53 protein-coding genes and 3 tRNA genes (1 of these 56 running past the window's edge) are annotated in these 57,671 nt (G+C 46.2%); 34 read left to right on the top strand and 22 right to left on the bottom strand.

Annotated elements, in window-relative coordinates; genetic code table 11:
* The 4 genes from dusA to IEN92_RS00265 all read left to right on the top strand — a co-directional run.
* Positions 1-862, top strand: partial view of a tRNA dihydrouridine(20/20a) synthase DusA gene (gene dusA / locus IEN92_RS00280; RefSeq protein WP_216159467.1) — the 3' portion only. It extends 236 nt beyond the left edge of the window; the window shows 862 of its 1,098 coding nt (coding positions 237-1,098); its start codon lies off the left edge, out of view; the stop codon is at positions 860-862.
* A 52-nt stretch (positions 863-914) separates the two neighbouring features.
* A tRNA-His gene (locus tag IEN92_RS00275) sits at positions 915-990 on the top strand.
* A gap of 182 nt (positions 991-1,172) precedes the next feature.
* Positions 1,173-1,574 (top strand): hypothetical protein, encoded by a 402-nt coding sequence (locus IEN92_RS00270; protein ID WP_216159464.1) that lies wholly within the window; start codon positions 1,173-1,175, stop codon positions 1,572-1,574.
* Positions 1,575-1,778: 204 nt separating this feature from the next.
* Positions 1,779-2,120, top strand: coding sequence for a MarR family winged helix-turn-helix transcriptional regulator (locus tag IEN92_RS00265; protein WP_216159461.1), 342 nt, complete (start codon positions 1,779-1,781; stop codon positions 2,118-2,120).
* A 150-nt stretch (positions 2,121-2,270) separates the two neighbouring features.
* On the opposite strand, the gene pgaB is transcribed toward IEN92_RS00265, so the two are convergent.
* The 4 genes from pgaB to pgaC are packed head-to-tail and all read right to left on the bottom strand — an operon-like array spanning position 2,271 to position 8,354.
* Positions 2,271-4,208: a poly-beta-1,6-N-acetyl-D-glucosamine N-deacetylase PgaB gene (pgaB, locus tag IEN92_RS00260; protein ID WP_216159458.1), complete on the bottom strand. Its 1,938-nt coding sequence runs from the start codon at positions 4,206-4,208 to the stop codon at positions 2,271-2,273.
* Positions 4,209-6,608 carry a hypothetical protein gene (locus IEN92_RS00255; RefSeq protein WP_216159455.1) on the bottom strand — a complete coding sequence of 800 codons (2,400 nt, stop codon included), beginning with the start codon at positions 6,606-6,608 and terminating at the stop codon, positions 4,209-4,211.
* A 1-nt stretch (position 6,609) separates the two neighbouring features.
* Positions 6,610-7,080 (bottom strand): hypothetical protein, encoded by a 471-nt coding sequence (locus IEN92_RS00250; protein ID WP_216159452.1) that lies wholly within the window; start codon positions 7,078-7,080, stop codon positions 6,610-6,612.
* A complete protein-coding gene (gene pgaC / locus IEN92_RS00245) occupies positions 7,077-8,354 on the bottom strand; it encodes a poly-beta-1,6-N-acetyl-D-glucosamine synthase (protein ID WP_216159449.1) in 1,278 nt (425 codons plus the stop codon). The genes IEN92_RS00250 and pgaC overlap by 4 nt, the downstream gene beginning before the upstream one ends.
* A gap of 340 nt (positions 8,355-8,694) precedes the next feature.
* Between pgaC and IEN92_RS00240 the strand changes: the two genes are divergently transcribed.
* The 5 genes from IEN92_RS00240 (at position 8,695) to IEN92_RS00220 (ending at position 11,771) form a co-directional block, all read left to right on the top strand.
* On the top strand, positions 8,695-8,889 hold the full coding sequence (locus IEN92_RS00240) for a hypothetical protein (RefSeq protein WP_216159446.1): 195 nt from the start codon (positions 8,695-8,697) through the stop codon (positions 8,887-8,889).
* Between the two features lie 68 nt (positions 8,890-8,957).
* Positions 8,958-9,740 carry an SUMF1/EgtB/PvdO family nonheme iron enzyme gene (locus IEN92_RS00235; RefSeq protein WP_216159444.1) on the top strand — a complete coding sequence of 261 codons (783 nt, stop codon included), beginning with the start codon at positions 8,958-8,960 and terminating at the stop codon, positions 9,738-9,740.
* 3 nt (positions 9,741-9,743) lie between these two features.
* Positions 9,744-11,072, top strand: coding sequence for an ATP-dependent RecD-like DNA helicase (locus IEN92_RS08935; RefSeq protein ID WP_216159442.1), 1,329 nt, complete (start codon positions 9,744-9,746; stop codon positions 11,070-11,072).
* 97 nt (positions 11,073-11,169) lie between these two features.
* Positions 11,170-11,448 (top strand): type II toxin-antitoxin system RelE/ParE family toxin, encoded by a 279-nt coding sequence (locus tag IEN92_RS00225; protein ID WP_215373364.1) that lies wholly within the window; start codon positions 11,170-11,172, stop codon positions 11,446-11,448.
* Positions 11,449-11,456: 8 nt separating this feature from the next.
* On the top strand, positions 11,457-11,771 hold the full coding sequence (locus tag IEN92_RS00220) for a HigA family addiction module antitoxin (protein ID WP_215373362.1): 315 nt from the start codon (positions 11,457-11,459) through the stop codon (positions 11,769-11,771).
* 3 nt (positions 11,772-11,774) lie between these two features.
* On the opposite strand, the gene IEN92_RS00215 is transcribed toward IEN92_RS00220, so the two are convergent.
* Both IEN92_RS00215 and IEN92_RS00210 read right to left on the bottom strand, forming a co-directional pair.
* Positions 11,775-12,503 carry an LrgB family protein gene (locus IEN92_RS00215; protein ID WP_216159439.1) on the bottom strand — a complete coding sequence of 243 codons (729 nt, stop codon included), beginning with the start codon at positions 12,501-12,503 and terminating at the stop codon, positions 11,775-11,777.
* Positions 12,496-12,843: a CidA/LrgA family protein gene (locus IEN92_RS00210; RefSeq protein WP_215373359.1), complete on the bottom strand. Its 348-nt coding sequence runs from the start codon at positions 12,841-12,843 to the stop codon at positions 12,496-12,498. Before IEN92_RS00210 ends, IEN92_RS00215 begins: the two co-directional genes overlap by 8 nt.
* A gap of 151 nt (positions 12,844-12,994) precedes the next feature.
* Here IEN92_RS00210 and IEN92_RS00205 point away from each other — a divergent pair, with 151 nt between their 5' ends.
* From IEN92_RS00205 to soxA, 6 genes are read left to right on the top strand one after another with little or no spacing between them, the layout of a single operon-like run.
* Positions 12,995-13,444: a (2Fe-2S)-binding protein gene (locus IEN92_RS00205; RefSeq protein WP_216159436.1), complete on the top strand. Its 450-nt coding sequence runs from the start codon at positions 12,995-12,997 to the stop codon at positions 13,442-13,444.
* Between the two features lie 10 nt (positions 13,445-13,454).
* Positions 13,455-15,671 carry a molybdopterin cofactor-binding domain-containing protein gene (locus IEN92_RS00200; protein ID WP_216159433.1) on the top strand — a complete coding sequence of 739 codons (2,217 nt, stop codon included), beginning with the start codon at positions 13,455-13,457 and terminating at the stop codon, positions 15,669-15,671.
* Between the two features lie 28 nt (positions 15,672-15,699).
* Positions 15,700-16,134 carry a sulfur oxidation c-type cytochrome SoxX gene (gene soxX / locus IEN92_RS00195; protein ID WP_255539727.1) on the top strand — a complete coding sequence of 145 codons (435 nt, stop codon included), beginning with the start codon at positions 15,700-15,702 and terminating at the stop codon, positions 16,132-16,134.
* A gap of 2 nt (positions 16,135-16,136) precedes the next feature.
* On the top strand, positions 16,137-16,622 hold the full coding sequence (locus tag IEN92_RS00190; protein ID WP_216159426.1) for a SoxY-related AACIE arm protein: 486 nt from the start codon (positions 16,137-16,139) through the stop codon (positions 16,620-16,622).
* Positions 16,619-16,948, top strand: coding sequence for a thiosulfate oxidation carrier complex protein SoxZ (locus IEN92_RS00185; protein WP_216159423.1), 330 nt, complete (start codon positions 16,619-16,621; stop codon positions 16,946-16,948). Before IEN92_RS00190 ends, IEN92_RS00185 begins: the two co-directional genes overlap by 4 nt.
* 6 nt (positions 16,949-16,954) lie before the next feature.
* A complete protein-coding gene (gene soxA, locus IEN92_RS00180) occupies positions 16,955-17,734 on the top strand; it encodes a sulfur oxidation c-type cytochrome SoxA (protein WP_370623855.1) in 780 nt (259 codons plus the stop codon).
* A 6-nt stretch (positions 17,735-17,740) separates the two neighbouring features.
* On the opposite strand, the gene purU is transcribed toward soxA, so the two are convergent.
* The 4 genes from purU to IEN92_RS00160 all read right to left on the bottom strand — a co-directional run bounded on the left by purU (position 17,741) and on the right by IEN92_RS00160 (position 21,938).
* Entirely contained in the window at positions 17,741-18,595 is an 855-nt protein-coding gene (gene purU / locus IEN92_RS00175; protein ID WP_216159420.1) for a formyltetrahydrofolate deformylase, read from the bottom strand.
* Between the two features lie 58 nt (positions 18,596-18,653).
* Positions 18,654-18,935: a hypothetical protein gene (locus tag IEN92_RS00170; protein ID WP_216159418.1), complete on the bottom strand. Its 282-nt coding sequence runs from the start codon at positions 18,933-18,935 to the stop codon at positions 18,654-18,656.
* 82 nt (positions 18,936-19,017) lie between these two features.
* Positions 19,018-19,431, bottom strand: a complete 414-nt coding sequence (locus IEN92_RS00165; RefSeq protein WP_216159415.1) for a surface-adhesin E family protein — start codon at positions 19,429-19,431, stop codon at positions 19,018-19,020.
* An 86-nt stretch (positions 19,432-19,517) separates the two neighbouring features.
* Positions 19,518-21,938, bottom strand: coding sequence for a penicillin acylase family protein (locus IEN92_RS00160; protein ID WP_255539726.1), 2,421 nt, complete (start codon positions 21,936-21,938; stop codon positions 19,518-19,520).
* 171 nt (positions 21,939-22,109) lie between these two features.
* Between IEN92_RS00160 and IEN92_RS00155 the strand changes: the two genes are divergently transcribed.
* The 7 genes from IEN92_RS00155 (at position 22,110) to IEN92_RS00125 (ending at position 29,965) form a co-directional block, all read left to right on the top strand.
* Positions 22,110-22,198 (top strand) — tRNA-Leu (locus tag IEN92_RS00155).
* A gap of 112 nt (positions 22,199-22,310) precedes the next feature.
* The gene (locus IEN92_RS00150; RefSeq protein WP_216159409.1) at positions 22,311-25,778 is read left to right on the top strand and encodes a filamentous hemagglutinin N-terminal domain-containing protein; all 3,468 of its coding nucleotides are present in this window, start codon (positions 22,311-22,313) and stop codon (positions 25,776-25,778) included.
* Positions 25,779-25,800: 22 nt separating this feature from the next.
* Positions 25,801-26,574 (top strand): DUF4239 domain-containing protein, encoded by a 774-nt coding sequence (locus tag IEN92_RS00145; protein ID WP_216159406.1) that lies wholly within the window; start codon positions 25,801-25,803, stop codon positions 26,572-26,574.
* Positions 26,574-27,365: a phosphate ABC transporter substrate-binding protein gene (locus tag IEN92_RS00140; RefSeq protein WP_216159403.1), complete on the top strand. Its 792-nt coding sequence runs from the start codon at positions 26,574-26,576 to the stop codon at positions 27,363-27,365. The genes IEN92_RS00145 and IEN92_RS00140 overlap by 1 nt, the downstream gene beginning before the upstream one ends.
* Positions 27,362-28,201, top strand: a complete 840-nt coding sequence (locus IEN92_RS00135; RefSeq protein WP_216159400.1) for a phosphate ABC transporter substrate-binding protein — start codon at positions 27,362-27,364, stop codon at positions 28,199-28,201. The genes IEN92_RS00140 and IEN92_RS00135 overlap by 4 nt, the downstream gene beginning before the upstream one ends.
* A gap of 12 nt (positions 28,202-28,213) precedes the next feature.
* The gene (locus tag IEN92_RS00130; RefSeq protein WP_216159397.1) at positions 28,214-29,434 is read left to right on the top strand and encodes a TAXI family TRAP transporter solute-binding subunit; all 1,221 of its coding nucleotides are present in this window, start codon (positions 28,214-28,216) and stop codon (positions 29,432-29,434) included.
* Positions 29,435-29,485: 51 nt separating this feature from the next.
* Positions 29,486-29,965, top strand: coding sequence for a hypothetical protein (locus IEN92_RS00125; RefSeq protein WP_255539725.1), 480 nt, complete (start codon positions 29,486-29,488; stop codon positions 29,963-29,965).
* 9 nt (positions 29,966-29,974) lie between these two features.
* On the opposite strand, the gene IEN92_RS00120 is transcribed toward IEN92_RS00125, so the two are convergent.
* From IEN92_RS00120 to IEN92_RS00100, 5 genes are read right to left on the bottom strand one after another with little or no spacing between them, the layout of a single operon-like run.
* Positions 29,975-30,388 (bottom strand): biopolymer transporter ExbD, encoded by a 414-nt coding sequence (locus IEN92_RS00120; RefSeq protein ID WP_216159395.1) that lies wholly within the window; start codon positions 30,386-30,388, stop codon positions 29,975-29,977.
* Positions 30,389-30,390: 2 nt separating this feature from the next.
* Complete coding sequence (locus IEN92_RS00115; RefSeq protein ID WP_216159392.1) at positions 30,391-31,083, bottom strand: MotA/TolQ/ExbB proton channel family protein; 693 nt, start codon at positions 31,081-31,083, stop codon at positions 30,391-30,393.
* Between the two features lie 8 nt (positions 31,084-31,091).
* Positions 31,092-31,778, bottom strand: coding sequence for a TonB family protein (locus tag IEN92_RS00110; RefSeq protein ID WP_216159389.1), 687 nt, complete (start codon positions 31,776-31,778; stop codon positions 31,092-31,094).
* The gene (murI, locus tag IEN92_RS00105) at positions 31,775-32,581 is read right to left on the bottom strand and encodes a glutamate racemase (RefSeq protein WP_216159386.1); all 807 of its coding nucleotides are present in this window, start codon (positions 32,579-32,581) and stop codon (positions 31,775-31,777) included. The genes IEN92_RS00110 and murI overlap by 4 nt, the downstream gene beginning before the upstream one ends.
* Before the next feature lie 31 nt (positions 32,582-32,612).
* Positions 32,613-34,136: a fumarate hydratase gene (locus tag IEN92_RS00100; protein WP_216159383.1), complete on the bottom strand. Its 1,524-nt coding sequence runs from the start codon at positions 34,134-34,136 to the stop codon at positions 32,613-32,615.
* A gap of 200 nt (positions 34,137-34,336) precedes the next feature.
* Between IEN92_RS00100 and acs the strand changes: the two genes are divergently transcribed.
* Together acs and IEN92_RS00090 are read left to right on the top strand one after the other, a co-directional pair.
* Complete coding sequence (gene acs / locus IEN92_RS00095; RefSeq protein ID WP_215373325.1) at positions 34,337-36,310, top strand: acetate--CoA ligase; 1,974 nt, start codon at positions 34,337-34,339, stop codon at positions 36,308-36,310.
* Positions 36,311-36,367: 57 nt separating this feature from the next.
* Positions 36,368-36,458, top strand: a tRNA-Ser gene (locus tag IEN92_RS00090).
* Positions 36,459-36,527: 69 nt separating this feature from the next.
* On the opposite strand, the gene IEN92_RS00085 is transcribed toward IEN92_RS00090, so the two are convergent.
* Together IEN92_RS00085 and IEN92_RS00080 are read right to left on the bottom strand one after the other, a co-directional pair.
* The gene (locus IEN92_RS00085) at positions 36,528-37,151 is read right to left on the bottom strand and encodes a hypothetical protein (RefSeq protein WP_215373323.1); all 624 of its coding nucleotides are present in this window, start codon (positions 37,149-37,151) and stop codon (positions 36,528-36,530) included.
* Positions 37,152-37,284: 133 nt separating this feature from the next.
* Positions 37,285-37,458: a hypothetical protein gene (locus IEN92_RS00080; protein ID WP_216159380.1), complete on the bottom strand. Its 174-nt coding sequence runs from the start codon at positions 37,456-37,458 to the stop codon at positions 37,285-37,287.
* A 209-nt stretch (positions 37,459-37,667) separates the two neighbouring features.
* Between IEN92_RS00080 and IEN92_RS00075 the strand changes: the two genes are divergently transcribed.
* Positions 37,668-37,988 (top strand): YciI family protein, encoded by a 321-nt coding sequence (locus IEN92_RS00075; protein ID WP_370623854.1) that lies wholly within the window; start codon positions 37,668-37,670, stop codon positions 37,986-37,988.
* Here the strand turns inward: IEN92_RS00075 and IEN92_RS00070 are convergent.
* Positions 37,985-38,578, bottom strand: coding sequence for a DUF1080 domain-containing protein (locus IEN92_RS00070; protein ID WP_216159377.1), 594 nt, complete (start codon positions 38,576-38,578; stop codon positions 37,985-37,987). The two genes, IEN92_RS00075 and IEN92_RS00070, sit on opposite strands and share 4 nt — an antisense overlap.
* A 140-nt stretch (positions 38,579-38,718) precedes the next feature.
* Here IEN92_RS00070 and IEN92_RS00065 point away from each other — a divergent pair, with 140 nt between their 5' ends.
* The 4 genes from IEN92_RS00065 (at position 38,719) to nadB (ending at position 45,570) form a co-directional block, all read left to right on the top strand.
* On the top strand, positions 38,719-38,937 hold the full coding sequence (locus IEN92_RS00065; protein ID WP_215373318.1) for a hypothetical protein: 219 nt from the start codon (positions 38,719-38,721) through the stop codon (positions 38,935-38,937).
* A 166-nt stretch (positions 38,938-39,103) separates the two neighbouring features.
* The gene (locus tag IEN92_RS00060) at positions 39,104-40,906 is read left to right on the top strand and encodes an NADH-ubiquinone oxidoreductase-F iron-sulfur binding region domain-containing protein (protein WP_216159374.1); all 1,803 of its coding nucleotides are present in this window, start codon (positions 39,104-39,106) and stop codon (positions 40,904-40,906) included.
* Between the two features lie 21 nt (positions 40,907-40,927).
* The gene (gene fdhF, locus IEN92_RS00055) at positions 40,928-43,822 is read left to right on the top strand and encodes a formate dehydrogenase subunit alpha (RefSeq protein WP_216159370.1); all 2,895 of its coding nucleotides are present in this window, start codon (positions 40,928-40,930) and stop codon (positions 43,820-43,822) included.
* A 92-nt stretch (positions 43,823-43,914) separates the two neighbouring features.
* On the top strand, positions 43,915-45,570 hold the full coding sequence (gene nadB / locus IEN92_RS00050) for an L-aspartate oxidase (RefSeq protein ID WP_216159368.1): 1,656 nt from the start codon (positions 43,915-43,917) through the stop codon (positions 45,568-45,570).
* Here the strand turns inward: nadB and IEN92_RS00045 are convergent.
* The 4 genes from IEN92_RS00045 to nadA all read right to left on the bottom strand — a co-directional run bounded on the left by IEN92_RS00045 (position 45,567) and on the right by nadA (position 48,247).
* Positions 45,567-45,875, bottom strand: a complete 309-nt coding sequence (locus IEN92_RS00045) for an addiction module antidote protein (protein ID WP_216159366.1) — start codon at positions 45,873-45,875, stop codon at positions 45,567-45,569. The two genes, nadB and IEN92_RS00045, sit on opposite strands and share 4 nt — an antisense overlap.
* An 8-nt stretch (positions 45,876-45,883) precedes the next feature.
* Complete coding sequence (locus IEN92_RS00040; protein ID WP_304609461.1) at positions 45,884-46,126, bottom strand: type II toxin-antitoxin system RelE/ParE family toxin; 243 nt, start codon at positions 46,124-46,126, stop codon at positions 45,884-45,886.
* Between the two features lie 123 nt (positions 46,127-46,249).
* The gene (gene nadC / locus IEN92_RS00035) at positions 46,250-47,104 is read right to left on the bottom strand and encodes a carboxylating nicotinate-nucleotide diphosphorylase (protein WP_216159364.1); all 855 of its coding nucleotides are present in this window, start codon (positions 47,102-47,104) and stop codon (positions 46,250-46,252) included.
* Positions 47,105-47,119: 15 nt separating this feature from the next.
* On the bottom strand, positions 47,120-48,247 hold the full coding sequence (gene nadA, locus IEN92_RS00030; protein ID WP_216159362.1) for a quinolinate synthase NadA: 1,128 nt from the start codon (positions 48,245-48,247) through the stop codon (positions 47,120-47,122).
* 175 nt (positions 48,248-48,422) lie between these two features.
* On the opposite strand from nadA, the gene IEN92_RS00025 reads away from it, so the two are divergent.
* From IEN92_RS00025 to IEN92_RS00005, 5 genes are all read left to right on the top strand, one after another.
* A complete protein-coding gene (locus IEN92_RS00025) occupies positions 48,423-50,183 on the top strand; it encodes a ShlB/FhaC/HecB family hemolysin secretion/activation protein (protein WP_216159360.1) in 1,761 nt (586 codons plus the stop codon).
* A 176-nt stretch (positions 50,184-50,359) separates the two neighbouring features.
* Positions 50,360-51,172, top strand: coding sequence for a peptidylprolyl isomerase (locus IEN92_RS00020; protein WP_216159358.1), 813 nt, complete (start codon positions 50,360-50,362; stop codon positions 51,170-51,172).
* Positions 51,169-51,756: a hypothetical protein gene (locus tag IEN92_RS00015; protein WP_216159356.1), complete on the top strand. Its 588-nt coding sequence runs from the start codon at positions 51,169-51,171 to the stop codon at positions 51,754-51,756. The genes IEN92_RS00020 and IEN92_RS00015 overlap by 4 nt, the downstream gene beginning before the upstream one ends.
* Positions 51,757-51,766: 10 nt before the next feature.
* On the top strand, positions 51,767-52,357 hold the full coding sequence (locus IEN92_RS00010; protein WP_216159354.1) for a hypothetical protein: 591 nt from the start codon (positions 51,767-51,769) through the stop codon (positions 52,355-52,357).
* Positions 52,358-52,736: 379 nt separating this feature from the next.
* The coding region (locus tag IEN92_RS00005; RefSeq protein WP_216159352.1) for a filamentous hemagglutinin N-terminal domain-containing protein at positions 52,737-57,671 on the top strand (4,935 nt) is incomplete at its 3' end.

Raw genomic sequence — 57,671 nt, 5'->3', positions numbered from 1 at the left:
AGAATTAGCGCAGCAGTGGGCCTATGACGAGATTGATCTCAATTGCGGCTGTCCATCGGAGCGCGTTCAACGCGGCGCCTTCGGCGCTTGCCTCATGGCTGAGCCCAACTTAGTTGCTGACTGTGTCAGGGCGATGAAGAATGCGGTAGATATTCCGATCTCGGTGAAGCACCGTCTTGGTCTAGACAATATGGACGCCGCTAATTCAGAAAAAGATTATCAATTTGCGCTCGATTTCATATTGGCTGTAGCTGATGCTGGTGCTAGTCAGGTGACTATTCATGCGCGTAATGCTGTGCTTAAAGGTTTGTCTCCAAAAGAGAATCGCAGTAAACCACCACTACGTTATGAGGTTGCTGCACAACTGAGGGTTGATGCGCAAAAACAATTTCCACATCTCAAAGTATTGCTTAATGGCGGCTTAGAGACTAATGAACAAATCGCTGGACACTGGGATGACTTTGATGGCTTTATGGTGGGTAGAGCCGCTTATCATTTTCCGGCGATGTTGCTAGGCTGGGATGACTTGATTCACACCCATGGTGATGCAGCCGGCTATTTGTTTAGTGAAACAGAGTGGCACAGAATTCAGATTGCACTAGTTAAACAGGTTCAAAATTGGTTTGATGAATGCCAAGCAAAACAGAAGCCGTTTTATATTGGCGCGTTCACCCGGCATATTTTAGGTTTGGCGCATGGTAGGGCGGGGTCGAGATATTGGCGCCAAAGACTCTCAGATCATCACGCTCTCGCTAAAGTACAGAGTAAAGCGGCGATCGTAGACTTCTTCATTGATGCCAGCCTAACCCTTGGGGATTGGGCTGCTTTTGACTATGAAGCTGCTGAAGAAGTAGCCAAATAAGCCATTTTTGACAGGTTTTTGAGCTAAAAGCTATAATGTTTCCTCTACAACGGCGGACGTAGCTCAGTTGGTAGAGTCCCAGATTGTGATTCTGGTTGTCGCGGGTTCGAGCCCCGTCGTTCGCCCCATCTACCCCTTTACTCATCTTTAAACAGCTGATTTTCTGTGTCAGAAACTCGGCTTAGCGTGAGTGATTTGCCATAGCACTTTCGTGCAGTTATCCATTTCAGTGTGATAGCCAACAGACAGATCCAAACATCTTCATTAGGATCATCTGTAAGTTCATCACTCCACTAGAAAGAATCTAAAAATGAAAAGACTTCTGATCGCATTATTTTTAATACTGCCATCCCTATTCTCTATGGCTCAGTTACCACCCAATCAAACTGCAGACATCATTCAGTTTATTGAAGGTGGTGTAGGGGTAGGGGAGTCAGAGGCTATAGTAAAAGATGCGAAGAAGTGGAGTCTGCTTTTAGAGTTTTCACAGACGAACGGCAAATCGTCGGAATGGATTTCAGGGGTTCAATTGGTTATTAAGGATCCTGCAGGATTACCGTTGTTTACACATCTAGTAGATGGCCCAATGATCTTACTCAATCTCACGCCAGGTAAATATCGGATTGAAGCAACTTATGCTGGCCAGATGAAATCGATTCATCTGGATGTCCTTCGAGATCAACACCAAAAGATCAATCTCAACTGGAAATAATGTAGGTAAAGGCCCCAGATTTCCTCAAAAACAAATACTGTAAGAAGGCAATCCTTAGGCCGATGAGCATTTAATGGGCGCCGATCTTTTCTGGGAATCCCGCTAATATTAATATATTTTTTATAACAATAATGAATATTCAATATAAAAATTGTTTTTGATTTGACTTTGCGCATTACGCTGAAAAGAATACGATCTAAATCAATGTCTGATCCGTGCTACAAATATCTCCACTTTTCTACTGCTATTAGAAAAATCAATAAACGTTACAAGTTGACCGAATACAAACAGGTCATGGTGCTTGAGGCCGTTATGAGTGCCCATGCAGAAGGTGCTACTCTTTCTATGCTGGATTTAATTCTGATGAAAGAGATTGCCTCACAGGCAACTCTTCACTCCATCACAAAAATATTAATTGATTTAAAGTTGATTAAGACAGAAGTGTCTAGTATTGATGCAAGGCGTAAATACGTTTCCCCGACTAAGCTTGGATTTTCTTGGTTAAATGATTGCTCAGATATATTGGCTCTAGCCGCAAAAAAGTGATTCTTTTCTAGTTGTTTTGAAATGAATAACATCATCCAGCAACATTCTAAATTCCAGCAGTCTCCCGATACTGCCCTCTAGATTAAATCTGCGGCAGTCTGATTTCAAATATATGGTTGCTCAGCATGACTATGCATACTCCTAGAAGCCTTATTGGGCTGTCAAAGCAGCCTTTGCCGAAAGCTCTTTCTTGAGCACTTGCATATTGGGACTATTGGTGAATTGATCGTCCGGATAGTAGCCAAAGTTATGAATCCCTTTGATTCTCATAGCGCGCATCCAAGAGTTGAGCTCTTGAGTCGGGATAGGCTTGTTGGTGCGCCAGTCTTTTGCTTGCAGCTCATACAAGAGCTTCTCGCTAGCTTGAGGATGCTTTTGAGTGACATCAACCAGATTGTTGAGCCATTGGCTTGGGTTCTCGGCTTTTTCCATATAGGGCATTGCCATCAAAGCTACCCAGTTGTAATTTTGCAAGCCATTGGGAATCGATTGCGCAAACCATTCTTCGGACTGTGGGTTCAGAGCAACTTCTGCGTAGTAGTTACGCGCAATGCTAATGGGTTTGCGATATTGCTGAGCGGCATCCCTCATTTCTAAAGAGAACTGCGTCAATAATTCTGTTTTTGCTTTGTACCATTTCTCATTCAGTTCTGGGTTCTTTGTAATTTCAGCAATATTGGGTGGTAGTCCCCAGTTTTTAGCGTAGTACTGTAAAGCTGGTGCACTAGCATCTTCTTTATCGGAGAGGGTCGCATCATCATGAATCAAAATGCCTTCAAAGTTAGCATAGCGACCCAAATCGGTATAGATCCCTTTGATAAATTGCCGTGAACGCTCTGAGAAGGGGCTCAGTCTTAAGTAGCCAATGCCCTTGCTGCCATCAGAGGATTGAACAACATCTAAGTTGCGTAATTTTTCAGGTCCAGGATTAAATGCCAAGAGGGGCATCCAGGCATACACCTTGACTCCCGCACGGGTTTTCAGTTGCCAGCTAGCGCGACTAAAAATATCTGCCTTGACCGGCATATAGTTATTTTTGAAGTACAGGCTCTTCGCAACGCCAGTGGCATCATCATCTGCAAACGCTTGGAGGTAAACAGTGGTTACTCCGGAAGCAAGCACCCGCTCAATTAAGCTTCCCAGATTTTTTTCTTGCTGGATGGGGTCTTTGTCATAGACATAATCTAAATCTACATGCATCACCCGCTCGAGCGTTGGAGGGTACTCGCGCAAGTTGGCGACAAAATCATCGATTCTGGGATTGTTAATCAGATAAATACGACGAATGCTGTCGGTTGCCTGCAATTCAATGTTTTCACCATCATCTAGGGTGATCGCAATATCCATGCCAAGATCCTTGGCGATTTTTTGTCCTGCAGTGTTATATCTTCCGTAGGGCCAGACGATGATTCTGGGGGCCTTGCCAGTATGCTGTTTGACCCAGGCATTATTTTTTGCTAAATCCGTTTTGATGCGGTTCAAATAATGTTCTTCGGATTCGTATTGATTAGTGGTTTTGTTGTACTCAAATGTGGTCAAGGCTGGCATGTCATTACCTTGGGCATTACCCAGAACGCCATGGTGTAAGTCGTAGGTATGAGAGGCAATTTCTACTAAGCCACTATTCGTGATTTCTTTTAACTCTTTTAGTGACAAGAACTTCGAGCGTGGTACAGGCTTGCCTGCATAAGAAACGGTGCCATTCTCAGGCACGTCGAGCCATGAACCCACAATCGCTAGGGTTGCTGGATAGTTAAAGGCTTTTAATAGCGGTAGGGCACGGGTATAGAAGCTCTTATACCCATCATCGAAGGTCAGAATAATGGCTTTATCAGGCAATGGTTTGCCGCCATTGTTGGCAGTCACAACATCTTGAATCGAAATGACCTTATAGCCATTTGCCTTTAGCCATGAGAAGTAATTAACCAGGTTGTCCGCAGTCACATCGTCAGGCTCAGTAGTAGCGGTCATTTCTGGAACGATGTCATGAAAGCACAAAACTTTGAAATCTTTAGCACCCCAAGCAAGATTGCTCAGTAAGCTACTGCATAGGGCTAGGGCGATGAGAAGATATTTGAAATTGTTCATTTAGAAACGAGACTCAAAGTTGAGGTAGCCTGTGGTGTAGCTTGAATTTACGCCATTAAATGGAAAGCTGGTTCTGCCAATGCCCCAGCTCAGTGTGCGTTTATCACCGATATTAAAGTCTTGACCATATCCATAGCTATTCATTGTCTGGGCCATGTACCCAGATTGGGTAACGACACCATAGGTAGCATAGAAACGGTGCCAGAAATCATATTTCTTAGTTTCAATGTCGCGCCATTGCAAAATTCGTAGATTCAGCGTTCCCGAATATTCTGTTTGGTTGATTGGGGCGAAGTAACTTACATTGGAATTGGTATTTTGTTGATTACCCATCCAGCCTGCAACATCGACTTTATAGTTGTATTCAGTTAAGAGGCGCTGATTCACATTGGCGTAAATTTCTTGCTTGTTGTTATTGGGAAGTGCCCAGTAGCGATAACCCAGTAAGGCATCGGTAGTGTCACCATTTTTCCAATTCACATTCATGCCCCCCACATTACCCCCAGAGGTAGCGTAAAGAGAGCCCGGCATTAAGTAAAAAGCATTTTTCTCAAAAGAAGCACCTACTGCCCAGTGATCATTGAGGGTCTGAGTGCCTTCTGCGCGCAGATATCCCGCGTTACCAACTTCAAACTCGGCCTCTTGGTTCAGGCCTGTGTACTGAACTCCCGCCCCAACTCCCTGATCGGTTACCGGAATAGCAGGTCCACTATTTAAATCGCGGTAGCGTACAAAACCGCGGTAGTTCTCATCAATGGGTGCGCTATAGACTCTGAGATCACTCGTGCGGTTATTGTTGGATTGACCGAAATATTGACCATTACCCAAAACAAAATTGCCGGTAACGTAACCTTCTTTATAGGCATCTAGTCTTTCACCGGCATTTTTTACTGCATTGATATCAGAATATCCTGGCCTGAGCTCATTGACCGTATTGATGAAAGTTGGGATATCACCTTGACTCATTCTGGCATTGGCATAGCCTATCTGAGCTTCGACATCCTGGGGATCTTGGTTTGCAGCAATTGCGTAAAAGTCTTGAGCGGCCTCATGCATACCTTGTGCTTCTCGCACACTGCCAGCTGCTTTGAGTAAATCGGCATTCGATGGGATTTCACTGAGGAGTGGGGCAAGTTTCTGGTCCGCCGCTTGATACTTCTCTTGATAGGCCTCAAAGTTGACTGACTCAATGACGGCGCTCGTATAGTCAAAATCTTGTTTAGGCAAATACTTGGGACGCGCTTTGAGTTGTGTAGTCAATTTATCTAACACCACTTTGGCTTCTGGATATCGATCTTGATCTGTTAAGTTGAAATACTGAGCTACCTCAATTTCAGGATCGTCAGGATGTTTGTCGTAAAGCTTTTGCAGAATTTCTCCTGCTTTTACGGGCTGCTGTTTACCGCTATAGCTAGAGGCAGCTGCTAATAATGCGTAATCAGGGATTGGCTTTCCCTTTGCAAGAAGTTGCTCATACAGTGCGAGCGATTTATCCCATTCATTGCGTTTGTTGTAGGCCACGATGAAATCGTATTCAATGGAAGTGATCTGATCATCACTAGCCCCAATGGATTTTGCATAGGCAAGAGATTCATTGAGCGCCTGAATACCCGCATCTACTGCAACAAAGCGATTGGGCACTACTGCAGAGTCTGTAATTGCCCAACGCAGGTCTTGTGCTCCGGAGTTATGCATGGCGCGTAATTTTTGATCCTGCGTAGCATTCCAAGATTTCGTGTCGATGAGGTACAGGGCCAGATGGGGGATACCCATATCTAACAAGACCTGGATGATCTCGCGTTGGGTTCCGGGATCTTTAGGGTCGTACTGATTGATATCGGTATATATCAATAAAGCCGCATAGCGATCACCGATATCCTGTAATGCCCCAGCCCTAAGCTCCCAAGCAGAATTACTTTTGGGAAAATCTTTCAGATAGCGCGCGCTCCAATACAGAGCTGCTGCAGAATTCTTGTCGTTGCGGGCTAGCACCACCATCTGTAATTCAATCTTCTCATTCTTCCCAGCGCTGCCCAGAATAAGCTTAGCGATTTCTTGTGTTTTAGCAAAGGATTCAGAACTCGCGTAACAAGAAAATATTGCTTCTTGGACATATTCTGGAGAGCGACGAAGGTAGTTGTTATTACTCAGAGCAATCACTTCCTTACAGAGCTTGGCATTGCTCGCAACGTCAATGTAATCCGATTTATAGCGCTCAATCTCCGGATGAGTAAGCATGAGGGATTTGAGAATCTGGGCTGAAGCAGTGTAATTACCGGATTTATTGAGGGCTAAAGCTTTCTCATATTCTGCTTGCGCAGCAGGAGTTTGCCCATAGACAAGATTCACCGTCAGGAGCGCAAGAGCAGCAATAGGAAAGAAAGTGTTTGTAAAGCGCAATTTAATTCTCTTGAGATGGAATAATTTTATAAACGCGATTATTTTCATTAACAAACACTTTCACTGAACGCAGTTCATGCCAGTGATCGACTTCTGTAGGTGAAACTCCCAAGGTGACATCAAGCTCATTCATTCCTACCGCCGAAGGTAGGGTCTTAATGTATTTGGTGGCATTAATAATCTTCCTTCTGATAATTGCCAAAAAGCATATCCAGGCAACCAAACCCAGAGAGCAATACACATACCAAGAGAGTCGATGCCAGATTTCCGACCAATGCGGCGGTGCGGAAGTGCTGAGTTCAAAGATGGGATCAGCCAGATAATCAAAGATGAGCCAAATTAGGTTATGCAGGGTAAAGAGAATAATCAACCAGGCGCCAACGGTGAGAAAAATATCCCGTATTCTGACCCACATTGGAATGTGATCAGCATTAATAATCGGCGGCCAACTTAATAATGGTTTGTCTTTCACCGCACACCTCTATCTGGGCTAACCCATGTGCCCTTAATATCTTTCGGTCTAAATAAGGCTTTTGTGAAACCAACGACACAGCTGCAGGTTTGGACACACCAATACACTAATGGATACCAAATAATCCAGCCAAATGATCTAAAGGACGTTTTTTCATATTGGCGATCTAGTGCAAATCCAATTAAGGATTGAATGAGATATGTCGCAGCCAAAATAATTCCCCAAGAGGTTGGGAGAAAGTTTTTATAAAGCGTTAAGGCATCACCGCTAAAAAATTGGTTTACATTCAAGATGGTGAACCAAATCACAATACAAAATGCCCAAATTGTGCTGATAAAAAAGTTGCTCCAGATGAGGAGCAATGACCAAGCAAAGGGATGGGATTTTAAAATTGCCATCGTCGCCCCAATAGCAGCTTGAGAGCCACCCTCAGACCAACGTACTCTTTGCTTCCATAATCCACTGAGTGTTTCAGGCATCAAAATCCAGCATAGCGCATGCGGCTCAAAGCCTACCCCCCAGCCTTTCGCTTGGACTCTAAATGTCAGATCTACATCATCGGTCATGGCCGCTGGAGCCCAAAGGCCAGCCTCCATCACAGCCACCTTTCTGAAGGCGCAGACAACGCCGGATACGGTGAACAGGGTGCCATATAAGGCTTGAGTGCGCTTAATCATGCCAACAATGGAAGAGAACTCGCCTACCTGAAGTTTGCCTAACAAGGTGGTGCGATTGCGAATGCGAGGATTGCCGCTGACTCCGCCCAATCTATCATTCGTTAAAAATCGGTAAACCAGCCAATGGATCGCATGAGGATCTAATAAAGCATCCCCATCAATACAGACTAATAAATCAGCACGAGCCATTAATAATCCGGCATTTAATGCAGTCGACTTGCCTTGATTTTCTACGAGATGCGCAACCCGAAGTTTTGGGTATTGATGGATTAATTGATCTAATATTTCCCCGGTGTCATCGCTTGAGCCATCATTAATGGCAATGACTTCATAGTTGGGGTAATGAGAATCCATTAATACCGCCATGGTTTCATGCAGCTGCTTTGCTTCGTTAAAGCAGGGGAGTAATACAGAAACTAGAGGTGTCTCCGGCAGTGGTGGTGGCGCTGTATATTTTGGGCGATGGCGCTCGCGGATAAACCAATACAAGACCGAGCCTGCAATCCAGTACCATGACATGACAAAGGGGTAGCCGAAACAAAATCGGGCCATCCATTCAAGAACGTTAGGAGTAAAGATTGAATGGAAAATCGTCATGAATATTTATAGGACAATAACTGTTATTTACACCCGAATTTGGTAGTTATTGGCCAAATATCATTTTTGTTAATTAATTGAACCATTCTAGTCGTTTATTGCGCTTTTTATAATGGCAGTAGTACTATGTGGTCTTTATGCCCCAGATAGTCATATCTGGAGTACATATTCATCAATGCACCATTAAAGACGACAATATTTGGGAAATTTGCCGTGAGGATTCATTAAGACCATGAGAGATCAGGCTCCAAGCCTCTACAGGCACGTCTCCTATTTTGTTGAGATTGCCCTCGGCCTAGTCCTGCTCCTCAATGGCATTTTGCTTTTCCTAAATTCCTGCATGGCATTTCCATTTAAGGAAAAGTTCCTGGACTTTTTGAGCGCCGAGAATCTCTCTACTAAATCAGCTCAAGAGTGGAGAGTCTTTACGGAGTTTGTTCATGCAGTTCTGATTACCCATATTTCTGTATTTGTCATGCTTTGCATGGGAATTGTGATTTTTCTTGCTGGATGGCATACCCGGAAATCGCTGTAATTTTTCAGATTGCAGTAAAACTCAGAGTTCACCATGAAGCAATGAAGCTTAGGGATTATTCTGTGACCATGACAAAACATCATTACTCTCCATTCCAATTCACTTTACTTCTCTTTGCGCTTGCGGCATTTTTCCTGTTGCGCCCAACTCATGCACAAAGTGCTCCTGCTTCTTCTATTGCGACTGCGCAAATCGATAATCTGATATGGGATCAAACCGAGATGACGATTGCGGATGTCAAAGGATTTGCTGCGACAGGTTTTGTGAGCGCTGCAGAACAAAAGGGCGGCGGCCTTTCCTATGAAGGCGGCTTTGTGCAAAAGCCCGGTTGGACTTGGAGTACGCCTTATGGCGTCGCTGCTCAAGATTCTGAGCCAGCAGTGCACCTCAATCAAAAAGAAGCAGAGTCAGTTTGTCGTTATTACGGCAAGCGCTTGCCAACCGATGCTGAGTGGACGTCAGCCGCATTTTTAGAGCAAAGAGCTCATCCACCTGCAGGCTATGTCAAAGGTCAACGCTACCCCTATCCAGGAGGCAGTACTCCAGTGGCTTCCCATTGCCTGAGTGGATGCGGAGACTACACAGGCTTAGCTCCCGCTGGCGCTCTGAATCGCGGTACCGGCCATGTGGTTGCAGGCAGCACCAAGCCGGGTGTGAATGGGTTATACGATATGGGTGGCAACGTTTGGGAATGGACAGCGACCGAGAGGAATGGCGGAAATATCACCCGCGGCGCATCTTGGTGGTATGGCCCAAACCGCCAACAAGAGTCCGATGTGGAATCAAAACCAGGGGACATTGCCGTGGTTTACATCGGATTTCGGTGTGTGGCGGATGCCGTGAAACAATAGGGGATGTCCACCCCAGCAACGCAGTCCCCTGAAATAGAAATCACCCCCGATTACGAGGCGGTGATTGAAGCGATCGACAGGCATGACCCCTATATCTTTGTCAGTGGCAAGGCGGGCACTGGCAAAACAACCCTGATTGGTTATCTACGAGAAACCATTCCAGGTAATGTCGTTGTCGTTGCTCCTACAGGCGTAGCAGCCTTGCAGGTTAAAGGGGTTACGATCCATTCCTTTTTTCGCCTTCCACCCCGTTTAATCTTTCCAGAAGAAGACATCAAGCCACTGCGCGATAAGCGACTCTATAAAGATATTCGTCTGCTCATCATTGATGAGATCTCGATGGTGCGTGCTGATGTGGTGGATGCGATGGATTTATTCTTGCGCGAGAACGGCCCACAAAAAGGCAAACCCTTTGGTGGCATTCAGGTAATGTTTGTGGGGGATTTGTTTCAGTTACCCCCAGTGGTCTCTAGTAGCGATATGCAGGTCTTAGCCGATAGGGGATATGAAGGCCCGTATTTCTTCTGTGCCATGGCACTGCATCGCAAAGAAGTCACGATGGTTGAGCTTTCCAAGATCTTTCGCCAAAAAGATGCTGACTTTGCAGAACTCTTGAATCGTATTCGAATCAATCACGATGTGGATGAGGCCATTGATCTCCTCAATGCGCAGTGCTATCGACCCAATCACGTAGTCGATGAGGACACCATTACGCTCACCACTACCAATGCAAGAGCAGATCAAATTAATGGTGCAGGTTTGCGGGCAATCGAGGCTGATATTAAAGTCTATACCGGCAAAACAACTGGTAAGTTTAATGTTGATGAGCGCAATTTACCTTCAGCAAATAATCTTGCGCTTAAGGTAGGCGCAAAAGTCATGTTTACAGCTACCGACCCAGGCTTTCCGAAGCGTTGGGTCAACGGTACGATCGGTATCGTACGAGAATTACTGCCTGATAAGGTGAAGGTGATGGTCAAGAATGGACCCTATTCCAATACGGTTGAAGTAAGCGGTCATCAATGGGAATCCTATCGCTACGATCATGACATGATGTCTGGAAAAATCTCACCCAGCATCATTGGTACCTATGTGCAGATCCCTTTAATGCTGGCTTGGGCTGTCACCATCCATAAGAGTCAGGGTAAGACGCTCGATAAAGTCAAAGTGGATTTATCTTCAGGCGCATTTGCATCTGGTCAGGTGTATGTTGCACTCAGTCGTTGTAAAACGATTGAGGGGATTTCATTACAAAGACCGATTGAGCCTCGGGATGTGAGTTGCGATCAAGAGATCAAGCGCTTTTATCTCAATTGCTTACCCCGCTCTTGATTTACGTTTCCGCCGTTGAATGATAGAGGCTTAACCCTATATATTTAGGGGTTTAACTCGTTCTTTATTGGTGTAACGCTATGCTATACAATGTGGTATGATTAAATCATTCCACCATAAAGGTTTGCAGTTATTTTTTGAAACGGGGAATAAAGCAGGAATTCAAAGCATGCATGCCCCGCGTTTATCTAGGCAATTGGCTAGATTGAATGAAGCAAGCTCTTGGGAGGATATGAATCTACCAGGATGGCGGCTCCATGTGCTTAAAGGTAAATTAGTTGGTCACTTTTCAATTGTCGTGAGTGGAAATTGGAGATTAACTTTTAAATTTGAAGGTGAAGATGCGGTTTTGGTAAATTATCAGGACTATCACTAATGCTAAAAATGAGAAAAATGTATAACCCCCCACACCCTGGGCTAACCTTGCGAGATGATGTCTTGCCTGCGCTCGGAATCACTGTGACAACTGCTGCAGAGCAGCTGGGGGTTACTCGTCCAGCCTTATCGCGTGTTCTTAATGCTAGGGCTGCAATTTCTCCTGAAATGGCCTTACGAATCGAGGCATGGCTTGGGGTTAAGAATGGCGGCAGTGCGAGCGTTTGGCTCGCACAACAGTCTGCCTATGATCTATGGAAGGCAAGAAAAACGATTAAGCCTAAAGTAAAGCATGCTCGTATTCCGCAGTTATTGGCTGCTTAAGGTTTACTGATTTAATAAGTGATAAATGATCGGGATTGCAACTGCACTGATCACACCATTCATGCCCATGGCTAAACTGGCATAAGTTCCTGCCTCAGGATGAATGCTAAAGGCGCGTGAAGTTCCAATGCCATGCGCTCCGATACCAATCGCAAAGCCTCTTTGCCACCATGCTTTCATCCCGAGTGCATTAAAAACAAAGGGCGCCAAAATTGCACCTAAGATTCCGGTGGACACTGCGAAGATCGCAGTGAGAGTAGGAGACACACCGATACGCTCAGCGATACCCATTGCAATTGGCGCAGTAACGGATTTCGGATACATCGCTCCAGTAATACTGGAGTTAGCGCCCAAGAGTTTTGCAATGCTGACTGCACTCACGATTGACATTAAACCGCCAGTCAGTAAAGAGGCGATCAGTGGAATAGAGCGACCTTTGAGGCTTGCTAGTCCGCGGTAAATTGGAATAGCCAATGACACGGTTGCCGATCCTAATAGGAAGTGAATAAACTGCGCACCCTCAAAGTACGTAGGGTAGGGCATCTCAATGACTTGAATCGTGGTGGCCACCAAAATAATGGCAATGGCTACCGGATTGGCTAAAGGATTTTGCTTGCTTGCCTTATAAATGGCTAAGCCCAATTGGTAGGCAGCTAAAGTCAGAAAGAGTGCAAAGAGTGGGCTGCCAGATAGGTATACCCAAATCTCCACAATGGAGTGTTTTTCAGTCATGAGCATCCTTCTTGCTCAAAAAACGGACGACTACAGCACTCGAGCCTATTGTTAAGATCACGCTCCCAACTAGGGCGCACACAATGGCCAGAGCATTTGCCTTCAGTTCAGGCAAAAAGAGTACAACACCAACTGCAGCGGGGACAAATAACAAACCCAAGTACTGACTAAAGGCGTCGGCAACCAAGGCTAACTCTGTATTGATGCCTTTGCGCAGAACGAGCCAAAGAACCAGAAGTACTAGGCCAATCACAGGGCCTGGCAGGGTGGGGAGGAGGAACTTAGAGACGAGCTCCCCAATGCTTTGAAAGAGAAGAATTTGAACGAGACCAGAGATCATGGCTTGATCTTACAGGCTGGCATTTATGTTGCATCGCAATAAATGGGTTCTTGTTTAATATAGGCACAACATAAGTAGGGTATAAAAAATACACAGGAGACCATTTCGCAAGAAAGAATCTCCAATTCCAAAAATCAATAGGAGATCACTCATGGCAGAGTTAAATGTCAACGGCAAAAAATACAAAGTAGATGTCGATCCAGATACCCCATTGTTGTGGGTGATTCGCGAGCAAATTGGTCTGACTGGTACCAAATATGGTTGCGGTATTGGTGCATGCGGCGCCTGTACTGTGCTCTTCGAAGGTCAAGCGATGCGTAGCTGTTCTTTGCCTGTGGCTGCTGCTGAAGGTAAAAAAATTGAGACGATTGAAAGTCTTGAAAAGAATGGTCAACTTTCTAAAGTACAAAAAGCTTGGGTAGATAACCAAGTGCCACAGTGCGGCTACTGCCAATCTGGCATGGTGATGGCAACAACGGCCTTGCTGCGTAATAACCCAAAGCCAACAGATACTCAGATTGATGAAGCGATTACCAATATCTGCCGTTGCGGCACCTTCCAGCAAGTACGCGATGCTATTCATGCTGTAAGCAAGGTATAAGGAGATCAAGATGACTACAAATACAAATACCTCCCGCCGTCAATTTATTGTTGGCTCAAGTGCTATCGCCACTGGCCTTGTGATTGGCTTTGATTTTGCTTTGATGACTGAAGCGCATGCAGCTATGGGCACTGGTACAACATCAATGGCGCCTCTCGCTACCCCAGAAATTGGTGTGTGGGTTGTCGTCAAGCCGAATGATGATGTTGTTGTTCGTATTGTTCGCTCAGAAATGGGTCAGGGCACCATCACAGGTCTTGCGCAGTTGGTTGCTGAAGAGCTCGAGTGCGACTGGAAAAAAGTCACATACGAATATCCGTCACCAGGCGAGAACCTCAAGCGCAATAAGGTCTGGGGTAGTTACTCCACCGGCGGTAGCCGCGGTATTCGTACTTCAGAGCAGTATGTGCGCAAGGGCGGTGCAGCCGCTCGTATGATGTTGGTTGAGGCAGCCGCTTCCCAATGGAACGTGCCTGCTTCTGAGTGTGTTGCTAAAAATAGCGTGATCACGCATACCCCATCGGGACGTAAAACGACTTACGGTAAGGTTTCTGTTGCAGCATCTCAACTTGAGGTGCCCAAAGAGATTCCACTGAAAGATCCAAAAGATTGGCAATTGATTGGCAAGCCAGTCAATCGTATTGATGGTGTATCTGACAAAGTTACTGGCAAACAGGTTTATGCCATTGACCTCAAATTCCCAGGCATGTTGGTGGCTACGATTAAAGAGTCGCCTGTATTTGGTGGCAAAGTCAAAAGCTACGACGCTACTAAGGCGCAGAGCATGAAGGGCGTCAAGAAGGTGGTGCAAGTTGGCGACTCAGCAGTAGCAGTTGTTGCCGATACATTCTGGCAAGCCAAAACCGCCTTAGAGCAAGTGAACATTACTTGGGATAGCGGCAAAAATGCCAATGTTTCTAGCGCCTCAATCAAGAAAATGCTGGAAGAAGGATTTGGGGCAGATGACGCCTTTGTGCACAACACCAATGGTGATGTGAAGTCAGCTATCGCTGGCGCATCGAAGACACTCGAGGCAACGTATTTTTATCCTTTCCTCAATCACGCCACACTTGAGCCACAAACTGCCACTGCAAAGTGGACTGCAGATTCTTGTGAAGCCTGGGTGCCAACGCAAGACGGTGAAGCTTCTTTAGCAGCAGTGATTGCTGCCTCTGGTTTGCCCGCAGACAAATGCAACGTTTACAAAGTCAACCTCGGTGGTGGCTTTGGTCGTCGCGGCGCATTTCAGGACTACACAACTCAGGCAGTCAATATTGCTAAGCAGATGCCGGGCACCCATATCAAATTGATTTGGACTCGTGAAGAGGATATGACCCAGGGTCGTTACCATCCCGTCATGATGTGTAAGTTGACAGCGGCTATTGATAGCAATAAGAAAGTGACTGGCGTCAATATGCGCTTATCTGGCCAGTCTATCCTGGCGTCAGTTCGTCCTGCTGTCGTTGAGGCGAACAAAGGTAAAGATCCTTTGGCATTCCAAGGTCTTGAGGATAGTGGCGAGCATGGTTTCACCTACAGCTTCCCCAATATCACCATTGATCACGCGATGCGTAACACCCATGTCCCACCAGGATTTTGGCGTGGCGTGAACGTAAACCAAAATGCGGTCTTTATTGAAACCTTTATGGATGAGATGGCTGAAGCCGTTGGTGTGGACGCAGTAGAGTTCCGCCGTCAGCATATGGGCAAACACCCTCGTGCGGTCGCCGTTCTGAATGCGGTTGCCGATGGAATTGGCTGGGACAAACCAGCTGCTCCAGGCGTATTCCGTGGTGTAGCACAAATGAAATCCTTTGGAAGCTATGTTGCTGCAGCCTGTGAGTTGTCAGTAAAGAATGGCAATGAAGTGAAGATTCATCGCTTTGTAGCTGCTACAGACCCAGGTTATGTGGTTAATCCAGCGCAAGTGCAACGTCAGGTTTCTGGTTCCTTTGTCTACGGCCTCTCTGCGCTGTTCGAAGAAGAAATCACCATTGAAAATGGCGCAGTAGTGCAAAAGAACTTTGATACCTTTGGTTCAATTCGTTTGTACCAAATGCCAAAAGTCGAAACTATCATCATTCAAGGTGGTGGTAAGGACTGGGGTGGTGTAGGTGAACCGACGATTGCAGTTGCAGCGCCAGCAGTGCTAAACGCAATTTATCGCGCCACTGGTAAACGTTTGCGTACTGTGCCATTGAAAAACAGCGGCATCAAACTGGTTTAAGCACTTCAGTGAACTGGTGCCGATGAGAATGAGGAATGGACTAGCGTTTGCTTTGCTAGTCTTCCTCAGCCTCAACTTTGTAAATGCTCAAACGCTAGTTGGAGATTCAATCAATGAATCTCTCTCTGGGCAGCCAGGTGATCCAATCCGAGGTAGGGCAATTGTTGCTAGTCGGCAGGCCGGTTTATGTCTTTTGTGCCATAGCGGGCCCTTTCCGGAGGAGCGTTTTCAGGGAAATTTGGCTCCTGAGTTAAGTGCCAGTGTTGCACGCTTGAGTACGCCTCAACTGCGAGCCCGTCTTGTCGATCCTAGTCAGTTCAATCCGAATACCATCATGCCGTCCTATTACAAAACCCAACATCTCAATCGAGTTGCTCCTAAATTCGTGGGTCAAACCCTCTTAAGTGCTCAAGAGATTGAAGATGTTGCGGCATTTCTTGGTAGTCTCAATACACAACATTAATCATGAAGATTCCAACGCTTTTACCTAAAATGACTCGGCGCACGTGGCTATCCCGTATGCAAAGATTGGGTGTATTCACGCTGGGCGCCTGCTTAAGCCCAGCAATCATCTTTGCTAAAAAAGAAGATGCCGCAGCAGCCATTCAAAAGATTACTGGCGGAGCCAAAGTTGAGAACCAGCGAGTCACCCTAGTGATTCCACCTCTGGTTGAAAACGGTAATTTAGTGGTTCTTAAGGTCAGCGTTGAGAGTCCGATGACTGCAAATGATTATGTCAAAGCGATTCATGTAATTGCAGAGGGCAATCCTTTACCCAATATCTTTACTGCTTACCTTACGCCGCGCTCCGGCACGGCCACCATTACAACCCGAGTGCGCTTGGCTGATAGTCAGCGTGTTTGGGCGATCGCCCAAATGAGTAATGGTAGTTTTTATCAAGGCTATGCAGAAACCCTAGTGACGCTTTCTGCTTGCACGGAGTTGGTATGAGTAAAACATCACGCACTTCTATTACGATGCCCAGCACTGCAAAAAAGGGCTCCATTATTGAGATTCGGGCAATTGCGCAGCACGATATGGAGTCTGGATTTCGGTACACCGAGTCCGGTAAGTTAGTGCCTCGGGACATCATTCGGGTATTTACGTGCAGCTATAACGATGTAGAAGTATTCAGGGCTGACTTTTATCCTGGTATTGGTGCCAATCCTTTAATTATCTTTACAACGATTGCTGTTGAGTCGGGCACTCTGGAGTTTAAGTGGCTCGGAGACGATGGTTATGAGGCCATTAATCAAGCAAGCATTACCGTTAACTAAGATATCGTGAGTAAAAAACGCTGCCTGTATCTTGGTCTGATGTGCAGCGCACTCTTACTATCAGTAAATGCAAGGGCTGTTGAGATTCAGGCCCAGAAACAATCGAGCTATGCATTAATGTCCCCTGAAAATCAGGCGATGCAAGACGATCCCTCTCTTAATCCAGCCATGTTTTGGGTTGCTGAAGGCGAGAGTCTTTGGCAGAGTAAAGCAGGGGAGAAGAATATTGCTTGCAGTAGTTGTCATGGCGATGCTAAAAAATCCATGCGAGGCGTAGCAGCCCAATACCCAAAGGTGATCAAAGGCAAACTTCAAACCTTAGAGGGTCAAATAAATCAATGCCGTGTTGGTGCGCAAGGTGCTTCTGCGCTTCCATACGAGAGTAAAGATCTGCTATCTCTAACTGCTTACATCGCCATTCAATCTAAAGGGATGCCGATTACCGTAAAAGAAACTGCCCAGAATCAGCCAGACCTCAAACAAGGGCGCCGTTGGTTTAATGAACGCATGGGTCAACTCAATTTATCGTGCGCTCAGTGTCATGAGGAGCGAGCAGGTTTAAAGCTTGGTGGTAGCTCAATCCCACAGGGCCATCCCAATGCCTATCCGATATATCGCTTGGAGTGGCAAACCTTAGGTTCTTTACAACGACGCTTACGCAATTGCATGAGCGGCGTTCGTGCACAACAGTTTGACTATGGCTCACCAGAAATGGCTCAGCTAGAGCTGTTTCTGATGTGGCGCGCCAGAGGAATGCCTTTAGAAGCCCCCGGCGTTAGACCCTAGAGCTGATTAGTCTGAGAAGACGACTGATGTAGCACCGTTAATTAGGACACGATCATGCAAGTAGTACCGCAGTGCGCGAGAAAGCACAGTACGCTCCAAGTCACGTCCTTTGCGCACTAAATCCTCTGGTGTATCACCATGCGTCACACGTGTCACGTCTTGCTCAATGATTGGGCCTTCATCCAAATCACTGGTCACAAAGTGGGCAGTAGCGCCAATCAGCTTAATGCCACGGGCATGCGCCTGGTGATAAGGTTTGGCACCTTTGAAGCTCGGTAAGAATGAATGATGTACGTTGATGCAGCGGCCAGAGAGTTTGCTTGATAAGTCATCTGACAAAATTTGCATATAGCGGGCCAGTATCACCATATCCACTTTAGATTGCACAACAATCTCTAGGAGTTTTGCTTCTTGAGCGGGCTTAGTTTCTGCGGTAACGGGTAAATGGTAAAAAGGAATGTCTGCAAAGTCGATGCTGGCATAAACCTCGCGCGGATGATTGGAAACAATCCCGCAGATAATCATCGGCAATTCACCAATGCGCCAACGATACAGTAAATCTACTAAGCAATGATCAAGTTTCGAAGCCATGATGAGAACACGCTTTAGATCTTTCACTGCGCGCAATTCCCAAGTGAGCTCAAACCGTTTAGCGATTTCTACAAATCCAGATCGCAAAGTGTTGGCATCGGTAGGACAGCTAAAGCTGACGCGCATGAAGAAACGCTTTGAGGCTTTGTCATCGAATTGCTGGGCTTCCTCAATATCGCCACCAGCTTGAAAAATATAGGTAGACACTGCGGCCACAATGCCGGGCTTATTGGGGCAGGTGAGGGTGAGGTAATAGTTTTCTGTGGTCATAGCTAGAGCAGTAATAATCGGGTAAAGCGCAATTTTAGTCTCTTACGGCTAAAAGTCTCTATTGCTTGGCTAGATCTGGGGATAAGTCAGCTGGACCTAATAGTGGTGTGCTGTTATCGGTAATTGGCGGTACGGTCACTTCAACGCAAATCGGTTTGGAACTTAGGGGATTTAAAAAGTTACATTCTTTTTTAGTGGCAGCAGATGCAGCGTGTTCAAGAGGAGATTTGCCGGTTACTGCGCTAGATGCTAGGCTGGTTGCAGTGACAGGATAGGCTGCTGCAGTGCCTGCAGCAGCAGTGCCAACTGAACTCGCCGCTGCAGAGCCTGAAGCCCCCACCGCAGCAATCGGTGCAACACATCCCTGAATGCAAAGGATGCTACTGCAGGTAAGAAGTGCTACCCAAAACCTCGAGTGAAGCCTATCGTCTCTGGCAGACAACATTAAATACTCCAGCTGTCCATGATTCATTGATTACGGGTTCAAACTGGCTATCCGGCGTATTGTTATCAGACACTACTTTGCCTGTGCCTTTTTTCCCAGAAAATTCTTTAAACGCGATTGGACGATAACTAATTTCAGGGCAGTTGTATTCATTGAGGCCAACAATAGAATTAACAGTTTGTTTGTTATTTGGATTTACTCCAGGCTTTTTGAAATCCAACATGGACATGATTTGTGCTTTTTCACCGCTATCTCGAATCGTATCAAGATCGACATAAACCACCATGACTGCGTTAGAGCCTAACTCTTTCCATTCTGCAAAAGCATTGCTAAGTGGAGACATCGCTACCAGAGCGAGGGTAGCAGAGACGAGTGAGCGAAAGGTTTTCATGGGGATATGTCCTCAATAGTAGCTAGTGTGTATTAATAAATCTTCATAAAGCATTCTAAACAGCTCCTTTTTCATTTTACGAACTTTTATTGACTATTGAGTTCTAGCTGTCGTTTGGTACTTGCGGGCTTCATTTGTAAAGGCAAATATTCATTTTTTGCCCACAGTGAGTTGAGATTGCGATAGAGCTTGCTCTGAACCCAGCCAGATTGACCGGTAGGGTAGATGAAGAGGGACTTCTCCAGATCGGACAAGTCATAGATCGTACGCATGCTGGGCGCTTGTAAGGTTTGATAAGGGTTGCTCGGATTATTTAATTCCAATCGACCCACATTGACAGTAAAGCTGTCACCCGGAAAAGGGGTTTGGATATTAAAGAATCTGCCAAGCACAGGAACTTTGCCTAGTGGTCGATGTTCAGAGACAGCAATATGCGCATTGCCCCAAGACCATTGCTGGGGATTGCTGCCATATTCTTTACTGAGATAAGTAAGGGCTTTATCAAATGCATTGTTCGAAGCATCTTGGCAAGACTCTACTTGAGGCGTTTTGGGGTCATCGCACCAGGGGCTATTGGGATTTTGAACTTGTTCAGTTAATGCAGCGCGATAACTTCGGGCACCATATCGGTCAGTAAATAAGTAACCGAGTCTAGAAAAGAGATTGCGGGTCAGTTGATCTGCCCATGCATTAAAGATCAATGCACCAGGGCTATCGATCTTCATGTCGCCATTGAAATCCTTGCTAACTGCTAGCGCTTGCGCCGCCAAAGGATGTGAAGAAGTGGCGGATTTAAATAAGTCTAATAGTGGAGTTGCGCCTAAGGACAGGGTATCAGCCTGCATGGCTTTCATTGAATCAAGATCATGCATAGACTTTCCTTGAATCAGTTCAACGATGCGGTTATAGCGAGTGGGCAAGTCCCAGTCAGCAGTTAAAGGATTGGGATCGTTGGCGGCAATAATTCTTTGGTTGGCAGTGGCAATCCAGCCTTGCTCTGGATTATTGCTGGCAGGTAGTTGTTCATAGGGAACATAGCCCGTCCAATCGTATTGTTTGTCCCAGCCCGGAGCGGGTGCAACACCATAAAGCCCCTGGTGCAATGTCCTCTTTGGTGCAACACCAGCGGCTTGATAGGCAATGTTGCCATCAACATCTGCCATCACAATATTTTGCATGGGCGCAAATATTTTGCGCAAAGATTGTTTAAATGCATCTAAATCTTTCGAGCGATTCATATCCAGGAGGCCATCCATAGAATGGTTCTCGATGTCCAAGGCATTCCAGCGCAGTGCTAAAGCAAAGCGATCGGTATCGACTGATCTTTTAGCGCGCGCATAGACATCGGATATCACAGGACCATGCCGAGTTTCCTTAACGATAAAGGTGATCGAGGGCTCACCTTTCACATCAATAATCTCTTGGCGAACTTTAAAAGGCATAAGCCCTTGAGGCCCTTGATACATTCCAGGGTTTTGTGAGTCGATCCGCTCTATATATAAATCTTGCACATCAGGATTGGTATTCGTAAAGCTCCATGCAAATTGATCGGTGCGACCTAAAATAATTGCTGGTATACCGGGGAGAGTGCCTCCAATGACATTCATGCCAGGTGCATCGAGATGAGCAAAATACCAAATTGCCGGCGCCGACAAACCGAGATGAGGATCGTTTGCCAACAAAGGCTTTCCGCTAGCAGTGAGCTTTCCACTTAAGGCCCAGTTATTGGAGCCAATGCCATCTTTACCACCAGGTAAATCATTCGCACTCAGGTCATTTGCGGGTAGTTTGTGAGACTGGCTGCTAGAACCCTTGACGCTTGCTGGATAGACGCCTAAGTCACGATACATCTTCGAAAAGTCGACGTTGGTAACTGGCTCACCCGGGATATAAGCTGGCAGAACATCCCAGACTTGTTTTGTTGTCAAAAATTGAGAAAGCTCTAAGCGCTGCAACTCTTTGCTCCAATTTCCACCAAGGTCAAAGTCCATCATCAACATCCATGCGATGCTGTCAGTAGGTGACCAGTGCCCAGGCTTAGAGCCCGTTAAAAAATATTCTATTGGTAGGGCCCAACCTAAGTGCGCATTGCCAGCATTCACTCCATCTGCATACGCTTGCAACAAGCGCTTGGTACCTACTGAGTGACGATCAAATTGTTGTTCAGCGGCACGCTTAATACCGAGAGTGCGCATGAAGCGATCAATCTTCACTGTATCGCTTCCCAGAATTTCAGAGAGACGACCACTAGCGAGACGACGATTGATTTCCATTTGCCAGGAGCGTTCAGAAGCATGCAAGTAACCTAATGCAAATAAAGCATCAGCTTGACTCTTGGCTTTGATGTGCGGAATATCAGCTTCGTCAAAAGTAATGGTGACTGAGTCTCCAATGCTCTTGATGCTTCGTTTACCGGAAGGGGTAGTGTGGGCGGAAATTAAATAGACCGTAACAACTGCAACACAAGTAATCACGGCAATGCCGAGGATCAAAAAGACCGGCCGCATTAGCCTTGCGAAGCCACTCAATTTGCCAAGATATTTCATGAGCGCTAGTTTAGTGGCATTAGATTTCAGGAGTCCGAAACCTTTCAAGCGCGGCTTGCCGAGGCCTTTGGTCCTCGCATGCTAAAATTTGCCTTGTCTTGATTTATTAGCACTGCTTTGCTGCTGGTGCGAGCCCGAGTGGTGAAATCGGTAGACACAGCAGATTTAAAATCTGCCGACTCAAAAAAGTCGTGCCGGTTCGATTCCGGCCTCGGGCACCATCTTTAGACCATATTTCCCCTTAAATTGCAGCTTTTTGCCTTGATTTTAGGCATTCCCGCCCCCATTTATACGATAAATCCTCGTAAAATCAGGGGGTAAGCAACTCTTTATATGATTTTGACTACTGCTAAGGGGATTTCATCCCGTCGTTCTCTTGCTGGGTTGTGCTTTACTTTTTCCTCAGCGATTAAGCAGGTATCAACTCTTTCTTTTTTTCTGGCTTGCCTGCCTGGCGTAATTCAGGCAGCCCCATTAGCACCAGCACCAACTGCATTGCCGACCAACGGCCAAGTGGTTGCTGGTAGCGCAACGATTTCCCAAACACAAACCCCAACTACTGCCACGATGAATGTGAACCAGAGTTCACAACGTGCAGTGATCAATTGGGATAGTTTTAATGTCGGCAAGAATGCGACAGTCAATTTCAATCAACCCAATGCAAGTGCAGTGACGCTCAATCGCGTGACTGGCGCTACTCAATCGATGATCGATGGCGCAATCAAGGCAAATGGCCAAGTGATATTTGTTAATCCCAATGGTGTGACTTTCGGTAGGGGCGCAGAGGTGAATGCCGCTGGTGTAGTTGCCAGCACCATGAATATTGCCGATAAAGATTTCATGGATGGTAAATCGACATTCAAAGGCAATAGCACTGGGGCAGTGATTAACGAAGGCAAAATCAAAACCAATGTTGAGGGTGGTTACATTGCCTTACTTGCTCCTGAAGTACGTAATGAAGGCTACTTGTTAGCCAAAAAGGGCTCGGGCACCGTTGCCATGGCTTCTGGTGAGCAAGTAACCTTGGACTTTAAGGGTAATTCACTCGTTAGCATTAAGGTAGATATTGCCACCTATAACGGCCTGATTGAAAATAAGCGAGTCGTTGAGGTGAATGGCGGCCTGGTTGTACTTGCAGCAGGTGCGGCAAACCAATTGATGGCCGGCGTTATCAGAAATACGGGCCGTATATCAGCAAGCTCTGCCGTCAATAACGGCGGTGTTATAGAGCTGGTTGCCAATACCGTGAACCAAGCTGGCAAATTGAGCGCCAATAGTAAGGCTGCAGAAGGCGGCCAAATTAATCTCGTAGGTAGTGACATTACGCTTGCTACTAATTCCAAGACAACAGCCACCGGAGCAACTGGTGGTGGACAGGTGAATGTTGGCTTAGCGAACACCCAAGTATCTGGCGGCATGCAAATCAACTCTCCAACTCAAGCCGGTGTTAAAGCTAACGCAAGCCAAGCAGCAATCAATCATCAGCTCGCACAAACCGTGCTTGTCCAAGAGGGCGCACTAATTGATGCGTCAGCGACCCAGTCAGGTAACGGTGGCGTTATTGCAATTTGGTCTCAAGTGCAAACCACAGTCGCTGGCATCCTCAAATCCATGGGCGGTGTGTTATCCGGTAATGGTGGTTTTATTGAAACTAGCTCGGCGGGTAGGGTGATTTATGGTCAGAGTTTGGAGGTTGATACCAGAGCCCCTCAAGGCAAATATGGCAATTGGTATACCGATCCAACTTCAATTGTGATTGATGCACCAGCAGCTATTGCGCTGACTAATGCACTGGCTAATACCAATGTGACTTTAGATGCGATGACCTCAGCGTGTGGTCCTATCGGGAGTTGTGCATCGAGCTCCACAGCGGTAATCAGCTTTTTAGCCAATGTACTTTCATCCAATCCCTTAACCAGTCTATACCTCTACGCCGATAACGGCACTATTAACATTAATAGCACCATACAGGCGGGTGCTGTATATGCACAAGCTCAAGGTGGAACCATTAACGTGGGGATCTCAGGCAAGATTTGGGCTTTTAATGATCTACTTGGAGCAAGCTCTGGTAGCTTGGGTTATGCGATTGAGTTGCTAGCCCAAGCCATTTACGTTTCTGGTGGACTTTCCACTACCAGTTCAGTGGTAGGTGGTACCGCTGGCAATATGAAGTTGCTAGCTAATACCATCAACCTTGGCGCAGGCAGTAAATTGGAAGCCAATGGCGATCATGGGGGCGGTTTAATTATGGTCGCCGCAAACGATTCTATTTACTCAGAGGGCTTAATTCAGGCTAACGGAACTATTGGTGGTAACGGCGGGACAATTGCGCTGCTTGCAGCAAACGCAATAACGATCGATTACTTTCCACCTTCGACTAGCCCCCTTTCTCAGCAATTAATGATCCAGGCCAATGGTTCCGCATCCAGCCTGACAAGTGGCGGCACCATTATTCTGGCAACAGTAGCGGGGAACCTATCAATTTCTAATGCAATCATTCAAGCTGCTCAATCTGCAGCAGGTGGAGTGGGTGGTGATATTGCGTTAACAGCTACCAATAACCTTACTATCAGTAATTCTCAGATTGATGCTAATGGTAGTGCCGTGGGTGGTATTGCATTGTTAGGTGACACAACAACGCTTTCTACTAATGTTGATGGTCACACCATTATTAATGTTGGTGGCTCTGGCTATTTCAGTGTCATGGGTAAAGCCATTAATTCTCAGGCAATCACCCCCATCATCATGAGTTCAGCCATCTCATCATCACAAATTGCAAGCTTCTCTTCACAGGTAAGTGCAAATGAAGGCACGCTCACAGCTAGTGCTGCCACCTCTGCAACAGGCACCTCTGCAACAGGCACCTCAGCAACAGGAACCTCAGCAACAGGCACAACAGCAACAGGAACCTCAGCAACAGGCACAACTTCACCCGCAGTAGTTACTGCACCACCTCCACCGCCTCCAGCTCCGCCACCAGCAGTATTTAGTATTCCTGTGGCAAAGCCAGCGCCAGCAAAATTAGAAATAGTTTCAACTAAAGAAGCAAATGTTGCCCCTGCAGCTCCTGTGGCGCCAGAGGCCCCTCCTTCAGCCGCAAAAGCAGAGGTGGCTGCACCACCAGCAAAAGCAGCACCTTTGAGCGTTTTAGCTGATGGCAGTATCCAGTTGACTCCGCCAGCAGCGCCTAATGCACCCGCTGAGGCTCCACCTCCAGCTGCGGCTAATCCACCACCAGCACGTCCCTCTTCTTCAGCACGAGAGAGTGCAAATAAGGAGGGTTCAAGCAACAAGGACGGAACCAACCCTGAGTCAAGAAAATATGGCTCCAATAAGGATGGTACGGACAAGGCGGATGGTCAAGATGGCAGCACTAAGTCGACTACCGGCTCAACCAAGTACGTTAGTAAATACGCCAATGGCGTACGCAACACTGATAAGCCAGGAACTAAAGAGGGTTCAAATAAGCCTGTAGCTGGTACCAAGCCGAATGCCCCAAGAGAGGGTAAGTACGCCAATCGTATCAATGCCGTCAACAATAACCCTGCTGCGATTGCCACGATGAGACTAAATCCCTTTGCTGGAAATATTTCTGCGTTTCCACCTGGGGTAGCCACTGAAGTGATGCCAGCACCGGTCATACGGGGTGGGGATAGCCTAGCTCAGTCCTATGATGATGTACCATCGATACGAAATTCTGGTGTAGCAAATGCGGGTCGGTCCCGTAGTACTGAAAATTATTATGAAAGTCTTGAGTCAGTGAATCTCATGTCTACTTTGAATTTATTTATCATCCACTAATGGACTTGGGGATTACTAGAGAATGATGAGCTTTTTGCACTCGCTGCCCAATATTGTTATTGGTATCAGCATCATGGTGATAGGTTTAATACTATCAACTGCTATTCCTCTTTACATCCGCTGGAAATATAAACTTAACCCTGACGAGCATTTGGCTAAGGGCGCGGAAGAGGGCTTTAAATTATTCACCTCCATAACTTTACTGTTGATTGCCTTTTCTTTAGTGCGCGTTCAAGGCGATCACCGGAACGTGGAAGATTTAGTGTCCCGTGAAGCAGCTTTAATGTTCAAGCTCAATCGTTCGCTTGCCTCTTTTAACGGGCAACATGCTCCAGAGCTGCAAGGTGATTTGAAAAATTATGCCCAGGCTGTTGTGACTGATGAGTGGCCACTGATGGCTAAAAATGAGCGCAGTGAAGAGGCTTCTAATGTATTAACCGATTTGACCCAGGGTATTCGACTCTTGGATCCCAAAAATCCCGTGCAACAAATGGCGCGAGTGGATATTGTGACTACCCTCAATCAATTATCAGATGTGAGAGAAGCGCGTTTGTCTGCTGCCAGACTCAAAGTGCCATCGTATTTATGGGATGCATTGGCTATATCCGTCGCTATGCTCATCATTTTTGGTTGGCTACAGAATCCTTTACCCAAAATGGTGGCCTACGTAGGCGGGGTGACTATTGGCGTGGCAGTTTTATTCACCCTTGTCATTGCCCTGGAAGGATTATTTGTAGGTGAGAGTCAAGTAACTCCAGAGGCTATTGTTCATGTAATTCCCTCTCTAGGTCCTTAATGATGGCTAGTGAATCTACTAACCTGAAAGATCTGCATTTCATACAAATGCGTGGCTCCTCGACAGTGATGAAGCTGATGCAACACATTGGAATGCGCTACATGGATGAGCATCCCCACATTCGCATCCCTTTACTTGCTGGCGGAACTGCCATGGGCTATAAATCTGCCCTGGACGGCACTACCAATATTGGTATGGCTTCTGGGCAAATGCCCCCTAATATTCAAATATGGGCACATAAATACAAATACAAGATTGAAGAAGTAACGATTGCAACCGATGGTTTAGTTGCGATTGTCAATCCAGCCAATCCGATCAATGAGTTGACTTTGGATCAGCTGCATGACATCTTTACTGGAAGTATTACCAACTGGAATGCTTTAGGAAAATATTCTGGCCCTATCAATGTCGTTAGTCATGATCCTCAACTAGGCACCTATGAGCCTTGGAAGCGGCAGGTTACTGGTAATGATCACATCACCTTAAAGGCTAAGGTGATTACTGGAATCCATTCTTTGATGCAAGAGATCTCAACCGATCCGTTTGCAATTGGATGGGTTGGAACAACTTTTTTAAGAAAAGAGAAAGTAAAGCCTTTAGCAATCAATGGGGTTTTGCCAACTTATCAGGCCATCAAGCAACATGAATATCCTATTCGCAATGACTTACAGCTTTTGGTAGCACCTAATGCGCATAAAGAAGTGAAAGAATTTATTGCCTATTGCTTGGATGTAAACAAAGGGCAGGCCATGATTAAGGAGCTGGGCTTAGTTCCAGTGGCGGGTAAATGATGATGAATCGCCGTCAATTACTCCGAAATATTGCAATTGGCGCTGGTGTTGGCGGAGCAGCACTAGCCGGCCTGATTGCCTATCCTTATATTTTGGCTAGAGCAAAAAAAGAGTTGATGATTTCTGGGTCGACAGCTGTAACCCGTTTTGTTGCTTTACTGATTGCACCATTTATTGAAAAGAACCCCCTTGTCAAAGTAAGCCTTGAGGGCGGTGGCTCATTTGTAGGTCTCGTGACCTTGGAGAATGGCGGAATCGATTTAGCCATGATGTCCCGGGATTTAAATTTTGAAGAATTCAACCTCGACATACATAGTCACCTGATTGGTATTGAGGGTATAGCCATTGTTGTCCATCCGAAGATGAATATTAATAATATTTCTCTTGCGCAACTAAATGGCATATTCGAAGGGGTGATCACAAACTGGGATCAACTAGGCGGGCCACATAAAAAAATTAATGTGTATAGTCGCAGCGAGGGATCAAGCACTCGTGCATTTGTTGAGGATGTCATTCTGAGGGGTGCTAAATTTGCTCGGGATGCCAAAGTTACCGATAACGCTGTTGCCTTGTCTGAAGCTATTGCTCAAGATCCCGATGGAATTGGATATCTCACCATCAAAAATCTCACCAATAAAGTCAAGGCTGTTGCGATTGATGGAGTGGAAATTAGCGACAAAACTCTACTACTTAAGCTTTACCCATTGTGCAGAGATATGTTCTTGGTGAACAAAAATTCTGCCAGCGAGATTGCTAAAGATTTTGTCCACTACAGTATGAGTGAAGCAGGCCAAGAGATATTTGTGAAGAATGGCTTAACTCAGGTCTCAAGATAGGGCATCACAATCATGGCAACTCCATCAAACGAAGTAGAGTCATATTTATTTAAAGCCCTTGATTGGCTGAGAAGCAAGCATCACATTCGCAGGGGTTTAGCGCTTGGTCTGATTGGAGCCTTGCTAATATTGGCTGGTAAATTTGCTTATGACTTATACCCACGCAATTATGAGTTAAGCATCAGTGGCGGCGGTATGCTTACCAAGAGTCACCAGTTAGCGAAAGTTTTGCAAGACGAAGCTGCCCGCAGGAATATCACATTAACGATTACACCAACAGCGGGATCTTTTGAGGCGCTGAATGATTTGAATAGTGGCACTTTAGACTTGGCATTTGTCCAAGGAGGTATTGATCCAGTTGGTTACGATGATGTCCGACAAGTCGCATCGATAGCACCCCAACTTATCCAGTTCTTAGTGAAGGGCGACGTCAAAAACATTCATGACATTCACGGCAAGACTGTCAATCTTGGTGAAAAGAATGGCGGCCCTAGTATTGTCTCTAATCAAATTCTGCGCTTCTCAGGCCTAATGCCCGAGGTAGACTATGTTGAGACCAACTTTAGCGATGAGCAATTGCTCAGCATGAAGCCTGAACGACTCCCTGATGTAGTTGTGCAAGTTTCATATGCGCCATCAGCCATAGTCGACTTTTTGGTTCAAAAACGGGGGTATCAGCTTTTAGAGATGTCTTTTCCACCATCCCTGGCACTGCGGATGGGGTGGGTAGCAGATACCAAGATCTTGGCCTATATGTATCAAATTTCTCCACCAATACCCGCAACAGACATTCAGGTGGTAGGTGTTAATTTGAATCTTCTTGCCAATAAAAACGTGGATCCTAAGGCAATCGCTGCCTTACTGCCAGTCCTATACAGCCCGCAAGTAGCCTCTCGTTTTAATTTCACTATTTCAGAAGATAAGATGTTGACACCGTCTGGCTTTCCAATATCGGATGGTACTGAGGCATACATTGCGAGTAAGCAGCCCCTGATTACTGCAGCAATGATTTCTCAGATTCAAAACCTTTTTGGCTTAGTCATGTCGCTGATTTCAGTGTTATTGGTTATATTCAAATGGTTCAAAGCTCCCGAGGAAGTCATGGCTGTCACTGCAAGTGAAGATGATGATGACAGTGATAATCAGCCTCCGACTCCCAGTGCTGACGATAGTGGATCTGGTGTTTCAGACCACATCAACAATATTGCAAATACCATTTCTAAATTTACATAGCACCTTTGATTTAGGCGCTATTGAAATTACTGCATTTCAGTTGCTTCACTTATGACTCTACTAAAATCCTTCGTCTGCGTTTGCTTAAGTGTTTCCTCTCTTGCCGCATGGGGCGTAGATGTTCTTGAGTTTCAGTGCAAACGCACCGAAAAAGACTATGTAGAAGAATATGAAATGAAACTCACCTTAGCTTCAGGCACTCAGAAGGCTAAGGTATTTCTCGATGGTCGCGACCTTGATCAATCTGACGAATTTGGCAAGCAAGAAGTCAAGAGCATTACCATGGCTAGGCCAAATATTCTGATTGCAATTGAGGCAAGCTTTGAGCCTGAAGAGATTATGGATGTTGCTTACCCGGCAGGTAAAGTGTCTACACTGATTACCTTAGATCCGATAAGCGGTAAGCTAAAGAAGGTAGAAAAAATTCAGGGTGGTATTTTGGGGGCAAGTCTTGGAAATGGAACGCATGTGAGCGAAGAAGTCTGCTTGCTTAGCAAGATGCCCTATAAAACTAAAGAGCAGTCCAAGTGATAGTAAAACTCAATCAGGCTCTGTTACAAACCCCAGCTTTGTTAGGCCTGCGCGGCGTGAAGCTGCAAGTACTTGAGCGACGTATTCATACTTAACGGATTTATCAGCACGCAAGTTAATCTCTGGTTGCGGCTCTTTTTGAGCCGCTTTCTCTGCATAGCCATCGAAAGTTTTTAAATCAATCGGAGTGCTATTCCAAAAGATCTGGCCTTTGCCATCGATGGTGAGTTGCACAGACTCTGGCTTGACTTCATTGCGCACGCTATTGGCTTTAGGCAGTTCAATTTTGACTGCTTGCTGAATCACGGGCAGGGTAATAATGAAAATAATCAATAGAACCAACATGACGTCTACCATTGGCGTCATGTTGATTTCGGACATGATATTGTCCTCGTTCTGGTCGTCGTGAATATGAAAGGCCATCCTTATTCTCCGGATTTAACGCGTGCACCAGTCACAAAATAGGCGAGTAGGTCATTGCCAAAGCGGTTGAGATCAGCGACTAATAACTTATTAGCGCGGTTAATGGCATTGAACGCCAACACTGCTGGAATCGCCACCGCTAAACCTAAGGCAGTCATGATCAAGGCTTCACCAATTGGGCCGGCTACTTGGTCCAGCTGGGCGCTACCGGAGCTACTAATCGCAATCAAGGCATGGTAGATACCCCACACCGTGCCGAATAAACCGATGAAAGGGGCGATCGCTCCAGTAGAGCCCAAGAACGTTAGTCCCTTCTGAAAGCTTGCGGCAATACTATCAATCGTATTCTTGAGGCTTCTACTCATCCAGTCAGAGTAATTCAGTGTTTGCAGGAGTTCGCGATGATTGTTGGACTGACTTTGATGATGGGCAGAAGCAGTAGTTGCCTCTACAGCAATCCGATAGTAGGGATTGGTGGCTCTATTCGTAAAAAATTGCAAACCTTGCTCGTAGGAAGTGGCGCGCCAGAATTGCTCCAGCTCAGGCTTGAGTTTGCGTAAATTGCGCAATTCCCAAAAGCGGCTTAACAAAATCACCCAAGTAACAATCGAGCAGATGAGCAGGGCAATTGCCACAAAGCGGGTAATGAAGTCTCCTTCAAGCCAGAGATTTGCTATGCCAAATGGTGTATTCATGTTCAGGTTTACTTAAGATTAAATTTGATTAAAAGATTGGTGGAGATTCTTTGGGGTGAGCCATTTACTATAAAAGGTTTAAAGCGATAGCGTCTACCAATTTCACTGGCTGCACGATCCAAACGCGGAAAGCTACTAGATTGCAACAAGGTGACATCTTCAACACTACCCGTCTGGTCAATGATTAAACGCACAACAGCCGTACCCTGTTCACCTGAGCGTTTTGAGAACGACGGATAGTAGGCATCAGCATCCGGTTGGTAGAGCACTTCCAGTTTACCAATGTCAGTCTGAATCGGTGTGCCGCTAGCACCGCCAGCAGTAGAAGGGGCGACTGCTGCATTTGGTGGAGGGGAGTCGCTTTTGCTTTCTGCTTGCTTTTGCGCTGCTGAAGTGTCCTTGGGTTGAGCTGGCACAGGTTTGGGCGTTGGTTTTTCTTCAACCTTCTTCTTCGGCTCTTCTTTTGGTTTGGGCGGCGGTGTCTTTGGAGTAGGTGCTGCTTGGGGGCTCTGGGCAGGCGATGGGCTGACGAGATTGGCCATAACTCGATCATCATCTTTGACATCAGAGCGAGTATTGAAGTGTAGGAACTCTAATGCTGGCAAGAGATGGGCCAACACCACAATCGCAATGATGATCCGTTCTGATTTTGTGAACGGTAGATGAGCATCTAGCTTTTGAAGAATAGCGCTCACGAAATCTGGCCCAGCAATACGGCACTGACGCGATGGGATTTGAGATCATGCGATAGCAGATCATTTGCCATTGCTAGGAGCCGTTCCTCATCCTGGCTGCTAATGAATACTACTGAGCCGCACTCTTGATGAGCAGAACTCTTATTCAAAGAATCCAGTTGTCGTCCTAGTTGCTTCACTACTGCATGACTCGTATCCACCAGGGTAATGTGCTGCCCTAAGAGTTGGTGAATAGCTTTTTTGAGAAATGGGTAGTGTGTGCATCCGAGTACCAAGGTGTCTGCGCCAGCTTCCAAAATCGGCTCAAGATGCTGTTCCAGTAACTCTAAAGTTTGTGCGCTATCTGCTTGACCTGCTTCGATCAAAGGGACGAGGCCTGCACCAGATTGCTTTACGAAGCGGCAATCCTTTGGAAGGGTGGCTAATAAAGCATTGAATTTATCGCTATTAAGGGTGGCCTCGGTAGCTAGTACACCGACAACGCCATTCTGCGATTGCATTGCTGCGGGCTTAATGCCTGGTTCAACACCAATGATCGGAATCGCTAACTCTGCGCGAATTTGTTGTATCGCTTGTGCAGTAGCAGTGTTGCAGGCCGCCACAATCGCATCACATCCTTGGCTGGCAAGGTATTTGCATAAGACCAAGCTACGCGCTGCAATCCAGTCACTCGATTTCTCGCCATAAGGTGCATTTGCTGAATCTGCTAGATAGATGTAGTCGTGTTGTGGAAGCTGACGCAGAGCCTCATCCAAAATGGATAAGCCTCCAACGCCAGAATCAAAAACGCCTATTAGTGACAATGCGGAACCAGTGAATTCTGAAGCGTACTAATTAGACAATCTTCACTGGAATACCAGCAATCTTGGCTTGCCACTCACGCGGACCCTCGTTGTGCATCGAAATACCTTCAGAGTTCACGGCAACCGTGACAGGCATATCCTTCACATCGAACTCGTAAATGGCTTCCATGCCCAGGTCAGCGAAACCAACCACTTTAGCGGACTGGATCGCTTTAGAGACTAAGTAAGCTGCTCCACCAACAGCCATAAGGTAAGCGGACTTATGTTTCTTAATCGCTTCGATCGCTTCTGGTCCACGTTCGGCTTTACCAATCATCGAAATCAAACCAGTTTTAGCTAGCATCATCTCAGTGAATTTATCCATACGAGTTGCAGTCGTAGGTCCGGCTGGGCCAACTGCCTCTTCGCGAACTGGATCAACTGGTCCAACGTAGTAAATAACACGATCTTTAAAGCTCACCGGCAATTCTTCGCCTTTTGCCAGCATGTCAGCAATGCGCTTATGAGCAGCATCACGACCAGTCAAAATTTTGCCGTTTAACAATAAGGTTTCACCTGGTTTCCAGCTCGCTACCTCAGCGGCGGTTAGGGTGTCTAAGTTGATGCGTTTGGATTGTTTAACATCCGGTGTCCAAGTCACGTCTGGCCAATCAGAGAGGGAAGGTTGCTCGAGCTTAGCCGGGCCATCACCATGTAAATGGAAATGCACGTGACGGGTTGCCGCGCAGTTTGGAATCATCGCTACCGGCAAGGATGCTGCATGCGTTGGGTATTCCATAATCTTGATATCTAGCACGGTCGTTAAACCGCCCAAGCCTTGTGCCCCAATGCCTAACTTATTGACCTTGTCGTAGATTTCTAGGCGGAGTTCTTCAGCACGAGTCTTAGCACCACGTGCAATCAGCTCTTGAATATCCACTGGACCCATCAAGGACTCTTTAGCCATCAACATCGCTTTTTCTGGAGTACCACCGATGCCGATACCCAAGATGCCAGGAGGGCACCAGCCAGCACCCATGGTTGGTACAGTTTTGAGAACCCAATCCACAATCGAATCGGAAGGATTGAGCATGACCATCTTGGCTTTGTTTTCAGAGCCACCACCCTTAGCAGCGCAAATGACTTCAACATCATCACCCGGTACGATTTCGTAATGGATGACTGCCGGGGTGTTATCGCCCGTATTTTTTCGTTTGCCTGCAGGATCAGCTAAGACTGAGGCACGCAGCATGTTGTCTGGATTGAGGTAAGCACGACGCACACCCTCGTTCACCATGTCGGTAACACTCATAGTGGCATCTGGCCACTGCACGTTCATACCAATTTTCAGAAACACCACCGCAATACCCGTGTCCTGACACATCGGACGATGACCTTCCGCACACATGCGGCTATTGGTCAGGATTTGCGCGATGGCATCTTTAGCTCCATGTCCTTGCTCGAGCTCATAGGCCTTACCCATCGCAGTAATAAAGTCCTTAGGGTGGTAGTAAGAAATGAACTGAAAGGCATCAGCAACGCTTTGAATGAGGTCGTTTTGTTTGATATTTGTCATGGTTTTCTGCTTATTTCCACATTATTAGTAGGGTTTGGCCTATTTTAAGGGTTTGCCATAGAGCAAATCCCGAGTGTTTTCACTTATCTTCTTAAGTCTTGAGGGTGGAAAACTGTCATTTTGCGATATTTTCTCGCATTTTTACCTGTTATTTGTAGCTATTACTAGATTATTTATTATTCGATAGAGGGCCGTGAAGCATGGAACCATTAATGCAAGAAAACCGCATTTTTAACCCACCTGCAGATTTTGTGAAGAATGCTGCCATTCCAGGGATGGATGCCTATAACAAGCTATGCGCTGAGGCTGAAAAAGATTATGACGGTTTTTGGGGTCGTCTTGCTAAAGAAAATATCTTCTGGAAAAAGCCATTCACTAAAGTCTTAGACGAATCTAAAGCGCCTTTTTATAAATGGTTCGAAGATGGCACAACCAATGCTTCATATAACTGTTTAGATCGTCAAGTTGAAGCTGGCTTGGGCGATAAGACAGCAATTATCTTTGAAGCCGATGACGGCACCGTTACTAAAGTTTCCTATAAAGAGATGCTCGAGCGTGTTTGCAAAATGGCAAACGCACTGCGCAAAATGGGCATTAAGTCTGGTGACAGCGTCATCATTTATATGGCAATGACGATCGAAGGCATTGTTGCAATGCAAGCGTGTGCTCGTATTGGCGCTATTCACTCCGTCGTGTTTGGTGGCTTCTCAGCTCAAGCATTGCGTGATCGTATTGTTGACGTTGGTGCAGTAGCAGTAATTACTGCTGATGGCCAGTTCCGTGGCGGCAAAGCATTGCCATTAAAAACCATTTGTGATGAAGCTCTGTCTACCGGCGAATGCGGCAAAGTAAAGCATGTGATCGTAAGCAAGCGCACTGGTGCTGATATTGCCATGACTGCTGGTCGTGACGTTTGGATGCAAGAGATTGTTGCTAACGAGTCAACAACGTGTGAGCCAGAGTGGGTTAGCGCTGAGCATCCACTATTTATTTTGTATACATCAGGATCCACTGGTAAGCCAAAGGGTGTTCAACATTCCACTGGCGGTTACCTCTTGTGGGCGATTCTGACAATGAAGTGGACCTTTGACATTAAGCCAAATGATGTGTTCTGGTGTACTGCAGACATCGGTTGGGTAACCGGTCACTCCTATATTACGTATGGTCCACTCGCAGTGGGCGCAACGGAGATTGTGTTTGAAGGTGTTCCAACCTATCCCAATGCAGGCCGTTTCTGGGAAATGATTCAAAAACACAAAGCCACGATTTTCTACACAGCACCAACTGCAATTCGTTCTTTGATTAAAGCATCGAGCAACGATGCAGCAGTACATCCAAAGAGTTATGACTTATCTTCGCTCCGCCTCTTAGGTTCAGTAGGCGAGCCAATTAATCCAGAGGCTTGGATGTGGTACTACGAGAATGTGGGTGGCTCACGTTGCCCAATTGCTGATACTTTCTGGCAAACCGAAACTGGTGGCCACATGATTTCTCCGTTGCCTGGTGCAACACCCATGATTCCAGGATCATGCACATTGCCATTGCCCGGTATTCAGGCGGCGATTGTGGATGAAGCAGGGGTTGATGTGCCTAACGGTAACGGTGGCATCTTGGTTGTGAAACGTCCATGGCCTTCTATGATTCGCACGATTTGGAATGATCCAGACCGTTTTGTGAAATCCTATTTCCCAGAAGAGTTGGGTGGTACTTTGTATCTTGCGGGTGATGGTGCTATCCGCAATAAAGATACTGGCTACTTCACTATCACTGGTCGTATCGATGACGTCTTGAACGTTTCAGGTCACCGTATGGGCACCATGGAAATCGAATCTTGCTTAGTGGCAAATCCATTGGTTGCTGAAGCTGCAGTAGTCGGTCGTCCAGACGAACTCACTGGTGAAGCAATTTGCGTATTCGTTGTGCTGAAGGGCGGTCGTCCAACAGGTGAAGAAGCGAAAAAGCTTGCTACTGAACTGCGTAACTGGGTTGGCAAAGAGATCGGCCCAATTGCTAAACCAAAGGATGTGCGCTTTGGTGATAACTTGCCTAAGACGCGTTCAGGCAAGATCATGCGTCGTCTTTTGCGTGTGATTGCTAAAGGCGAAGAAGTGACTCAAGACACTTCTACCCTAGAGAATCCAGCGATTTTGGACCAACTCAAAGAGTCTCTATAACTACCTAAACTCGCTTTTAAATCCAAATCCTTCAGGAATCGTATAATTAGCGGTTCCGGAAGGGTGGATGAGCGGTTTAAGTCACACGCCTGGAAAGCGTGCGTAGGTTAATAGCCTACCGCGGGTTCGAATCCCGCCCCTTCCGCCAAGCTGTATCTAAACCACCTTCGGGTGGTTTTTTTATTGTCTGTTGCTGGAATCTAGCAATACGCTCGACTCAACTTTTTCTATTATTAATTTGCTCTTTTTCAAACGTATAAAGTGTGTGAACGATCTCTAATAATCTTTTGCGGTCAGCTTCAGTAAACATGGCACTTGGATTGCTGGCTTGGATTTCAAGGTTCTTTTCTTCCAGTTCTTTAACGCCATCTTCAACCTGCCTATCAATCGTGCCAGTCAGTTGGAATGCTTTAAAGAATAGGGCGGCAATATTGACATGCTCGTACTCAGGACTCACAGCGCCAAAACTCTTTGAAATAGGAGTTAATGCATTCTGTGCATCACCAACTGTTTTTGCTCTTTTTAATAAAAACCGCATGGCATTGAGGCGGTTAGCGATCTCAAACTCACAAGTGAGCACCTCTTTTTGAACCGCTAATTTGGTCTCGTATTGGTGTTGGGCACTTTGATACAGGGCGGCTCCACCGGAGATGAAGACGGAGGATAGGAGCCACATGCCAAGATTGCTGTTAAACAGCTCATACAGCTTCCCCCAGAGATTTCTTTCAATCCGAATGGTAGTGTCAACGGCAGACTGCATCTCAGAGCGGACCTTCGCGATGATTTCATGTCGATAACGCTCCTCCGCTTCAATCAGTTTCTTCTTTTCTTCGTCGAGCATATTTGGTCTCTGATGGATACAGGTTGTTGGTAGATTTATTCTACAGCGATATATTGCTGCCTTATAAAGACTAGTACACCGACCTCTCAGGGGCGGTTTGCACTAGTTTTTGTAAAAGCTGTAAGCGAAGCACCTAAGCGTAGTCAAAATCACAATCATCATCAAAGATTTTGTACTCGAGATAAATTTCTTTGCGAATATGGTGCTGCCAAATCAAGCGATCCTTGAGCAGCTGATATTTTAGCGAATCGGCATACTCATCAAAATACTCATCATCTTCCGTTACGTAATGGTGGATCTTCATCATTACCTCCAAAGAGTTTAGGTTTTTGGCCCAAAGACTCATAGAGCGATTTCATTGATGTGGTGATGAACTCAGTCGCTCCATTTATCTGTAAGTTGAGCGCAGTCTGATCAAATTCATTTGACATGTCTATCAATCGCATGGAAATAATTGCGATTGATGGGGAAAAGCAACAGCCTTTCTAATTGGCGTAATATTGCTAAAACAGATCAATGATTGGAGATGAAATGATTTTTGCAATTTTGTTAATGGATCGTCCCGGAACTGCAGAACTTCGAGTGCAGATTAGATCTGAGCATCGCGCTTATTTGGCAAATCTATCCGATCGTATGGCTTTTGCAGGACCGCTCACATCAGAAGACGGTAAAACCACCGTAGGTAGCTTGCTGGCGATCGATTTTCCGAGTAGGTCAGACCTTGATGCTTGGCTAAAAGATGAGCCTTTTACTAAAGCTGGCGTCTATGAGAAACCCATCATCCATGTGTTTACCAATATGTGGCCGCAAAAAGTAGGTTTCCCGCCAGCCAATTAAAGTGGCTTGATTTGTAGTTTGCGAAACTTCACAATGCCACCGGCGGACTGCAGCGCAATCGGACCATCCTGATATCTGCTGTCTTGGGCATCAGCTACGGTTACTGCACCATTTAGCACTACTTTGAAATGTGAGCCCTTGGCAGTGATCTCCATAGTATTCCAGCGACCTCCTGCTTTTGGAACGGGGTCGACCTTGGCGACATCCACAATTGCACCAGTCGCATAGGCTTGCTCTGGGCGAGTATCGTAGATATTGATTTCATAGCAGGTGTACTGATTCACCTTGTTGGGATCTTGGCAACGAATAAAGATGCCGCTATTGGTATTGGATTCCGCCCAAAACTCAGCCTTGATAATGAAGTTCTGATAGTTCTTGGTACTCACTAAAAAACCGTTGGGTTTATTGCCTTCGACCATGCCCTTACCAATCACCCAATTTGCAGTGCCGATGATGTTCCAGCCATTGAGACTCACGCCATCGATGAGATCCTCAAATCCATCTGAGTTCTGAGCTTGGGCGGGGGTAGCGCAAAAGAGCAGGGCGCTCGTTAAGCTGAATGCTGCTATCGATTGTTTTAGGGTTTTCATGATGTCTCCTGCGCACTTGTGATTGTTTTGTAATGATTGGATTGTTACTGATATTGGGGAACAATCACAAGTAGATATTTCCCTGGAGATCCCCTGATCCAATCCTCGATTTTGGGTCCGGAATCAAGTAGACTTGAGGGATGAATTTAAGAAATCTATCTATCCTCTCTTCCTTCATTTTGACCCTCATGGTTTCTGGCTGTGGCTCGATTGAGTCGGCTGCTCAAGATGACTGCACTTCTATTGGCTGGCAGATCGGCAGTAAGGGTTATGAAGAGTGCTACAAAGCACGGGTTTATGAGCGCAAATTGGATTACTCCAACCCGCCTGGCGACCGACCTTATCCATCCATGCTTTAACCTAGGGTTAACCCTAGGTTCATTCCCTTGAGCGCCGTCAAGGACTTCAAGGGGAAAATAACCCAAAATCAAGCGGTTAATGTACTAATCTAGCGCTTTAGCCGCATCGGTTCCAAGGCGCTAAATAGCAGTGCAATAAAACTATAAAAAATAGAGACTACAGACTATGAATCACCCAAAGCCTTCTCAAGAAGTCAAAGCGGTTGCTATTGCAACAGCAGACGATTTGAGGGAGACCATTCGTCGTAAGAGTAAGTTAAAAGGTCGTCAGGCTGACGATGCTTCCATTGCAGAAGTGCGCCAACTGATAGGTCATGCACCACATCGTCGTGATTTATTGATTGAGAATCTACACAAGCTCAATGATGAGTACCGTGCCTTGCACGATCGTCATTTAGTTGCCTTGGCAAAAGAAATGAATTTGCCAATGGCTGAAGTCTATGAAGTAGCTACTTTCTATCACCACTTCGAAGTAGTGCGTGGTAATGATCCGGTTGCAGATATCACAGTACGTGTTTGTGATGGCATCGCTTGCGAATTAGGTGGTGCGCAAAATTTATTAAACAAATTACCCAGCATCTTGGGTAATCTGAATGTCAAAGTCATCGCAGCTCCTTGCGTAGGACGTTGCGAGCAGGCTCCTGTAGCTGTAGTGCACCAGTACCCAGTACTCTTTGCTACGCTGGATAAGGTAGCAGCAGCGGTTCAGAACAAGCTCACGACTCAGCCTATGGCAAAAGATGATGCCAATTTTGAGCCAGCAGCCTTAGCCGAGCAGGGCATTTCTCCTCAAGGTCAAAACCAAACAGTCTCCCCAGATTACGTCGGTTATGAAATCTATCGCTCTAAAGGTGGTTACGCTTTAGCAAAAGAGATTCATGACGGCAAGCAAGATGCTGAGAGCATCATCAAGGCGATGGAAAGCTCTGGCTTGCGCGGTCTGGGTGGTGCAGGTTTTCCGGCAGGACGCAAATGGCGTATTGTGAAAGATCAAGTTGCACCAAAGTTAATGGCTGTGAATATTGACGAAGGTGAGCCAGGCACATTTAAAGACCGCACTTACCTAGAGCGTGATCCCCATCGTTTTTTAGAGGGTCTATTGATTGCAGCTAATGTGGTGGGCATTGATGCTTGCTATATCTATTTGCGTGATGAGTATCACGGCTGCCGTGAATTGCTCGAAGCAGAAATCGCCAAGCTCAAAGCCAATCCGCCATTCCCATTGCCCACTATTGAATTGCGTCGTGGTGCGGGGGCTTACATCTGTGGCGAAGAATCTGCCATGATCGAAAGTATTGAGGGCAAGCGCGGCGAGCCTCGTATGCGTCCTCCTTATATTGCACAAGTCGGTTTATTTGGTCGACCAACGCTTGAGCACAACTTCGAAACCCTCTACTGGGTGCGCGATATTGTGCAGCGTGGACCAGAGTGGTTTAGCTCTTATGGTCGTCATGATCGCAAAGGTTTACGTAGCTTTAGCGTGAGTGGGCGCGTGAAAATGCCTGGTGTCAAATTGGCGCCAGCGGGTATCACCATTCAAGAATTGATTGATGAGTATTGCGGCGGTATGCAAGATGGCCATCAGTTCTATGGCTACTTGCCAGGCGGTGCCTCTGGCGGCATCTTGCCAGCAACCATGAACGACATTCCGCTCGACTTCGATACCTTGCAGCCCTACGGTTGCTTTATTGGCTCTGCTGCGGTGATGGTCTTTAGCGACAAAGACAAAGCACGTGATATGGCTCTAAACGTCATGCATTTCTTTGAGCATGAGAGCTGCGGCCAATGCACACCATGCCGCGTTGGTACTGGTAAGGCTGCCAAACTCATGCAAGCCACATCTTGGGATAAAGACACGCTAGAAGACTTGGCTACTGTGATGGTAGACGCTTCAATCTGCGGTCTAGGCCAAGCTGCACCTAACCCAATTCGTTGCATTGCTAAATATTTCCCGCAAGAAGTTGCATAACAAGGGAATAACGAGACAAACATGAACGCACCAACCAATCCAAAAGAACTCGAGCTACAAACTGTTGAGTTCAAGCTAGACGGCAAGACCATCGTTTCTTATGAAGGTGAAACGATTCTGAAGGCAGCTAAACGTCATGGCATTGATATTCCACATCTTTGCTTTAAAGATGGCTATCGTCCTGATGGTAACTGCCGTGCTTGCGTTGTCGAAATTAATGGCGAGCGCACTTTAGCCCCGAGTTGCTGCAGAAGTGCTACGCCAGGCATGGAAGTCAAAGCCAATAGTGAGCGTGCACTAAAGAGTCAAAAACTTGTGCTCGAGATGCTGCTCTCTGATATGCCAGACGAAGGCTTTAAATGGGTTGGTGACAGCGCAGCAGAAGAGCAACAACATCAACATGGCGAACTCAGTACTTGGGCTGCACGTATGGATGTCACTGTTCGTCCTGAGCTCAAAGCCTTGCGTCGCGACAAAGTGGCAAATGATATTTCCCACCCAGCGATGGCTGTAAACCTCGATGCCTGTATTCAGTGCAACCGCTGTGTACGTGCTTGCCGTGAAGAACAAGTAAATGATGTGATCGGCTACGCCATGCGTGGCGCTCACAGTGAGATCGTGTTCGATCTGAATGATCCAATGGGCGATAGTACTTGCGTTGCCTGTGGAGAGTGCGTACAAGCTTGCCCAACCGGCGCATTGATGCCGAAGGGTTTGATTGGTTCTCAGACGGTAGATCGTAAGGTGGATTCTGTTTGCCCATTCTGTGGTGTGGGTTGCCAAATTACATACAACGTTAGAGACGAGAAGATTGTCAGTGTTGAAGGTCGTGATGGCCCTGCCAATCACAATCGTTTATGCGTTAAAGGTCGCTTTGGTATGGATTACATCCACAACCCACAGCGTTTAACTAAGCCTTTAATTCGTAAAGCGGGTGTAGCAAAGGACGAAACTATTCTGGAAGGTAAGCAAGACTGGTCCGATATTTTCCGTGAGGCTACTTGGGAAGAAGCGCTTGAGTTTGCTGGCGGCGGCCTGAAGAAACTCAAAGACCAGCACGGCCTTAAAGTGCTGGCTGGTTTTGGTTCTGCAAAGGGTAGTAACGAAGAAGCCTATCTATTCCAAAAATTGGTTCGCACAGGATTTGGTAGCAATAATGTGGACCATTGCACCCGTCTGTGCCATGCATCCTCTGTCGCGGCATTACTAGAAGGCGTGGGCTCTGGTGCTGTAAGTAATCAGGTGAATGACGTTGAGCACTCCAGCCTAATCTTCTTGATTGGATCCAATCCAACTGCCAACCACCCAGTGGCGGCAACATGGTTTAAAAATGCCGCAAAACGTGGCGCCAAGATTGTGCTGTGTGATCCTCGCATGACTGAAATCAGTAAGCATGCCTGGCGCACGATGCAGTTCAAGCCTGATACGGATGTGGCAATGCTCAATGCCATGATCTATACAATCATCGAAGAGGGTTTGGCTGATCAAGAATTTATTGCGAACCGCGCCAATAACTTTGAAGCCTTAAAAGAAAATATTAAAGGCTATAGCCCTGAAGCGATGGCACCGATCTGCGGTATTCCGGCAGAGACCTTGCGTGAAGTTGCCAGAGAATTTGCCACTACTAAGTCAGCGATGATTTTATGGGGCATGGGTGTTAGCCAGCACGTTCACGGTACGGATAATGCACGCTGCTTAATTGCCTTGGTAAGTATTACCGGCCAAATTGGTAAGCCTGGCTCAGGCTTGCACCCACTGCGTGGCCAAAACAATGTGCAGGGCGCCAGTGATGCTGGTTTGATTCCAATGATGTTCCCGAACTATCAGCGCGTTGATAACCCAGAAGCACACGCGTGGTTTGAGAAGTTCTGGAATACACCGCTCGATAAAAAACCTGGCTACACCGTTGTGGAGATCATGCATAAGATCACTGCACCCGATAGTGATCCCGATAAGATTCGTGGCATGTATGTCGAAGGTGAAAACCCTGCGATGAGTGACCCTGACTTAAATCACGCACGTCATGCGCTCGCTTCTTTAGAGCATTTAGTAGTACAAGATATTTTCATGACAGAAACCGCCTTACTTGCAGACGTAGTATTGCCAGCGAGTGCCTGGCCAGAGAAGGTGGGTACAGCAAGCAATACTGACCGTATGGTGCAGATGGGTAAAAAGGCAATCAACCCACCGGGTGACGCTAAGGCAGACTTGTGGATCATTCAGCAAATTGCCAAACAGATGGGTCTAAATTGGAATTACCAGGGCCCAGATGATGGTGTAGCGCAAGTCTATGACGAGATGCGTCAAGCAATGCATGGAGCTATTAAGGGCATTACTTGGGACCGTCTGGAAAAAGAATCGAGCGTAACCTACCCATGCTTGTCAGCAGAAGATCCGGGACGCCCAATCGTATTTGATGATGAGTTTGCGACACCAGATGGCAAGGTCAAACTGGTTCCTGCTGACATCATTCCCGCAAATGAAAGACCTGATACCGAATACCCATTTGTATTGATTACAGGTCGTCAGCTAGAGCATTGGCATACCGGTAGTATGACGAGACGCGCAACGGTGCTTGATGCCATCGAGCCAATGGCAACCGTCTCGATGAATGGTGAAGACATGACCCAGTTAGGTGTATCTGCTGGTGAGGTGATTACCGTGCAATCCCGTCGTGGTGAAGTAGGTATTCATGTACGTAGGGATGACGGTACACCAAGAGGCGTGATCTTTATTCCGTTTGCTTACTATGAAGCTGCGGCTAACTTGATTACCAATCCTGCTCTAGATCCATTTGGCAAGATCCCAGAATTTAAGTATTGCGCTGTCAAGCTCGCCAAAGGCGGGGATGCAGCCAAGATTATGGGATATGGCACGAATGCTCCTGGCGGCTCTAAGGAAACTTCAAACGTCTAAGCGTCAAACTAGCAATCCTAAAAAGGCTCCAAATTTGGAGCCTTTTTACTTAGGCCTCACTAATTTGAATTGCCCTTTAGAATGAACCCTCTATGGCCAGTTCAAAACCCACTCCCTCACAGGCTCAAGCCGAGTTACCAGTGCTCATCATTGGGGCAGGTCTAGCTGGCCTAACGGTTGCCCTACATATGGCTGAAACTCAGCCAGTGATTCTGATGGCAAAGCGCGGTTTAGGTGAGGCTGCAACAGCTTGGGCTCAAGGCGGCATTGTTGGGGTTGTGGATAAAGAGCATGACAGCATTGATTCGCATGTAGCAGACACTATCGATGCCGGTGCAGGCCTCGTAGTGGAATCGACTGCACGTTACATTGCTGAAGAAAGTGCGGATGCGATTAAATGGTTAGTAGACCAAGGCGTTCCCTTTACCGCCGATGAAACTGGCCCAATGGGATTGCATCTGACCCGGGAGGGCGGACATACTCATCGCCGAATTGCCCATGCTGCCGATGCTACTGGTAAAGCAATTCATGAAGTGTTGCTGGACAAAGCTAAGGCACATCAAAATATTCGTATTCTGGAACATTGGATTGCGCTCGATCTGATTACCAACCGTCATCTCGATGCAAAGACACAGCGCACTAAGCCAAACCGCTGCTATGGTGTGTACGCGCTAGATATCAAAAACAATCGCGTAGAAACCATTCCAGCTAAGTCAGTGGTACTAGCGACCGGCGGCGTTGGCAAAGTTTATCGCTACACTAGTAACCCAGATACTGCTACTGGTGATGGTATTGCGATGGCCTGGCGGGCAGGTTGCCGCGTAGGTAATATGGAATTTATTCAGTTCCACCCAACTTGTTTGTATCACCCTAGTGATCGTACCTTCTTGATTACTGAAGCCATGCGGGGTGAGGGTGGTTTATTAAAGCTGCCAGATGGCACTCGCTTTATGCCAGAGCATGATGAGCGCAATGAACTAGCGCCACGAGATATCGTCGCCCGTGCTATCGACTTTGAGATGAAGAAGCATGGTTTGGATTATGTGCACTTAGATGCTACCCATCTCGGTGAGGCATTTATCAAGGAACACTTTCCCATGATTTATGCGCGTTGCTTAAGTCTTGGATTGGACATTACCAAAGAAGCTATTCCTGTTGTTCCAGCAGCGCATTACACCTGCGGTGGAGTTGTAACCGATTTAAAAGGCAGAACCGATCTACCGGGCCTGTACGCAGTTGGTGAGGCAACCTACACCGGTTTACATGGCGCTAATCGACTCGCCAGCAATTCCTTATTAGAGTGCGTGGTGATTGGTAAGGCAGCAGCTGAAGATATTTCAGAGCTCAAAGCGCCAATGATGCCCAATTTACCGCTTTGGGACGAGAGCCAAGTAGAAGATGCGGATGAACAAGTGGTGATTGCCCATAACTGGGATGAGTTGCGTTCTTTGATGTGGAACTACGTTGGCATTGTGAGAACCAATCGCCGACTAGAGCGCGCACTCCACAGAATCAAGTTACTCAGATATGAAGTACAAGAGTATTACGCCAACTTTAAGGTCACGCGAGATCTGATTGAGTTGCGTAACTTGCTAGAGTGTGCGGAACTCATCGTCAGGTCAGCCCTGATGAGAAGAGAAAGCAGGGGATTGCACTACAGCCGCGACTACCCTGGAACTTGGGCGGTCTCGTATCCAACGATCTTGACTCCTCAGGCAGAAGGCTCTGATTTGCTTAAGAAAAGTTAAGCACGAGCTTTGCTAGTCGGTTTTGTATGTAGGCTCAGACCAAGAGCTGCAAGCACCTTCAATACAGTATCAAACCCCGGTATTCGATCCCCAGACAAGGCTTTGTATAGGCTTTCTCTTGAGAGTCCAGATTCCTTGGCTACTTGAGCCATTCCTTTTGCGCGCGCTATATCGCCAAGTGCTTTTGCTATAAACGCTGCATCCCCATTGGATTCTTCAATGCATGCTTGCAGATAAAGAGCCATTTCTTTAGGGGTACGTAGATGTTCTGCTACATCATAAGGGCTGGTCACTGTCTTTTTCATCTCATTCACTATATGTTTTTGGCTAAATATTTTGCAATCTGAATATCTTTAACCTGAGTTCTTTTATTGCCCCCGATAAGTAATAGATACATTACATTCTCATGTTTTGTGTAATAAATTCTGTAGCCGGGTCCAAAATCAATCTTCATCTCAAAGACCTTACTGCCAACGGATTTTGTAATTCCTGAATTTCCTTCGGACAAACGTTTAATTCGGGCTTGAATTTTTGCTCTTCCCATCAAATCATTCAGGGAATCTAGCTAGACTGTAAATTCTTCGGTTTTCCTGATTTCGAGCATTCATTAATGTAGCCAATAGGATACATTAAATCTGTAGGAAAGTATGTAATTTAGATGGGAATTTACTGAAAAACCTTAAAGGATACGCATTGAGAAATCAACCGCATGCACATCCTTGGTTAACTTTCCAAGGGAGATGCGATCCACACCAGTTGCAGCAATCGCACGCATTTGGTCCAAATTAATGCCACCAGAAGCTTCGAGTAACGCACGGCCAGCTGTCAAAGCAACGGCCTCTTTCATTTGATCGGTATTGAAGTTATCAATCAAAATGCTTTTGGCGCCGGCAGCCAAAGCTTCTTCGAGTTCTGCAAAGTTTTCTACTTCAATCTGAATCTCTACACCAGCATTTAAAGCTTGAGCATTTTTCAGGGCTGCAGTTACGCTACCAGCAGCAGCAATATGGTTTTCTTTTATGAGGATGCCGTGCCATAGGGCTAGGCGTTGATTCTTGCCGCCACCCACTAGCACCGCATACTTCTGCGCCTGACGTAATCCTGGAACGGTCTTGCGCGTATCCAGTACAGCGCAACCTTTAGGGTTAGGGCTGGCACCTGCAATTGCATCCACGTGTTGACGAGTAATACTAGCCGTCCAAGAAAGTGTTTGCAGGAAATTAATGCAAGTGCGCTCAGCAGAGAGTAGGGCTTGAGCATCTGCCTCAATATCACAGACTTTGCTGTCTGCAGCCATGAGGTTGCCTTCCATGTAATGCCAAATGACTTTAGCATTGGTATCAAGTTTTTTGAGAGTACCCTCAAACCAATCAACCCCACACAATACTGCCTCTTGGCGCACGATCAATTGCGCATGAACACGTTTATTGGGAACCAGTTTGGCAGTCCAATCGCCAGTACCGATATCCTCCATCAATGCATCATGAATATTGCGTTGGCGGGCTTGTTCTAAAGTTTCGTTGTAATCAAACATATATCAATATAAAAATTAAGCGGCACCAATATTTTTTACAAAACCATGCTGTGCTTTAGCTAATAGGTCGGGATGATTCTTGGTGAAGTCAAGCATGCGCTCGATGCAACCTAATGCTTCAATACGAATTGGTTCTTCGATGAAGATTTCACCGGTAGCATTTTCTAGGCAATTCAAAATACCTTGCAAGCCATTCATGGCCATCCAAGGGCAGTGAGCGCAGCTCTTGCAGGTTGCGCTATTACCAGCTGTTGGTGCTTCAATGAGTTTCTTATTGGGGGCTAGCTGGCGCATGCGATGCAAGATGCCATTATCCGTTGCCACAATATATTCGATAGCCGCGCCTTCAACTACCGCTTTAATCATGGCGGAGGTAGAGCCTACAACGTCTGCCAGGTCAACAACAGCTTGTGGTGATTCAGGGTGAACCAAGATCATGGCGTTAGGGTGGGCTGCTTTGAGCACCTCTAATTCAGCAGCCTTAAATTCATCATGAACAATGCAGGCACCATTCCACAACAACATATCCGCACCCGTTTGCTCTTGAATATAACGACCTAAATGGCGATCAGGAGCCCACAGAATTTTTTTACCTTCAAGCTTGAGCTGATGGACGATTGCAAGTGCGCATGAACTCGTTACCATCCAGTCCGCTTGTGCTTTTACGGCAGCAGAAGTGTTTGCATAAACAACGACAACGCGATCGGGATGCAAGGCTCTAAAAGCAGCAAAATCAGAGGCGTCACAACCTAAATCTAAAGAACAGGTTGCCTCAAGATCGGGCATGAAGATACGTTTTTTTGGACTCAGAATCTTGGCAGATTCACCCATGAAGCGCACACCAGCAACAATCAGATTTTTAGCAGGATGGTTCTTACCAAAGCGCGCCATCTCTAGGGAGTCAGCAACAAAACCACCTGTCTCCATCGCCAGATCTTGAATGTCGCCATCTACATAGTAGTGGGCAACCAAAGCCGCATCCTTTTCCACCAATAGTTGCTTAATCCGAGCAATGACAGCAGCTTTTTCAGGACCAGCAAGGTGGGGCGGAACCTTTGCCCAGGCTTGGGCCGTACAGGTCACCCCAGCCGAGTCTTGCTGGGGGTAGTCAAAGGCGATGGGGGCGCTAACAGTTGAATTCATAAGAAATCTTATAGGAAGAGAACTATTTTCACCTGAATTAGAAGAATCGACCTTTAAATCTCATTGGTCATAGGTCAAACAGCTTGGGTAGTGATTAGTAATATAATTTATGCATTATTTATCAAGCACTTAGCTTAATTAAACTAATTCACCCGGTTTATCCTTTTTGAAATTTATGACTCTATTCCGACAAATCTCTAAAACACTTTTTGTTCTGGCGCTAACTCACGCTGTATTTGCTGTTAATGCCTATGCTCAGGTTGATGCGGGTGCTTTGCAGCAGGGATTAGAGCAGCAGCTTCCTTTGCCATCTCCATTGGCACTTCCTGAGCCAGGCCGTGCAGCTCCGGTCCAGCCCAGCGCGCCCAAAGAGGGTGAACTACGCTTTACCGTTAAATCATTTACCTTAGAGGGCATCAATATTTTGCCCGAAGCAGAAGTGCAAATGGCTATCCGCGCATGGGTTGGCGTCCCGGTAAGTTTTGATGATTTGCAAAGAGCTTGTGATGCAATCCAGAGCTTTTATCGCAGCAAGGGCTATACCGTTCAAGCTGTTCTACCTCCCCAAAAAATCGTTGATGGGGTAGTCAAGATTTTGATTACCGAAGCAAAGCTTGGCAAGGTCGAAGTTGAAAACCCCCAAGGGCCGACGCGTTTTAGCAAAGAACAAGCAGCTGCATATATTACTTATGCAAACCCTCTGGGCAATCCCCTGAATATGGATGCCCTTGAGCGCGCCATCATTATTTTGAATGAAACTCCCGGCGTGATGGTTTCTAGTCAGTTGGAAGCCGGCGAGAAAGAGGGTGATACCAATTTACGCTTGCAACTCACACAGCCAAACTTAGTGCAGGGGCGGGTAGAAGCGAACAATTACGGCAGCCGTACTACGGGCGCTAACCAAGGTGTATTTGCCTTAAATTTAAATGGCCCTTTGGGTATTGGCGACTCCGCATCGGTTAATGGAATCTTCTCCGAAGGTTCGCAGTATGTTCAAGGTGCAATCTCAGTGCCGGGATCGCCGAATGGCTTAAGGCTTGGATTGGCTGGCACTTATTTGCAATATAAAAACGTTAGTAACTATGCCTCAACCGGTGGCGCTGGTGACGCATGGACTACCGGCGTAAGTGCCGCTTACCCCTTGATTCGTTCTCAGGGTGGCAACCTTAATACCAGCCTTAATTACGATATCAAAAGTTATAACAACCGCAATACGATCACGAACACTACAGTGAGCGCGTATAACATCAACAATCTTTCTGCTGGACTGTCCGGCAATATGGTTGATGAATTGGGATATGGTGCAGTATCCAGTGGTTCGGTAACGGCTGTCTTGGGCTATCTTAATATTTTGGGTACAAGCGCTGCAAATTACGGCTATTACGCCGTACCGAACACTACCCCAACACAATATCAACCTATTACGCCGGCAAGCTTTAGTAAGCTCACTTTTTCCGCTAACCGGAACCAGCAATTAGTTCAGGATGGTTCAACCACCTTGTATACGGCCTTATCAGGTCAATTTGCCTCAACCAACTTAAATTCTGCGGAGCAGTTTTACTTGGGTGGTCCCTATGGAGTACGTGCATACCCAGTGGCTCAATCGGGCGGGGCTCAGGGCGGCCTTTTTACTATGGAGCTGCGTCATGAGCTGCAACCCAAGGTCAATGTGTCCGCGTTCTTTGATGCTGGCGTAGTTCAGCAGTACAAATTTATATATCCAGGCTGGCAAGGACTGACCAATGCTAACAATACCTATTCGTTGATGGGTGCCGGCTTTGGAGTGAAGTGGGATTACGAAGGCTGGAACTTAGGTGGCATGGTTGCCTGGAAAGTAGGTCAAAACCCGCTTTATAACCAGTATGGCCAAGCTGTCAATACTGATGGCACCACAACCCAGCCAAGAGGTTGGATTACAGGCAGCTACAATTTTTAAGGCAGGGTAAATCAATTTCAAAGGATTTAAGCGCGACTGGTGTTTAGATGCCAAGGCCTGAGAATCACATCATATTTAAATAAGGCTGCGCAATTATTACCTCTATGAGCCATATTGAGCAATGTAAGTGCCATTTAAAAACGCTCGGCAATAGAGTCCAATTCGTGAAAGTCTCTATGAAAAACCGCTCTTTCTTTTTTGTATGTTTGCTAATTTTGGCAAGCAACACTTCCTTTGCTTCAACAGAGAAAGACTTTGAGTTTGTTGCTACCGTTAATGGTGCCCCGATTACCAAAGGCTTGTTTGAGATTAACCTCAGGGCAGCATTTGCACAGGGACAAAAAGACAGCCCTCAACTTAGAGAGGCCATTAAGAACGAGCTCATTAATCGCCAACTAATTGCGCAAGAGACAGTGAAGCAGGGTCTTGATAAGGAGATTGATCTGCAAGATCAAATTACGCAGCTAAAACAGAATCTGTACCTGCAAGTCCTGATTGAAAATCACTTCACCAAGAATCCTATCACTACCGAGCAGTTGCGTGAGGAGTACAACAAACAAAAGCAACAATTAGGCAATGGCACTGACTCGGCAACCCAATACAAAATCAGCCAAATTGTTCTCAAATCAGAAGCTGAAGCAATTGCTGTGATTGGGCGATTGCAAGCTGGCGAAACATTCGTAAAAGCTGCCAAGGAAGTTTCTTTAGACGCCGCAACAAAATCTCAGGGCGGTCTTTTGGGTTGGGTTTCCGTTCAGCAACTAGCTCCGCCGATAGCTAATGTCGTGGCTAACCTCAACAAAGGTAACTTTAGTAAATCCCCAATTAGGATAGGTGATGCTTGGGTTATTGTGCGGGTGGATGACACTCGTTCCTCCAAGATTCCTAGTTTTGAGGCATCCCAAAACCAGCTAAAACAGGCCCTTGTTCAGCAGTATTTGGGTGAAACCATCAAACGACTGCGCGAGTCCGCTAAGATTATTCAATGAGGCTCATTCATTCATTTGCTCTGTCATTTCTGCTGATGGTAGCCAATTTTGCCTGGGCTGGGGATAAGGTAGTCTATCAAAACTGGTTTGCTGAGTTGGGTGGGAAAACCAATGAGGCCTATACCATTGCTGACCAAAACAGCTCCTTTGGATCCTTTTGCTCAGCTGATCAATGCCTTTTTTATTTGCGGCAAAGCTTTAACTGCATCGCGGGGGCAAAATACTCTGTACTCATGAATAGCCCCAGTATTTCAACTGCCTTAACAATGGAATGCACCCTGATTAATGGCAATATTTTTCAAATACTGAGTCCATTCGAGACGGTACTCAAGGCTACTCAAGCAGGTGAAAGCATTGGTTTTGCTGTGGCCCTCCAATCAGGTGCATTTGCTGTTACCCGTTTCAGCCTAGTGGGTGCAAAACCAGCTATTGAACGAGTTCTTGTGGAGGCGGCAACCAGCAAGCAAAAGGAACAAAGTGGGCAAAAAGAGGCGCCAAAATTGATATCTCCACCAGCCCAAAATGCACCAAAAAACACTCCAAATTTGAACCAAAAAACCCCTTCAAAAGACATTTCTATCTAGGTCAATTTTTATGGGAATCAAGCAATTTAACGGCACATATTTAATCAACGAAGACCGTATTTTGTTTCGATTTAATACGCAGAATCAAGAAGAGTATCGACTTTGGTTTACACGCAGAGTCACACTTTTTATTCTTGCAGCGACATCCCATTTGCTAGCAAAAAAGTTAGAGAAATCATATTCACCTGATGCTGCAAAAGCGCTCAATGAGTTTGAAAAACAAGCCATTTTGGATGCGGCCAAAATCGAGCAATCGGCATCGCCAAGTTATGAAGGTGGCCAAAATTATCCCTTGGGATTTGATCCAATTTTGGTGCAAGATGTCACCTGCGCATTAACAAAAAATGGTGAAAAATTAGCGCAAATTAACGACCTCAAAGAGGGGGAAATTGATCCAGATTTATCGGTTGATTTTGCCCTTCCAGGCGGTGCAAATTTGAACCTCAAATTACCTCCAAACACATTGCAAACCATGTGTGTTTTGCTCGATCAATTACGGTTGCAAGCGGAGTGGGGTGAAGCTGTTTTACAGATGAAAAATTCACCTACTGAAGAACAAAATTCCGAAGTCAAAATGAGTGAAAATATTTCTATTCATTAAGCAGTTGGCACACCAATTTTTGAGTCATTTTTATGCGCAAAATTGACCAAAAATAGCCTTGACCTAAGGACGCTAAAAACAGCCCAAAATAGATCTAATTTTTAGATACAGGCATTTTTTGCATTCCTGACGTATTTTGGGGATAAAAAGATCCTCTAAATTCAAGGCTTTCAGAGCGTTATCCCCATGGCTAATATCAATAGATATTATGCTTTGGTAAAATTCTGCTTCCGGAAAAAACCTTGAGTTTGTATTGAAAAAAGCCCATCAGAAAAGGTCGCTCCTTTCTCTGAATACATCGTTCGAAAATTGTTTTGCGAGAGTTAATTTCGCAGGCAAAATTTCGCGCGCTTTTTCATCAATCGCAATACTCACATCATTGCTGACTTCAGCTGCAGTATTTGCTAATCCAGCAGTACCAGTCCTACCAAAATTAGCACTCCCTACGAACGGTCAAGTTGTTGCTGGAAATGCCACCATTTCACAATCGCAAACTGCTACTACTGCGACCATGAATGTGAACCAAACTTCACAACGTGCGGTGATCAATTGGGATAGTTTTAACGTTGGCAAAAATGCCACGGTTAATTTCAATCAACCAAACGCAAGTGCAGTAACTTTGAATCGTATAACTAGCGCAACACCGACAATGATCGAGGGTGCAGTCAGAGCAAATGGTCAAGTGATTTTTGTTAATCCAAATGGCGTTACTTTTGCTAGAGGATCGCAAGTTGATGCTGCCGGTGTCGTAGCCACGACCATGAATATCTCCAATAAAGACTTCATGGAAGGTAAATCGACTTTCAAAGATAACGGCACTGGTGCAGTCATTAACGAAGGCAAAATTAAAACTAATGTCGATGGTGGCTACATTGCATTGTTAGCCCCCGAAGTGCGTAATGATGGTTACCTTATCGCCAGAAAAGGCTCTGGAACTGTAGCGATGGCTTCTGGTGAGCAAATTACTCTGGACTTTAAGGGTAACTCCCTGATTAGTGTGAAGGTAGACGTGGCTGCCTATAACGCCTTAATCGAAAACAAGCGCGTTGTAGAGGTTAACGGTGGCCTGGTGGTGATTGCCGCAGGATCAGCTAACCAACTGATGGCTACCGTGATCAAGAATACCGGCCGCATCTCGGCTAGTTCTGCCGTAAACAACGGCGGGGTGATTGAGCTCGTCGCCAATACGGTTACCCAGGCAGGCAAGGTAACCGCCGATAGCCAAACAGGCCAGGGTGGTCAGATCAATATCGTGGGTAATGACATCACTATTGCTCAAAACTCAAAAACTACAGCTACAGGCGCAACAGCCGGTGGCCAGGTCAATGTGGGTCTTGCTGTAACTGCCGTTTCTGGTGGCACTCAAGTCAATAGCGCGACCCAGGCAGGCATTAAAGCCAATGCTGATTCAGCAGCTAACAGCAAGCAGTTAGCTAAGACCGTCACCGTAGAAACTAATGCTCTGATTGATACGTCTGCCACCCAGTCTGGCAACGGTGGTTCTATCGCCATTTGGTCTGAAGTCAAAACTACGGTAGCGGGCATCCTTAAATCGATGGGTGGAGCCCTGTCTGGTAATGGCGGCTTTATAGAAACCAGTTCAAAGGGAGCTGTGGCGTTAGCACCCCAAACTCAGATCGTTACTACAGCAGCTAATGGCAAATCTGGCACTTGGCTCTTAGACCCAATCGACCTCATCATTGATGCATCTACAGCCAATCTCATCTCGGCAGTACTGGCCAATAGTAATGTGAGTATTGCGGTCACCGCCAATTCAACAGTTTGCCCAATTGGCTCTTGCACTCAAAACGGTACCGGCAGCCTGACCATTGCCAGTGGGGCAGATATCCTGAAGGCAGGCAACAACTACACAACCTTAACTCTATCCTCGAGCGGCATCTTTAACCTCAATGCCAATATCAGTGGTCAGAACTTAGATGTAATCATCAGCTCCTCGATTGCCTACCTTAACGTAGGTACCAGCATCACAGCAAGCAAAGTCACTGTTCAAGCGCAGACCATCTATGCAGCTGGCAATATCAATACCAGTCGCTATAACCTAGCTGGTAACGCAGGCTCCTTGGGCAATGCCATTCAATTACTGGCTCAGGCGATTTACGTATCAGGCGGACTCAATCTTGGTGCTAACCTGCCAGTCAATGGCGCTACCACTATTACGGTCAATGGCTCAGCAAAGCGTCCGGAAGAATTGCCAAGCTACCTCTTAGCCCAGAATGCCGATCAACATCTGAATCGGGTTTACGGGACTTCGGCCGCCAATGATGAAATGGTATTGCAAGCAACGCCAGTAACTCAAACCAATAGCAACGTCATCTACCTCGCTGGAGTCAATTCAGTTGATCTTCAAGCAAGATCTCAGGTCAAAGCAAATGGTACTAATGGTGGATCGATTTACTTATCAGCTCCAAGTATTAACACCCAAGCGGGCAGCGTAGTGCAAGCTAACGGCAATAATGGCCCAGGTGGAGTTATTGCATTCTCAGGTGATCAAATTACAGTAGCGGGCAGCATCGCAGCAAACGGCACAACGGATGGCGGCGCCATTACGCTCATCGCTAATAACGGCGACCTCAATATTCAAACTAGCACGATTCAAACGAACGGTTCTAACGGTCGTGGCGGAAGCGTTGGCTTATCCGCAAACAATAACGTCACCATCACCGGCAGTGCAATCTCTGCAACAGGCTATACCCAGGGTGGACAAATCAAGATAGGCAATGATGCAAGCAAAGGCACATTGCCTTTTGCTTTATCTGCAAGCCTAGATCAGTACACCAGTCTCAATGCGGCTCAGCAAACCACAGATTTCACCAATCAAAATGGTGGCCTAATTGAAACTTCAGGCGCAACTCTCAATCTTCTATCTAGTATCAATGCGGGTAGAGGAGGGATGTGGCTATTAGATCCCAATAACGTCACAATCAGTGCTGCTACAACATCAGGCGGCACATTACCAAGTTATACCGCAGGTGCAGTAACCTCATATGTCAAAGACGCAGACATCCAAACCCAGATTAATGCGGGAACCAGCGTCACCATTATTGCTAATGGAACCATCACCCAATCAACCAATCTTAGTTTTGCGCCAGCATCTGGCACAAGTGTGAGTCTGACGTATGACACCAGAACGGGTACAGCGCAATCAATAACCTTAACCGGAACAACCACCAATACAGGCGCCGGTAACCTTACGCTCAATTATTTGGCTAGTGGCCAAGTTGCAATTAATGGCGCAATTAGCTCCACGAGTACAGGAAAAATTAATGTAGTAGCAGAATCCTTCTATGCCACAAATACAACAGCATCTGCTACCGGCGCAAATATTTATATTGCTGGCAACATCACAACTAAGGGTGGATTTATAGCACTTGATGGTACTGGTGGCTCTATTTCTGCTACAGGCGTCATTACCAAAGGTACGATTACAAATGGTACTGTTACTATTGCTTCGGCTACGGTTGTTTTAAATACAACCAGCACCAATACAACTACTTTAACGTCAGCAACGACTGGCGGAAATTTTACAGTTACAACTTCACAAAATCTTGCCCCGAACTTCGGGCCTAATGGGGCTTGGTATTTTGGCGGATCAGTTGATATTAATTCGAACTCTAGTGGAGTCGCTCAGTGGGGTTATGTAACTAATGCCTATAACACTACATCACCAATAGCTGCTGTTGGAAATATCAATATCACGGTAAACAATACATCAACTTCTATTACTGCTAACAAGGGTGTGATAGACATCACCTCAACAGTGACATCTTATGCCGGTTCAATTAACTTAACTGCCATAACTACGGGTTCAGCCATTGCTATTACTAGTACAGCTGCCTTATCAGCAGCTAAAGGTATTACCATCACCGGCACATCCGCTACAGCAGCCACTATTGTTAATCTTGGTTCATCAACCATTACAAACGCTGTTGGAGATATCACCATCACTGGAAATAATTCGGCTGCTGGCGCTAATACTGGAATTACTTCAACTGGTGCCATCACACAAAATGCTAATGGCGGCAACATCACCTTTACTTCAAACAACATCATCAACCAAACCGGTGCAATTACTCTAGCAGCAAACACTAATGGTATCGCCAGCTCTGTCACTTATGACGCTACGAGTGGTAATAAGACGGCCAATATCACGGGCGGTAATGTGACGGTTGCAGCCGGCTCTACTAGCGATGTGAACTACGTTGCTAAGTCTGCTGGCTCTGGAATTAATCCCGGTGCTTTGTCAGTGCCTGGCTATGTACTGTTAGATAACACCTATGGTGCTGCTAGCGGTACCCCTGCGTCTGGCTACATCACTAATGCAAATTCTGGAACGCTAACTGGTGCAATTGTTGGTGTGAACGTTAATTCAGCTATTACTGCAACCAAGAACATTACATTAAACGGTGCGTCTCAGACAGGGTACTACTCGGTGTCAATGACTGCTGCAATTAGTACATCCCAAGGTTCAATTGCAGTAACCGGATCGGGCATCAATTACTCTGTTTATAGTTCTGCCGCGGGAACATTAACCGCATCATCAGGCTCCTTAACCATTAATGGCAGCTCTACTACAGGTCAGGCAGTTCAATTAGCAGGTGCTATTACAACCCAAACAGGTATCACGATTAATGGCACAGGTACAACAGCCTCGACAATTGTGACTGCGGGTGCAATGACTCTTGGCGCTGGTTATGTTGCTGGAACTTCATCAAGTCCTTCAGTAATTTCCAATGCTGCAGGTACCTCGGGTAGTGTGATGGGTGTGTTAAGCGGTTCAACAATACCAACGATTAGTTCTGCTGCCATCAGTATTCTAGTATCAGGAACAAGTGTTGCCTATGGTAATCCAGCTACGGCAATTGCTTTACTCAGTTCTACTTCTAATACCGCTACTTATATTATTGGATTTGCTGATGCAACTTATTCCAAGATGGTTCAGGTCGTATTAACGTCTAGTAGTGGTTTTGTTTATGCAACAGAAAGTTCTGCCAAATACAACACAACCCTTCTTTCCACAGGTGGAGCAGTTAATTTATTAGGTGGCAATACAAATATATTGTCACTTTGGAATGGGTCTACTGCAGGGGGTCTTGGAACCGCAACAGTGCAGACGCTAGCAACATCGTCTACGACTGGTGGTTATGGTGCTGCTAATCTCGTTTTAAGTGGGGGCGGATATATTCGTAGCAATCCCTCTGGAAATATCATCATTACAGCAAACAACACCGCTGCTGGTGGCAATATCGGAATTACGCAATCTGGCGCCATTACTAATAATGTTAACGGCTCCAAC

This window comes from Polynucleobacter sp. MWH-Creno-3A4, assembly GCF_018881885.1.
Taxonomy (GTDB): domain Bacteria; phylum Pseudomonadota; class Gammaproteobacteria; order Burkholderiales; family Burkholderiaceae; genus Polynucleobacter.
The sequence above is the reverse complement of the archived record's forward strand: the minus strand, read 5'-3'. Positions and strand labels throughout refer to the sequence as shown.

What these genes read in the sequence shown, in the direction of transcription:
- IEN92_RS00120 (WP_216159395.1), bottom strand. Translation starts at nt 30,388, where the DNA reads ATGGCCTTTCATATTCACGACGACCAGAACGAGGACAATATCATGTCC.
- pgaC (WP_216159449.1), bottom strand. Translation starts at nt 8,354, where the DNA reads ATGACGATTTTCCATTCAATCTTTACTCCTAACGTTCTTGAATGGATG.
- IEN92_RS00205 (WP_216159436.1), top strand. Translation starts at nt 12,995, where the DNA reads ATGGCAGAGTTAAATGTCAACGGCAAAAAATACAAAGTAGATGTCGAT.
- IEN92_RS00080 (WP_216159380.1), bottom strand. Translation starts at nt 37,458, where the DNA reads ATGATGAAGATCCACCATTACGTAACGGAAGATGATGAGTATTTTGAT.
- IEN92_RS00190 (WP_216159426.1), top strand. Translation starts at nt 16,137, where the DNA reads ATGAAGATTCCAACGCTTTTACCTAAAATGACTCGGCGCACGTGGCTA.
- IEN92_RS00085 (WP_215373323.1), bottom strand. Translation starts at nt 37,151, where the DNA reads ATGCTCGACGAAGAAAAGAAGAAACTGATTGAAGCGGAGGAGCGTTAT.
- IEN92_RS00270 (WP_216159464.1), top strand. Translation starts at nt 1,173, where the DNA reads ATGAAAAGACTTCTGATCGCATTATTTTTAATACTGCCATCCCTATTC.
- purU (WP_216159420.1), bottom strand. Translation starts at nt 18,595, where the DNA reads ATGACCACAGAAAACTATTACCTCACCCTCACCTGCCCCAATAAGCCC.
- IEN92_RS00020 (WP_216159358.1), top strand. Translation starts at nt 50,360, where the DNA reads ATGAAAAACCGCTCTTTCTTTTTTGTATGTTTGCTAATTTTGGCAAGC.
- IEN92_RS00115 (WP_216159392.1), bottom strand. Translation starts at nt 31,083, where the DNA reads ATGAATACACCATTTGGCATAGCAAATCTCTGGCTTGAAGGAGACTTC.
- IEN92_RS00015 (WP_216159356.1), top strand. Translation starts at nt 51,169, where the DNA reads ATGAGGCTCATTCATTCATTTGCTCTGTCATTTCTGCTGATGGTAGCC.
- IEN92_RS00075 (WP_370623854.1), top strand. Translation starts at nt 37,668, where the DNA reads ATGATTGGAGATGAAATGATTTTTGCAATTTTGTTAATGGATCGTCCC.
- IEN92_RS00135 (WP_216159400.1), top strand. Translation starts at nt 27,362, where the DNA reads ATGATGATGAATCGCCGTCAATTACTCCGAAATATTGCAATTGGCGCT.
- pgaB (WP_216159458.1), bottom strand. Translation starts at nt 4,208, where the DNA reads ATGAACAATTTCAAATATCTTCTCATCGCCCTAGCCCTATGCAGTAGC.
- IEN92_RS00225 (WP_215373364.1), top strand. Translation starts at nt 11,170, where the DNA reads ATGATTAAATCATTCCACCATAAAGGTTTGCAGTTATTTTTTGAAACG.
- IEN92_RS00240 (WP_216159446.1), top strand. Translation starts at nt 8,695, where the DNA reads ATGGCATTTCCATTTAAGGAAAAGTTCCTGGACTTTTTGAGCGCCGAG.
- IEN92_RS00140 (WP_216159403.1), top strand. Translation starts at nt 26,574, where the DNA reads ATGATGGCTAGTGAATCTACTAACCTGAAAGATCTGCATTTCATACAA.
- IEN92_RS00200 (WP_216159433.1), top strand. Translation starts at nt 13,455, where the DNA reads ATGACTACAAATACAAATACCTCCCGCCGTCAATTTATTGTTGGCTCA.
- IEN92_RS00010 (WP_216159354.1), top strand. Translation starts at nt 51,767, where the DNA reads ATGGGAATCAAGCAATTTAACGGCACATATTTAATCAACGAAGACCGT.
- IEN92_RS00150 (WP_216159409.1), top strand. Translation starts at nt 22,311, where the DNA reads ATGATTTTGACTACTGCTAAGGGGATTTCATCCCGTCGTTCTCTTGCT.
- IEN92_RS00265 (WP_216159461.1), top strand. Translation starts at nt 1,779, where the DNA reads ATGTCTGATCCGTGCTACAAATATCTCCACTTTTCTACTGCTATTAGA.
- IEN92_RS00210 (WP_215373359.1), bottom strand. Translation starts at nt 12,843, where the DNA reads ATGATCTCTGGTCTCGTTCAAATTCTTCTCTTTCAAAGCATTGGGGAG.
- IEN92_RS00220 (WP_215373362.1), top strand. Translation starts at nt 11,457, where the DNA reads ATGAGAAAAATGTATAACCCCCCACACCCTGGGCTAACCTTGCGAGAT.
- IEN92_RS00065 (WP_215373318.1), top strand. Translation starts at nt 38,719, where the DNA reads ATGAATTTAAGAAATCTATCTATCCTCTCTTCCTTCATTTTGACCCTC.
- IEN92_RS00165 (WP_216159415.1), bottom strand. Translation starts at nt 19,431, where the DNA reads ATGAAAACCTTTCGCTCACTCGTCTCTGCTACCCTCGCTCTGGTAGCG.
- nadA (WP_216159362.1), bottom strand. Translation starts at nt 48,247, where the DNA reads ATGAATTCAACTGTTAGCGCCCCCATCGCCTTTGACTACCCCCAGCAA.
- IEN92_RS00160 (WP_255539726.1), bottom strand. Translation starts at nt 21,938, where the DNA reads ATGCGGCCGGTCTTTTTGATCCTCGGCATTGCCGTGATTACTTGTGTT.
- IEN92_RS00145 (WP_216159406.1), top strand. Translation starts at nt 25,801, where the DNA reads ATGATGAGCTTTTTGCACTCGCTGCCCAATATTGTTATTGGTATCAGC.
- IEN92_RS08935 (WP_216159442.1), top strand. Translation starts at nt 9,744, where the DNA reads ATGTCCACCCCAGCAACGCAGTCCCCTGAAATAGAAATCACCCCCGAT.
- IEN92_RS00070 (WP_216159377.1), bottom strand. Translation starts at nt 38,578, where the DNA reads ATGAAAACCCTAAAACAATCGATAGCAGCATTCAGCTTAACGAGCGCC.
- IEN92_RS00185 (WP_216159423.1), top strand. Translation starts at nt 16,619, where the DNA reads ATGAGTAAAACATCACGCACTTCTATTACGATGCCCAGCACTGCAAAA.
- IEN92_RS00130 (WP_216159397.1), top strand. Translation starts at nt 28,214, where the DNA reads ATGGCAACTCCATCAAACGAAGTAGAGTCATATTTATTTAAAGCCCTT.
- IEN92_RS00125 (WP_255539725.1), top strand. Translation starts at nt 29,486, where the DNA reads ATGACTCTACTAAAATCCTTCGTCTGCGTTTGCTTAAGTGTTTCCTCT.
- IEN92_RS00215 (WP_216159439.1), bottom strand. Translation starts at nt 12,503, where the DNA reads ATGACTGAAAAACACTCCATTGTGGAGATTTGGGTATACCTATCTGGC.
- acs (WP_215373325.1), top strand. Translation starts at nt 34,337, where the DNA reads ATGGAACCATTAATGCAAGAAAACCGCATTTTTAACCCACCTGCAGAT.
- IEN92_RS00100 (WP_216159383.1), bottom strand. Translation starts at nt 34,136, where the DNA reads ATGACAAATATCAAACAAAACGACCTCATTCAAAGCGTTGCTGATGCC.
- IEN92_RS00045 (WP_216159366.1), bottom strand. Translation starts at nt 45,875, where the DNA reads ATGAAAAAGACAGTGACCAGCCCTTATGATGTAGCAGAACATCTACGT.
- IEN92_RS00235 (WP_216159444.1), top strand. Translation starts at nt 8,958, where the DNA reads ATGACAAAACATCATTACTCTCCATTCCAATTCACTTTACTTCTCTTT.
- soxX (WP_255539727.1), top strand. Translation starts at nt 15,700, where the DNA reads ATGAGGAATGGACTAGCGTTTGCTTTGCTAGTCTTCCTCAGCCTCAAC.
- nadB (WP_216159368.1), top strand. Translation starts at nt 43,915, where the DNA reads ATGGCCAGTTCAAAACCCACTCCCTCACAGGCTCAAGCCGAGTTACCA.
- fdhF (WP_216159370.1), top strand. Translation starts at nt 40,928, where the DNA reads ATGAACGCACCAACCAATCCAAAAGAACTCGAGCTACAAACTGTTGAG.
- IEN92_RS00025 (WP_216159360.1), top strand. Translation starts at nt 48,423, where the DNA reads ATGACTCTATTCCGACAAATCTCTAAAACACTTTTTGTTCTGGCGCTA.
- nadC (WP_216159364.1), bottom strand. Translation starts at nt 47,104, where the DNA reads ATGTTTGATTACAACGAAACTTTAGAACAAGCCCGCCAACGCAATATT.
- IEN92_RS00060 (WP_216159374.1), top strand. Translation starts at nt 39,104, where the DNA reads ATGAATCACCCAAAGCCTTCTCAAGAAGTCAAAGCGGTTGCTATTGCA.